Source organism: Streptomyces sp. NBC_00207 (genome assembly GCF_045160965.1).
Taxonomy (GTDB): domain Bacteria; phylum Actinomycetota; class Actinomycetes; order Streptomycetales; family Streptomycetaceae; genus Streptomyces.
In genome coordinates, this window is sequence record NZ_CP130715.1 from 6,323,480 (window position 1) to 6,381,150 (window position 57,671).

The 57,671-nt window shown below is 71.3% G+C and carries 51 protein-coding genes and 1 riboswitch (2 of these 52 running past the window's edge); of the genes, 33 read left to right on the plus strand and 18 right to left on the minus strand.

What is annotated here, in order from left to right; translation table 11 throughout:
* A protein-coding gene (gene glgP, locus OG472_RS30045) for an alpha-glucan family phosphorylase (RefSeq protein ID WP_401611985.1) crosses the window boundary here: on the plus strand, positions 1–98 show its 3' portion. Its footprint begins 2,539 nt before the window's first position; the window shows 98 of its 2,637 coding nt (coding positions 2,540–2,637); the start codon falls outside the window, past its left edge; its stop codon occupies positions 96–98.
* 19 nt (positions 99–117) lie between these two features.
* Here glgP and OG472_RS30050 read toward each other — a convergent pair whose 3' ends face one another.
* The gene (locus OG472_RS30050; protein ID WP_401611987.1) at positions 118–1,119 is read right to left on the minus strand and encodes an Lrp/AsnC family transcriptional regulator; all 1,002 of its coding nucleotides are present in this window, start codon (positions 1,117–1,119) and stop codon (positions 118–120) included.
* Between the two features lie 145 nt (positions 1,120–1,264).
* Here OG472_RS30050 and OG472_RS30055 point away from each other — a divergent pair, with 145 nt between their 5' ends.
* Complete coding sequence (locus OG472_RS30055) at positions 1,265–2,827, plus strand: MFS transporter (protein WP_405832041.1); 1,563 nt, start codon at positions 1,265–1,267, stop codon at positions 2,825–2,827.
* Between the two features lie 142 nt (positions 2,828–2,969).
* Positions 2,970–3,701 carry a hypothetical protein gene (locus OG472_RS30060; RefSeq protein ID WP_405942252.1) on the plus strand — a complete coding sequence of 244 codons (732 nt, stop codon included), beginning with the start codon at positions 2,970–2,972 and terminating at the stop codon, positions 3,699–3,701.
* A gap of 251 nt (positions 3,702–3,952) precedes the next feature.
* Here the strand turns inward: OG472_RS30060 and OG472_RS30065 are convergent, their stop codons facing one another.
* Positions 3,953–6,223: a M4 family metallopeptidase gene (locus tag OG472_RS30065; RefSeq protein WP_401611995.1), complete on the minus strand. Its 2,271-nt coding sequence runs from the start codon at positions 6,221–6,223 to the stop codon at positions 3,953–3,955.
* 382 nt (positions 6,224–6,605) lie between these two features.
* On the opposite strand from OG472_RS30065, the gene OG472_RS30070 reads away from it, so the two are divergent.
* Positions 6,606–8,081 carry a sugar transferase gene (locus OG472_RS30070; RefSeq protein WP_401611997.1) on the plus strand — a complete coding sequence of 492 codons (1,476 nt, stop codon included), beginning with the start codon at positions 6,606–6,608 and terminating at the stop codon, positions 8,079–8,081.
* Positions 8,082–8,111: 30 nt separating this feature from the next.
* On the opposite strand, the gene OG472_RS30075 is transcribed toward OG472_RS30070, so the two are convergent.
* Positions 8,112–9,056 carry a GDP-L-fucose synthase family protein gene (locus tag OG472_RS30075; protein WP_401611999.1) on the minus strand — a complete coding sequence of 315 codons (945 nt, stop codon included), beginning with the start codon at positions 9,054–9,056 and terminating at the stop codon, positions 8,112–8,114.
* A gap of 284 nt (positions 9,057–9,340) precedes the next feature.
* Between OG472_RS30075 and gmd the strand changes: the two genes are divergently transcribed.
* The 4 genes from gmd (at position 9,341) to OG472_RS30095 (ending at position 14,498) form a co-directional block, all read left to right on the plus strand.
* The gene (gene gmd, locus OG472_RS30080) at positions 9,341–10,354 is read left to right on the plus strand and encodes a GDP-mannose 4,6-dehydratase (RefSeq protein WP_361755047.1); all 1,014 of its coding nucleotides are present in this window, start codon (positions 9,341–9,343) and stop codon (positions 10,352–10,354) included.
* 244 nt (positions 10,355–10,598) lie between these two features.
* The gene (locus OG472_RS30085; RefSeq protein WP_405832045.1) at positions 10,599–13,376 is read left to right on the plus strand and encodes a DNRLRE domain-containing protein; all 2,778 of its coding nucleotides are present in this window, start codon (positions 10,599–10,601) and stop codon (positions 13,374–13,376) included.
* A 101-nt stretch (positions 13,377–13,477) separates the two neighbouring features.
* Positions 13,478–14,155: a hypothetical protein gene (locus tag OG472_RS30090; RefSeq protein WP_401612003.1), complete on the plus strand. Its 678-nt coding sequence runs from the start codon at positions 13,478–13,480 to the stop codon at positions 14,153–14,155.
* Positions 14,156–14,282: 127 nt separating this feature from the next.
* Positions 14,283–14,498: a DUF6458 family protein gene (locus OG472_RS30095; protein ID WP_401612005.1), complete on the plus strand. Its 216-nt coding sequence runs from the start codon at positions 14,283–14,285 to the stop codon at positions 14,496–14,498.
* 15 nt (positions 14,499–14,513) lie between these two features.
* Here OG472_RS30095 and OG472_RS30100 read toward each other — a convergent pair whose 3' ends face one another.
* A complete protein-coding gene (locus tag OG472_RS30100; protein ID WP_401612190.1) occupies positions 14,514–15,629 on the minus strand; it encodes a glycosyltransferase in 1,116 nt (371 codons plus the stop codon).
* Between the two features lie 8 nt (positions 15,630–15,637).
* Positions 15,638–16,177, minus strand: coding sequence for a WcaF family extracellular polysaccharide biosynthesis acetyltransferase (locus OG472_RS30105; protein ID WP_405832048.1), 540 nt, complete (start codon positions 16,175–16,177; stop codon positions 15,638–15,640).
* Positions 16,178–16,295: 118 nt separating this feature from the next.
* Here OG472_RS30105 and OG472_RS30110 point away from each other — a divergent pair, with 118 nt between their 5' ends.
* Positions 16,296–17,819 (plus strand): hypothetical protein, encoded by a 1,524-nt coding sequence (locus OG472_RS30110; RefSeq protein WP_401612009.1) that lies wholly within the window; start codon positions 16,296–16,298, stop codon positions 17,817–17,819.
* A 162-nt stretch (positions 17,820–17,981) separates the two neighbouring features.
* On the opposite strand, the gene OG472_RS30115 is transcribed toward OG472_RS30110, so the two are convergent.
* The 3 genes from OG472_RS30115 to OG472_RS30125 are packed head-to-tail and all read right to left on the minus strand — an operon-like array spanning position 17,982 to position 22,164.
* Positions 17,982–19,214: a hypothetical protein gene (locus OG472_RS30115; RefSeq protein ID WP_405832050.1), complete on the minus strand. Its 1,233-nt coding sequence runs from the start codon at positions 19,212–19,214 to the stop codon at positions 17,982–17,984.
* Positions 19,211–20,956, minus strand: a complete 1,746-nt coding sequence (locus OG472_RS30120; RefSeq protein ID WP_405942253.1) for a lipopolysaccharide biosynthesis protein — start codon at positions 20,954–20,956, stop codon at positions 19,211–19,213. The genes OG472_RS30115 and OG472_RS30120 overlap by 4 nt, the downstream gene beginning before the upstream one ends.
* Positions 20,953–22,164 carry a glycosyltransferase gene (locus OG472_RS30125; protein WP_365470181.1) on the minus strand — a complete coding sequence of 404 codons (1,212 nt, stop codon included), beginning with the start codon at positions 22,162–22,164 and terminating at the stop codon, positions 20,953–20,955. Before OG472_RS30125 ends, OG472_RS30120 begins: the two co-directional genes overlap by 4 nt.
* Positions 22,165–22,329: 165 nt before the next feature.
* Here OG472_RS30125 and OG472_RS30130 point away from each other — a divergent pair, with 165 nt between their 5' ends.
* A complete protein-coding gene (locus OG472_RS30130) occupies positions 22,330–22,818 on the plus strand; it encodes an adenylyltransferase/cytidyltransferase family protein (protein ID WP_401612015.1) in 489 nt (162 codons plus the stop codon).
* Here the strand turns inward: OG472_RS30130 and OG472_RS30135 are convergent.
* Together OG472_RS30135 and glgX are read right to left on the minus strand one after the other, a co-directional pair.
* Entirely contained in the window at positions 22,799–23,521 is a 723-nt protein-coding gene (locus tag OG472_RS30135; RefSeq protein WP_401612018.1) for a CDP-alcohol phosphatidyltransferase family protein, read from the minus strand. The genes OG472_RS30130 and OG472_RS30135 overlap by 20 nt on opposite strands.
* 133 nt (positions 23,522–23,654) lie before the next feature.
* Positions 23,655–26,027, minus strand: coding sequence for a glycogen debranching protein GlgX (gene glgX, locus OG472_RS30140; protein ID WP_405832052.1), 2,373 nt, complete (start codon positions 26,025–26,027; stop codon positions 23,655–23,657).
* Positions 26,028–26,209: 182 nt separating this feature from the next.
* On the opposite strand from glgX, the gene OG472_RS30145 reads away from it, so the two are divergent.
* The 8 genes from OG472_RS30145 (at position 26,210) to OG472_RS30180 (ending at position 34,644) form a co-directional block, all read left to right on the plus strand.
* A complete protein-coding gene (locus tag OG472_RS30145; RefSeq protein ID WP_405834958.1) occupies positions 26,210–27,430 on the plus strand; it encodes an Ig-like domain-containing protein in 1,221 nt (406 codons plus the stop codon).
* Positions 27,431–27,657: 227 nt separating this feature from the next.
* A complete protein-coding gene (locus OG472_RS30150) occupies positions 27,658–28,461 on the plus strand; it encodes a collagen binding domain-containing protein (RefSeq protein WP_401612020.1) in 804 nt (267 codons plus the stop codon).
* Positions 28,462–28,607: 146 nt separating this feature from the next.
* On the plus strand, positions 28,608–29,315 hold the full coding sequence (locus tag OG472_RS30155; protein WP_405832054.1) for a L,D-transpeptidase family protein: 708 nt from the start codon (positions 28,608–28,610) through the stop codon (positions 29,313–29,315).
* 123 nt (positions 29,316–29,438) lie between these two features.
* Complete coding sequence (locus OG472_RS30160) at positions 29,439–30,680, plus strand: Ig-like domain-containing protein (protein WP_401612026.1); 1,242 nt, start codon at positions 29,439–29,441, stop codon at positions 30,678–30,680.
* Between the two features lie 86 nt (positions 30,681–30,766).
* A complete protein-coding gene (locus tag OG472_RS30165; RefSeq protein ID WP_383563296.1) occupies positions 30,767–31,534 on the plus strand; it encodes an enoyl-CoA hydratase/isomerase family protein in 768 nt (255 codons plus the stop codon).
* Between the two features lie 241 nt (positions 31,535–31,775).
* Positions 31,776–32,288, plus strand: a complete 513-nt coding sequence (locus tag OG472_RS30170) for an ATP-binding protein (RefSeq protein ID WP_401612029.1) — start codon at positions 31,776–31,778, stop codon at positions 32,286–32,288.
* Positions 32,289–32,653: 365 nt separating this feature from the next.
* Complete coding sequence (locus OG472_RS30175; RefSeq protein WP_405832057.1) at positions 32,654–33,460, plus strand: polysaccharide deacetylase family protein; 807 nt, start codon at positions 32,654–32,656, stop codon at positions 33,458–33,460.
* Positions 33,457–34,644: a YncE family protein gene (locus OG472_RS30180; RefSeq protein ID WP_401612035.1), complete on the plus strand. Its 1,188-nt coding sequence runs from the start codon at positions 33,457–33,459 to the stop codon at positions 34,642–34,644. Before OG472_RS30175 ends, OG472_RS30180 begins: the two co-directional genes overlap by 4 nt.
* Before the next feature lie 92 nt (positions 34,645–34,736).
* Here OG472_RS30180 and OG472_RS30185 read toward each other — a convergent pair whose 3' ends face one another.
* Complete coding sequence (locus tag OG472_RS30185) at positions 34,737–35,987, minus strand: cytochrome P450 (RefSeq protein WP_405942254.1); 1,251 nt, start codon at positions 35,985–35,987, stop codon at positions 34,737–34,739.
* A complete protein-coding gene (locus tag OG472_RS30190; RefSeq protein ID WP_401612039.1) occupies positions 35,968–36,735 on the minus strand; it encodes a tRNA-dependent cyclodipeptide synthase in 768 nt (255 codons plus the stop codon). Before OG472_RS30190 ends, OG472_RS30185 begins: the two co-directional genes overlap by 20 nt.
* Before the next feature lie 254 nt (positions 36,736–36,989).
* On the opposite strand from OG472_RS30190, the gene OG472_RS30195 reads away from it, so the two are divergent.
* A complete protein-coding gene (locus tag OG472_RS30195) occupies positions 36,990–37,202 on the plus strand; it encodes an EF-hand domain-containing protein (RefSeq protein WP_383563314.1) in 213 nt (70 codons plus the stop codon).
* Positions 37,203–37,257: 55 nt separating this feature from the next.
* Here OG472_RS30195 and OG472_RS30200 read toward each other — a convergent pair whose 3' ends face one another.
* Positions 37,258–37,806, minus strand: a complete 549-nt coding sequence (locus OG472_RS30200) for a PadR family transcriptional regulator (protein ID WP_405942255.1) — start codon at positions 37,804–37,806, stop codon at positions 37,258–37,260.
* A gap of 123 nt (positions 37,807–37,929) precedes the next feature.
* Here OG472_RS30200 and OG472_RS30205 point away from each other — a divergent pair, with 123 nt between their 5' ends.
* Both OG472_RS30205 and OG472_RS30210 read left to right on the plus strand, forming a co-directional pair.
* Positions 37,930–38,643 (plus strand): flavodoxin family protein, encoded by a 714-nt coding sequence (locus tag OG472_RS30205; RefSeq protein ID WP_383563317.1) that lies wholly within the window; start codon positions 37,930–37,932, stop codon positions 38,641–38,643.
* A 98-nt stretch (positions 38,644–38,741) separates the two neighbouring features.
* Positions 38,742–39,386 (plus strand): dihydrofolate reductase family protein, encoded by a 645-nt coding sequence (locus tag OG472_RS30210; RefSeq protein WP_405942256.1) that lies wholly within the window; start codon positions 38,742–38,744, stop codon positions 39,384–39,386.
* A gap of 278 nt (positions 39,387–39,664) precedes the next feature.
* Here OG472_RS30210 and OG472_RS30215 read toward each other — a convergent pair whose 3' ends face one another.
* The gene (locus tag OG472_RS30215) at positions 39,665–40,198 is read right to left on the minus strand and encodes a hypothetical protein (RefSeq protein ID WP_401612046.1); all 534 of its coding nucleotides are present in this window, start codon (positions 40,196–40,198) and stop codon (positions 39,665–39,667) included.
* Between the two features lie 203 nt (positions 40,199–40,401).
* Between OG472_RS30215 and OG472_RS30220 the strand changes: the two genes are divergently transcribed.
* Entirely contained in the window at positions 40,402–40,983 is a 582-nt protein-coding gene (locus tag OG472_RS30220; protein WP_405942257.1) for a hypothetical protein, read from the plus strand.
* 65 nt (positions 40,984–41,048) lie between these two features.
* On the opposite strand, the gene OG472_RS30225 is transcribed toward OG472_RS30220, so the two are convergent.
* The 4 genes from OG472_RS30225 to gcvT all read right to left on the minus strand — a co-directional run bounded on the left by OG472_RS30225 (position 41,049) and on the right by gcvT (position 45,687).
* A complete protein-coding gene (locus tag OG472_RS30225) occupies positions 41,049–42,431 on the minus strand; it encodes an L-serine ammonia-lyase (RefSeq protein ID WP_405942258.1) in 1,383 nt (460 codons plus the stop codon).
* A gap of 375 nt (positions 42,432–42,806) precedes the next feature.
* Entirely contained in the window at positions 42,807–44,063 is a 1,257-nt protein-coding gene (gene glyA, locus OG472_RS30230) for a serine hydroxymethyltransferase (protein ID WP_401612054.1), read from the minus strand.
* A 15-nt stretch (positions 44,064–44,078) separates the two neighbouring features.
* Complete coding sequence (gcvH, locus tag OG472_RS30235) at positions 44,079–44,459, minus strand: glycine cleavage system protein GcvH (protein ID WP_401612057.1); 381 nt, start codon at positions 44,457–44,459, stop codon at positions 44,079–44,081.
* Between the two features lie 112 nt (positions 44,460–44,571).
* On the minus strand, positions 44,572–45,687 hold the full coding sequence (gene gcvT / locus OG472_RS30240; protein ID WP_351584754.1) for a glycine cleavage system aminomethyltransferase GcvT: 1,116 nt from the start codon (positions 45,685–45,687) through the stop codon (positions 44,572–44,574).
* Between the two features lie 140 nt (positions 45,688–45,827).
* Positions 45,828–45,931: riboswitch (glycine riboswitch) on the minus strand.
* Between the two features lie 233 nt (positions 45,932–46,164).
* Here gcvT and OG472_RS30245 point away from each other — a divergent pair.
* The 11 genes from OG472_RS30245 to OG472_RS30295 form a co-directional block, all read left to right on the plus strand.
* The gene (locus tag OG472_RS30245; RefSeq protein WP_405943219.1) at positions 46,165–46,818 is read left to right on the plus strand and encodes an AAA family ATPase; all 654 of its coding nucleotides are present in this window, start codon (positions 46,165–46,167) and stop codon (positions 46,816–46,818) included.
* Between the two features lie 176 nt (positions 46,819–46,994).
* Positions 46,995–47,729, plus strand: a complete 735-nt coding sequence (locus tag OG472_RS30250; RefSeq protein ID WP_383563336.1) for an enhanced serine sensitivity protein SseB — start codon at positions 46,995–46,997, stop codon at positions 47,727–47,729.
* A 56-nt stretch (positions 47,730–47,785) separates the two neighbouring features.
* Entirely contained in the window at positions 47,786–48,526 is a 741-nt protein-coding gene (locus OG472_RS30255; RefSeq protein ID WP_361765133.1) for an enhanced serine sensitivity protein SseB C-terminal domain-containing protein, read from the plus strand.
* Positions 48,527–48,968: 442 nt separating this feature from the next.
* Entirely contained in the window at positions 48,969–49,967 is a 999-nt protein-coding gene (locus OG472_RS30260) for an ABC transporter permease (RefSeq protein ID WP_383563340.1), read from the plus strand.
* A 131-nt stretch (positions 49,968–50,098) separates the two neighbouring features.
* Positions 50,099–51,799 (plus strand): ABC transporter substrate-binding protein, encoded by a 1,701-nt coding sequence (locus tag OG472_RS30265; RefSeq protein ID WP_401612200.1) that lies wholly within the window; start codon positions 50,099–50,101, stop codon positions 51,797–51,799.
* A gap of 141 nt (positions 51,800–51,940) precedes the next feature.
* Positions 51,941–52,948, plus strand: a complete 1,008-nt coding sequence (locus tag OG472_RS30270; protein WP_327416553.1) for an ABC transporter permease — start codon at positions 51,941–51,943, stop codon at positions 52,946–52,948.
* A complete protein-coding gene (locus tag OG472_RS30275; protein ID WP_401612070.1) occupies positions 52,945–54,099 on the plus strand; it encodes an ABC transporter ATP-binding protein in 1,155 nt (384 codons plus the stop codon). Before OG472_RS30270 ends, OG472_RS30275 begins: the two co-directional genes overlap by 4 nt.
* Before the next feature lie 8 nt (positions 54,100–54,107).
* On the plus strand, positions 54,108–55,202 hold the full coding sequence (locus tag OG472_RS30280; protein ID WP_401612202.1) for an ABC transporter ATP-binding protein: 1,095 nt from the start codon (positions 54,108–54,110) through the stop codon (positions 55,200–55,202).
* Between the two features lie 179 nt (positions 55,203–55,381).
* The gene (locus OG472_RS30285) at positions 55,382–56,038 is read left to right on the plus strand and encodes a trimeric intracellular cation channel family protein (RefSeq protein WP_327416555.1); all 657 of its coding nucleotides are present in this window, start codon (positions 55,382–55,384) and stop codon (positions 56,036–56,038) included.
* Between the two features lie 47 nt (positions 56,039–56,085).
* Positions 56,086–56,940, plus strand: a complete 855-nt coding sequence (locus OG472_RS30290) for a thioesterase family protein (protein WP_383563345.1) — start codon at positions 56,086–56,088, stop codon at positions 56,938–56,940.
* Between the two features lie 142 nt (positions 56,941–57,082).
* Positions 57,083–57,671, plus strand: partial view of a cysteine desulfurase family protein gene (locus OG472_RS30295; protein WP_401612074.1) — the 5' portion only. 575 nt of this gene lie beyond the right edge of the window; only the first 589 of its 1,164 coding nucleotides appear in the window; it begins with the start codon at positions 57,083–57,085; its stop codon lies off the right edge, out of view.

Genomic DNA, 57,671 nt, shown 5'->3' on the forward strand with positions numbered 1-57,671 from the left:
TCCTGCCGGCGCACCCGCTGCTGGCGACCCCGGCCGAACTGGGCCTGGTCGCGTCCCCGGTGGACACGGACGCGGGAGGCGGCGTACTGCTGCGGTAGGACCCGCCGCGGTACCGGTTCAGGGGGCGGGCGGCGGATCCACCAGCCGCTCGCCCTCCACGAGCATCCCGGCCCGCTTGACGCTGCGCAGGGCCGGGATCACCTCCACCTGCCCCACCCCGTCCACCGCGCCGATCCGCTCGGTCAGGTACGTGTAGAGCGCGTCGGTGTCCCGGCACACGACCACCGCCATCAGGGAGGCCGCCCCGGTCACGGCCGCCGCGAACGGCACCTCGCGGTGGCTCGCCAGCGCGGCTCCCACCTCCGCGAGGCGGGCGGGCGGGACGGTCAGCACCACCGTCGCCTCCGCCTCGTACCCGAAGAGCGTGGGGACGAACTCCACGTCGAAGAAGAGGGCCCCGAGCTCGCGCAGCCGCTCCAGCCTGCGGCGGGCGGTCGACTCCGACAGGCCGGTGGCCCGGGCCAGTTCCGGATACCCGGCGCGGCCGTCCCGGCCCAGCACCGCGAGCAGCGCGAACTCCGTGTCGTCCAGGGCGTACCGCTCCGGCGCGGGCGGGGCCGGCGGCCGTTCCAGGGCGGCGATCTGGTCGGGGCGCAGCTCGTCCACGCCCGCCCACGCGTCGGGCCCGCCGAAGAACTTCCGCAGGATGGTGTGGGCGCTGATGCCGGTCACCCGCCGGGTGCGCGGCAGTTTCTCCAGCAGCAGCGTGTCCCGGTCCTTGCGGGTACGGGCCCGCGTCATGCAGTGGACCTCCGTGCCGCCCGAGTTCAGGGTCACCCACGCGATGTCCGGGCGGCGGGCGAGCGCCTCGGCAACCGGGAGCGCGGCGTCCGGGGCGCACTGCACCCGCAGCCAGGACTCGAACAGCCCGACGCGGCTGCCCACCGGCAGCCCGACCACCCGGATCAGGCCGGTGGTCCGCAGCCGCCGGTAGCGGCGTACGACGGTCTGGTCGGAGACCTCCAGCACCTCGGCGAGCCGGCTGAAGGGGGCCCGGCCGTCGATCACGAGGGCCTGGACCAGGGACCGGTCGAGCGCGTCCAGCTCCGTGTCGTTCATGGTTTCCATCATGACAGGGGTTCCCGTGACGGAAATCCGGCAGAAGGAGGCTGCTGGATGGGGGACGGGGGCCATGCGATGGGACCTTGGGGCCACCGGGGATCCGCCCGCGCCTTCACCGCTCCGTCATCCGAGGAGAACTCCCATGCGCAAATGGCTGCCACTGACGGCCGTCTGCCTCGGGGCTTTCATGCTCCTGGTCGACGTCACGATCGTGACCGTCGCCCTGCCCGACATGGCCGCCGACATGGCTGCCGACCCTTCCTTCGGCGGCTTCTCCGCCCTCCAGTGGGTGATGGACGTCTACGCGCTCGCGCTGGCCGCCCTGCTGCTGGGAGCGGGCTCGCTCGCCGACCGGATCGGCCGCCGCCGCGTCTACCTCGCCGGACTCGGGCTCTTCGCCGCCGCCTCGCTCGCCTGCGGGCTGGCCACCGGCCCGGCCGAACTGATCGCCTTCCGCGCCGTCCAGGGCATCGGCGGAGCCGCCATGTTCGCCACCACCATGGCCCTGCTCAGTTCCGCCTACCAGGGCCGTGACCGCGGAGTGGCCTTCGGCGTCTGGGGCGCGGTCAACGGCGCCGCCGCCGCGGCCGGACCGATCATCGGCGGACTGCTCACCGAGCAGTTCGGCTGGCGCTGGATCTTCTTCATCAACCTGCCCGTGTGCGCGCTGGCCGTGTACGTCACCCTCAAGGCGGTGGCCGAATCCCGCGCCCCGCGCGCCGGGCGGCTCGACCTGCCCGGCATGGCCACCTTCACCACGGGCGCCGCGGCCCTCACCTACGCCGTGATCCGGGTGGGCGAGAACGGCTGGAGCTCGCCCACCACCCTCGCCCTGCTCGGCCTCGGCGTGGCCGCCTTCGGCGCCTTCGTCCTCGTGGAACTGCGCAGCGCCCACCCGATGCTGGACCTCTCGCTGTTCCGCAGCCCCACCTTCGTCGCCGTCATGGCCGCCGGACTGCTGCTCTCGGGCGCCGCGTTCTCCTACCTCATGTACGTCTCCCTCTGGCTGCAGTCCGCCGAGGGGATGGGCCCGGTCGGCGGGGGGCTGGTGCTGCTGCCGCTGAGCGCGGCCGGCTTCGTCGTCGCCGCGGTGGCCGGGCGGCTGCTGCACGGGGTCCCGCCCCGGCTGACCATCGGCGGCGGGCTGCTGCTGATCGGCGTCGGCGCGCTGCTCCAGGCCTGGATGCTGGACGCCGGGGACGGCTGGAGCGCGCTGGTCCCCGGCCTGCTCGTGACCGGCGTGGGGGTGGGCGCGGCCACTCCGGCGCTCGCCGCCACGGCGATGGGGGCCGTGGCCCCGGCCCGGGCGGGCATGGCGGGCGGCGCCCTGAACACCGCGCGCCAGCTGGGCACCGCCCTCGGCATCGCCGTGCTCGGCGCCGTCTTCCACGCGGGGCTGCGCTCCGGGCTCGGCGAGGGCGGCCGGGACCTGGCGGAGCCGCTGGCGTCCGGCGGCGCCGGGCAGCTGCTCGCCGAGGCCCCGGCGGGTGCGGCCCGCGAGGCGCTGACCGGCCTGGTGGAGGCGGCCTTCGCGAACGGTCTGCGCGAGACGTTCCTGGCCTCGGCCGCGATGGGTCTGGCCGGCGCCCTGACGGTCTTCCTGCTGCTCCGCGGCGGGACCCCGGACACGGCCGCCGGCATCCCGCGGGCCCGCACGAAGTCCCCGGAACCTGCGGGCGCGGTGGCACCCCCCGCTCGGAACTGAAGTCCCCCGGCTGGGACCTCACGGGTGAACCTTCGAACGTACTGGGCATGCTGAATCGTTTCAGCGGCGTGTTCCGCTCCTACGCTGCCCGCGGATGCCACCGGACCCGGCATCCGCGGACCCGAGGAACGGACTTCCCCCCATGCGTCTTCGCACCACCGCCGCCATGCTCGTCAGCGCTCTCGCGCTCGTCCTGCCCACCGCCGGCCCGTCGCTGGCCGACGACCACGGCGACCGTGTGCTCGGCACCCTGAACTACCGGTTCGTCAACGACAACGACATCGAGGAGAACGGCCAGATCCGGCCGGCGGACACCAACACCTGCTACGTGCTGGCGCGCACCTCGCAGGACAAGCCCGCGGTCGCGGTCCAGAACAACACGAAGTCGCGGGCGCATCTCTTCAGCAACCCCAACTGCTCCGGCGAGGAGGTGGCGACGCTGAGGCCGGACGGGCAGGTGAACCAGGTGAGGGCCGTCTCGGCCTACTTCACGCCGGTGAACGCGGAGGACGACGGCCGCGGTGACCAGGGCCGTGACGACGAGGCGCGTGACGACGAGGCGCGTGACGACCAGAGCCGCGACGACCAGGCCCGCGACGACGAGGCTCGTGACGACGAGGCTCGTGACGACCAGGGCCGCGGTGACCAGGGTCGCGACGACCAGGCGCGTGACGACGAGGCTCGTGACGACCAGAGCCGTGACGACCAGGCGCGTGACGATCAGGGTCGTGGTGACCAGGCCCGCGACGACGAGGCTCGTGACGACCAGGCGCGTGACGACCAGGGCCGCGGAGACCAGGCCCGTGACGACCAGGCCCGCGACGAGGACGAAGAGGAGGACCTCCTCGACGTCGTCTTCCGCGCCATCGGCTGATCCGGTGGCTCCCTGACCCGGAAGCGGTCCGGCGCCCCACACGGCGGCCGGGCCGCTTCCGCGTCAGGCCCCGTCCGCAGGACCGGCATCCGTCGCCGGCCACTCCACCACGTCCACCACGTCCACCACGTCCGCCGCGTGCGCGGCAGGGCCGATGGGACGGCTCATGGGACAGGGCCGCCCGGGGAGGTCTTCTCCCGGGCGGCCCCGTGTCTAACGGTTCAGCTGTGGCTCACGCTGCCCCGATGGGGTCAGAAGGTGAGCTTCCAGCTGTTGATGTAGCCGGTGTCCAGGCTGGCAGCGTCCCTGACGCGGAGCTTCCAGGTGCCGTTGGCGACCTCGGAGGAGGCGTTCACGGTGAAGGACTGGACGATGTTGTCCGCGCTGCCGCCGGTGCGGTTGCGCAGGTTGTACACGCTGCCGTCGGGGGCGACCAGGTCGACCACCAGGTCACCGACGTAGGTGTGGACGATGTTCACGTCCACCTTCAGCGTGCTCGGGGCGTTGCCCGTGCGGGTCACCGAGAGCGGGGACTCGACCGTGGCGTTGTCCGCGATCTGGTAGTCGTTCGTGTTCTCGAAGACGTTCTGCTGGCCGGTGCCGACCGTCCAGGTGAAGGACGCCGTCCCGGTCTTGCTCTGCGAGTCGGTCACCGTGACGGTCACGTTGGACGTGCCCGCGGTGGTGGCCGTGCCCGAGATCAGGCCGGTGGAGGAGTTGATGGACAGGCCGGCCGGCAGGCCGGTCGCCGCGTAGCTCAGCGCACCCGGGTTGGTGCTGGTGGCCTGGACCTGCAGGCTGACAGCGGTGTTGATCTGGGTGTTCTGGTTGGCGATCGGGGTGACCGAGACGCCGCTCACGATGCGCGGGCCGACGTTGATGGCCGCCCAGGCGTTCGCCGCGTTGTTGTAGGTGGTCGAACCGGCGCCGTAGAGGTCGGCCGCCGCCTGCAGGGTGGCCGTACGGGCCGCCGCGTAGTTGGTGTTCGACTTGAACAGACCGGTGGTCAGCGCGCGGAACCAGATCTTCGAGGCGGCGTCGCGGCCGATCGCGGTGACCGGGAGGCCGTCGGAGGTCGGCGAGTCGTAGCTCACGCCGTTGACGACCTTGGCGCCGGAGCCCTCGGAGGCCAGGTAGTACCAGTGGTTGGCCGGGCCCGAGGAGTAGTGGACGTCGATGCCGCCGAGGCCCGAGTACCAGGCGTCCTTGGACGCGCCGTCCTTGCTCGGCTTGTCCATGTAGCGCAGCGGGGTGCCGTCGCCGTTGATGTCGATCTTCTCGCCGACGAGGTAGTCGCCGACGTCCTGCGGGTTGTTGGCGTAGAACTCGACGGCCGCCGCCATGATGTCGGAGGTCGCCTCGTTCAGACCGCCGGGCTCACCGCTGTAGGTCATGTTGCCGGTGACCGAGGTCAGACCGTGGGTCATCTCGTGCGCCGCCACGTCGGTGGAGGTGAGGGGCTTGTTGTTGCCCTCGCCGTCGCCGTACGTCATGCAGAAGCAGGAGTCGCTCCAGAACGCGTTGACGTAGGCGTTGCCGTAGTGGACCCGGCTGTACGGGGCCACGCCGTCGTTGCGCAGGCCGTTGCGGCCGTGCACGTTCTTGTAGTAGTCCCACGTGACCGCGGCGCCGTAGTGGGCGTCACCGCCGGCCGTCTCCAGGTTGGACGGCAGGCCGTTGCCCCAGATGTCGTCCGGGCCGGAGAAGAGCGTGCCGGTGCCGGAGCCGGTGCCACGGTTGAGGTTGTACGTCTTGTGGCTGCCGCGCGCGGCGTCGGTCAGGTTCCAGGTGCTGCCCGACTGGGTGGTCCCGAGGGTCACCTGACCGCTGTACATGGTGTTGCCGGTGCCGGTCTCGATGGCCTGCCACTCGGTGATCTTGGCGCCGGTCTTGGCGTTGGTCACCACGTGCAGCTCGTTCGGGGTGCCGTCGTGCTGGAGGCCGCCGACGACGGTCTCGAACGCGAGCACCGGAGCGCCCTCGGCCGCCCAGATCACCTTGCGGGCGCCCTTGGAGGCCTTGGCCTCCTTCGAGCCCTCGGCGCTCGCGGCGGAGACGGCCTGGCTCTCCGCGGCCGACGGGGTGACCGTGGCGTCGGTGTCGGCGACCTTGATCTCGTGGTTGGTCGCCTTGGTCACGCTCTTGGTGACACCGCCCTTGGCGTGAACGGTGAGGTCACCGCCGAGCACAGGGAGGCCGTTGTAGGTGCGCTCGTACGTCGTGTGCGTGGTGCCGTCCGCATCCTGGACGACATCGCGGACGACGAGCTTCTCGCCACTGCCGAGGCCGAGCGCCTTGGCGGCCTGCGCGGTGGTCGAGTTGGCCTCGGCGAGGAGCGTCGCACGCTCCGAAGCGCTGAGTACGCGGTTGGCCGCGCCCGGATTGGGCTGGGCGGCCTTGGGTGCCTGGGACGCGGTGGCGTCGGCGGTTGCGGTGCCGGTCTGTATACCTACGGCGAGCAGGGCTGCCGCGGCAACGAGCGCGCCGGCCGCGGTGGCACGCCTCTGGGGGGTGGACCTCAACGCAGACTCCTTCTGCAAGGGGGGTTCCGGATGGCTGGGTGGGCCTCCGGGCAGAACAGGGCTGGTGCGATGAACGGTCGAAGATTGCCACTTGTCGGTCTAGATGTCAGGGCCGCGTCAAAAGGTTGGCCGGAAACGGTTCGTTGTCCGAAGATACGTATCCGGTATCCGGACCATTCACCTTCGTGTGCGTCATGCGGTGTTGGGCATCCGGAACGGCCGATACCGGTTGCTAACACTTGCGCAACAAGAGGCTGCGTTGACCCAAACGGCATTTACCGTACGGGTGTTTGTCGTACTGTTTCCCGGTGCGGCAGATGTCCGTTGCCAGGGGAAGCCATGGACACCCGCCGCTGTCATAGACCACGTGCCAGGGGGGCCCATGAGGCATGTCCATTTTCCTGCGCAAAGAGTGGCCGGGGCGGGCCATGACTCCGTCGGGTCCGCCCGGCGCCTCGGGGACAAGGCCCGCTGGTACCTCCCGGCCGCCGTCGCCGCCGACTTCTTCGGCGCCGCCCTCCCCGTAGGGCTCGTCTTCGATGCCGCACAGCAGGTCCGGCCCCTCTACTGCGCCCTCGCCGCCGCCGTGGCGTGGACCGGCGTCCAGGCGCTGCGCCGGCGGTACGCGGCCCGCGCGCTCGGGGAGTCGCGCGGAGTGCTGCCCGTCGTGCACGACTGGCTGATTCTCATCGGCGTGCTGGCCGTCGCCCGCGTGGTGACCGAGGAGGACACGCCCCGGCTGTCCGCCCTCGGGGCCCTGCTGCCGGCCCTCCTCATCACCGTCGCCTGCCACAAACTGACCTATCGTCACCTCTCGGCCGCCCGCCGCGAGGCCCAGGCCGTGAGCCGGGTCCTCGTCATCGGCGAGCCCGACGCGGCCGAGGACGTCATCGCGCACCTCGCCGCCCGCACCGACCACCCGTACGTGGTCGTGGGCGTGGTCCCGGTCGGCTCCGGGGCCCTTTCCAGCGGGGTGCCCGTGGCGGCCCGGCTCGACGCGGCGATGCCCGAGGCCCCGGCCGCCGACTCCGCGGCCGTGCTCGGCGCCGTCTGCAGCCACCACGCCGACCTGGTGCTGGTGGCCCCCGGCGTGCGCATCACGGGGGAGCGGCTGCGCCGCGTCGCCTGGGCCCTGCACGACGCGGGGCTCGAACTGGCGGTCTTCGCCGGGCTGGTGGAGGTCTCCGTCAAGCGGCTGGAGACCCTGTCCGCGGGCGGGCTGGCCGTGCTGCGGGTCGCGCCCCCGGTCGGCCGTGGCGTGCAGACCCTGCTCAAGTCGGCCCTGGACCGGGTGGGAGCCGCGGCCGGGCTGCTGCTCCTCGCACCGGTCTTCCTCGGGATCGTGCTGGCCATCCGCTTCGGCTCGCGCGGTCCGGCCTTCTACCGGCAGCAGCGCATCGGCCGCGACGGGGTGCCGTTCGTCATGTGGAAGTTCCGCACGATGGTGATGGACGCCGACGCCCGCAAGGCCGAGCTGTCCGGGGCGAACGAGAACGACGGCCTGATGTTCAAGATGCGCCGCGACCCCCGGGTGACCCGTGTGGGCCGGCTGCTGCGCCGCACCTCGCTGGACGAACTGCCGCAGCTGGTCAACGTAATGATCGGCGACATGTCGCTGGTCGGCCCGCGCCCGCCGCTGCCGGAGGAGGTGGCCCAGTACGACGAGGTCGAACTGCGGCGGCTCACCGTGCGGCCCGGGATGACGGGGCTGTGGCAGATCAGCGGCAGGTCCGATCTGTCCTGGGACGAAACCATCCAGCTTGACCTGCAGTACGTCGACAACTGGTCCTTCACCAGCGATGTCGACGTGATGGGCCGTACGCTCCGCGCCGTCGTCGACGGACGCGGAGCGTACTGAGGCACCGGATTGCCGAGGCCGCCTGTGCGATCAGGCCTGCTCGCGCCACCACTTGTACGTGGAGGCGATCCCGTCCCGCAGCGGGACGGCGGGCTTCCAGCCGAGCGAGGTCAGGCGGCCGACGTCCAGCAGCTTGCGCGGGGTTCCGTCCGGCTTGGACGTGTCCCAGGCGAGCCGGCCCCGGAAGCCGGTCACCTCGGCGACCGTCTCCGCCAGTTCCCTGATGGTCAGGTCCTCGCCGCAGCCGATGTTGACCGGCTCGTCGCCGTCGTAGCTGCCGAGCAGCACGGCGCACGCGGCGGCCAGGTCGTCCACGTGCAGGAACTCCCGCCGCGGGGTCCCCGAGCCCCACAGGGTGACCTCCTCGCGGCCCTCGGCGGCGGCCTCGTGGAACCGCCGGATGAGGGCGGGCAGCACGTGCGAGGTCTCCAGGTCGAAGTTGTCGCCCGGGCCGTAGAGGTTCGTGGGCATGGCCGAGATGTACGAGGCCCCGTACTGCTTGCGGTACGACTGGACCTGGACGATGCCGGCGATCTTCGCGAGGGCGTAGGCCTCGTTGGTCGGCTCCAGCGGGCCGGTCAGCAGCGCGTCCTCGCGGATGGGCTGCGGGGCCAGCTTCGGGTAGATGCAGGACGAACCGAGGAACAGCAGCCGGCCCACGCCGGCGGCGTGCGCGCCGCCGATCACGCTGAGCTGGATCTGGAGGTTCTCCTCCAGGAACTGCACCGGATAGGTGCTGTTGGCCATGATCCCGCCGACCTTGGCGGCGGCCAGCACGACGGCGTCCGGCCGGACGTCCTTCAGGTACGCACCCGTGGCGGCGGCGTCGCGCAGGTCGAGGTCGGCGCGGCCCCGGGTGAGCACCTCGTGGCCGTCGGCGGTCAGCCGCCGGGCGACCGCGGACCCCACGAGGCCGCGGTGGCCCGCGACGAAGACGCGGGCGTTCGGGGGCAGGAGCGGCAGCGAACTTGTCATACCGCCGATGATGCCAGTCCGCTCGCGCGGGAGCCGCAACGGTCCCGACCCCGGACCCGGACCCGCCGCCGCGCTCCCGAACGGGCCCCGGTGGCGGGGGTGTGCGGGCCGTGTGCGAAGGGTGTGGAGGAATCCGCCGCAAAGGCGGCTGGACCGGGCGTGTACGGTACGCATCCAGTCCCCGGTTCCGGCCGGTGCGCCGGGCCGTCTGCCTGCCGGGACCCCGAACGGGTGGGGGCGCCCCGCTCATCACAACTGACCGAAACCATCCCCAGGGGGACCGTATGGGCAAGACCGCACTGATCACCGGCGTCACCGGGCAGGACGGCTCGTACCTCGCAGAGCTCCTGCTCTCCAAGGGCTACACGGTGCACGGGCTCGTGCGGCGGTCCTCCAGCTTCAACACGGAGCGGGTCGACCACATCTACCAGGACCCGCAGACGGCCAACCGGTCCTTCGTCCTGCACCACGCCGACCTCTCCGACGGTGTCGCGCTGGTGAACCTGCTCCGTGACATACGCCCCGACGAGGTCTACAACCTCGGCGCCCAGTCCCACGTCCGCGTCTCCTTCGACGCCCCGCTCTACACGGGCGACGTGACCGGCCTCGGCGCGCTGCGGCTGCTGGAGGCCATCCGGGCCAGCGGCGTCGACACCCGCATCTACCAGGCCTCGTCCTCGGAGATGTTCGGGGCCACCCCGCCCCCGCAGAACGAGGGGACCCCGTTCCACCCGCGCAGCCCGTACGGCGCCGCGAAGGTCTTCGCGTACTGGACGACCGTGAACTACCGCGAGGCGTACGACATGTTCGCCGTCAACGGGATCCTCTTCAACCACGAGTCCCCGCGCCGCGGCGAGACCTTCGTGACCCGCAAGATCACCCGCGCGGTCGCCCGCATCAAGGCCGGTCTCCAGGACCACCTCTACCTCGGCAACCTCGACGCGGTGCGCGACTGGGGCTACGCCCCCGAGTACGTGGACGCCATGTGGCGGATGCTGCAGCAGGACGAGCCCACCGACTACGTCGTCGCCACCGGAGTGGCCGCGACCGTCCGCGAGTTCGTCGAGTCGTCCTTCTCGCACGCCGGTCTCGACTGGAACGAGCACGTGCGCTACGACGCCAAGTACGAGCGCCCCAGCGAGGTCGACGCCCTGATCGGCGACGCTTCGAAGGCCCATGACCTGCTTGGCTGGAAGCCGTCGGTCCTGGTGGAGGAGCTGGCGCAGATCATGGTCGACGCCGACATTCGGCAGGTCGAGGACCAACTGGCGGGTGTGACGGTCCGAATCGACCGCTGAGGCCTTATATTTCCCCTACGATTTGCCGTGTCCCGGTCATTCGCGCACTTCTCTGCGGGTGTGGCCGGGTCAAACCTGTCATATGTCCGGTGTGCACCCTCCATGCTGAACCGTTGATTCCAAGTTGGTATGCAATGGGTCAAGAGAGGTGACCAGGCCCTCGCGTGAGCCCTAGTCTGCGCCCGTACATATGGCTGTTCGGATAGTTCCAGCCATCAAACCGGGCAATTGCCCTGGGGGGCTCATGCGTAGATCCAGAGGGCTGACTGCTGCCCTCGTCCTGTCACTGGCCGGTGCCGGCACCGGCATAGGCCTGGTGTTGATGCCTCAGGCGTCCGCCATCACGCCGCCGGTGGCATTCACCGCCGACGAGCTGCCCACCTGGCAGCCCGACGGCATCGTCTTTGCGATGGCCCAGGCGAACGGCACCGTCTTCGCCGGCGGTACCTTCTCGGCGGTCCGTCCGCCCGAGGGCGCCGCGGGTGCCGAGCAGGAGGCCGTGAACTTCGTCGCGCTCGACGCCGCGACGGGCAAGCCCACCGCCTGCAAGCTCGCCTTCACCATCGGCGACGGCACGGCGACCGTGCGCACCCTGGTCGTCTCCAAGGACAAGAAGACCCTGTACGCGGGCGGTTACTTCGGCGCCGTCAACGGCACCCCGGTCTCCAGCCTCGCGGCGATCGACATCGCGAGCTGCACCCCCAAGGCATCGTTCCACCCGGGCTTCCCCGCCACCGTGCGCGGACTCGCCGTCACCGACGACACCGTGTACGCGGCGGGCGACTTCAACGCCGTCGACGGCCAGACCCGCGAGCGGTTCGCCGCCGTGGACGCCGGCAGCGGTGCGCTCAAGCCCTTCGTCGCCAACGTCGACGAGCCGGGCCGCGCCGTCGAGGTCACCCCCGACGGCAAGAACGTGCTGCTGGGCGGTGACTTCTTCACGGTCAACGGCACCAACAGCCACGCCCTGGCCGTGGTCAACGCCACCACCGGCGCGGTCACCAAGACGTACGGCAACATCCCGTCGAACTCGGTCGTCAAGGACATCTCCACCGACGAGACCGGCTTCTACACGGGCCACGAGGGCTCCGGCGGCGGCGTCTTCGACGGCCGCATCGGCCTGCGCCTCAGCGACTTCACCGAGAAGTGGCGCGACCGCTGCCTCGGTGCCACCCAGTTCGTCCTGCCGTACGAGGGAGTGCTCTACAGCTCCTCGCACGCGCACGACTGCTCCACCGAGCTGGAGTTCCCCGACGGCAAGCGGAACTTCCTGCTGGCCCAGCCGACCAACCACGAAGGCGCCGCCCCCGCGCCCGTGGACGGGTTCGTGCGCGGCCCCGGCAAGCTCGGCTGGCACCCCACGGCCAACGACGGCCTCGGCGAGGGCATCGGCCCGCGCGTCATGGCCGTGGCCGACAAGAACGACGTCAAGTACCTGTGGGTCGGCGGTGAGTTCACCCTCATCAACGGCAAGGCCCAGCAGGGCCTGACCCGCTTCGCCTCCACCGGCGACGTCGGCGCCCCGACCACCCCGGTGGCCAGCGCCGCGAGCGTCAAGCCCGGCGAGGCGCAGGTCCGCTGGCGCACCAGCTACGACGCGGACGACAGCAAGCTGACGTACCGCATCTACCGCAACGGCTCGGCCACCCCGGCCGCGACGGTCACCGCCAGCTCGCTGGAGTGGGAGCGCCCGCAGGCCTCCTGGACCGACGCCACGGTCAAGGCCGGCCAGACGTACACCTACCGGGTGACCGCGACCGACGACGCGGGCAACACCAGCGCCCTGTCGGCCGTCGCCTCGGTGACGATCCCGACCTCGGTCCAGTCGTACCCGAACCAGGTCCGCGCGGACGGCGCCAACCTGTACTGGCGCTACGACGACACCGTCAGCCCGTACGTGGCCGACTCCTCCAGCGGTGGCAACACCAGCGGCGTCCAGTTCAACGCCCCGGCCCTGCGCCAGACGCCCGGCGCGGTCTCCGGCGCCAGCACGGCGATGGGCTTCAACGGAACCAGCCAGCTGGTGCACGGCGACCGCCGTCAGACGGTCGGCAACACGTTCACCGTCGAGACCTGGTTCAAGACGAACACCACGCGCGGCGGCAAGCTGATCGGCTTCGGCAACAACACCACGCGCAACAGCGGCTCGTTCGACCGCCACATCTACATGACCAACACCGGTCGCCTCGTCTTCGGCGTCTACAACGGCTCGGCCCGGACCGTCTCCACGGGTCTGTTCGAGACGTACAACGACAACAAGTGGCACCACGTGGTCGGCACCCAGGGCCCCGGCGGCATCACGCTGTACGTCGACGGCCAGAACAAGGGCTCGCTGAACGCCACCAGCAACGCCGCCTACGCGGGCTACTGGCACGCCGGCGGTGACAACCTCTCCGGTTGGCCGACCCGCCCGACGAGCAACTTCTTCGCCGGTCAGCTCGACGAGACGGCCGTCTACCCGACGGCGCTCACCCAGGCCCAGGTCAAGAACCACTTCGACCTGGCCAAGGCTCCCACCGACTCGGTCTCCGCGGTCAAGGCGACCGAGGACACCTACATCAACCAGGGCGCCCCGAGCACGGCCTACGGCACGTCCACCTCGCTCGCGGTGCGCGGCACCTCGGCGTACGAGACGTACCTGCGCTTCGCCCTGCCGGCCGCCCCGGCCGGCCAGGTCCTGAAGTCCGCCTCGCTGCAGATCAAGACCTCCACGCAGGCGGGCGCCGGCACCGCCGACACCGTCTCCGTGGTCCCGGTCACCGGCACCTGGAGCGGCGCGGGCACCACCTTCAACACCAAGCCCACCCTCGGCACCACCCCGCTCGGCAGCATCGCGGGCGTGCCGGACGGCTCGGCCGTGCACAGCGTCGAGCTGGACACCGCCGCGGTCTCCGCGGTGCTGGGCGGCAGCTACAGCCTGGGCCTGACGAGCACGGGCACCGACCCGCTGTGGATCTGGTCCGCGGAGTCCACGGCGGCGGAGGGTACTCCGCAGCTGGTTCTGACCTTCGGCGCGAAGTAGCGACCACCGAAGCAACCGCCTGACGGCGTGCGGGGCCCGGCTCTACGTGGCCGGGCCCCGCACGCCTGTCCCACCCCTGTAAGTAGTACGGGAGCCATCCGATGTACCGACGCTCCGCGGCGGCCGCTGTCCTGCTGACCGCCGCCCTGACCCTGACCGCCTGCAGTTCGGGCGGGGACGACTCCGGGGCGAAGGCGAAGCCTCCGGCCTCGTCGGCGGCCCCCGATCCCGCGGACGCCCCGGCCACCCCGGCCGCGGCGGATCCCGCGGCCGACGCGAAGCCGACGGGCCCGGTCCTCCCCGATGCGAAGCTCACCCCGAAGACGGGCAGCTTCACGGAGCAGGAGAAGAAGTACCTGAGCGGGCGGGTCCCCGAGAAGATGGACCCGGCGGCCGTCCTGCAGACCGGCCAGGAGGCCTGCCAGCGGGTGGCGCGCACCGCGAAGCACGACAAGGACGCCGCGACCGGGGCCGTCATCACCGGGGAGATCCCGGGGGCCAAGGACGCGATCACGCACCTGTGCCCGGACCAGAAGCCGATCCTCGCCGCGGCGGAGAAGGGCTTCGCCGAAGGCCCCCGGAAGTCGCCCGCCGCGGGCAGCTACCGGGCGCTGACGCAGGCCACGAACTGCACCTGGGAGGCCAAGGGCAAGGACGGCAACGTCCTCGCCTCGGGCCCCGAGGCCCCGCTCAAGGCCGGCGACAAGATCACGGCGACGATCCCGGCGGGCACGGCGGAGTTCAACTCCTCCGGCTGCTACGCCTGGATCCCCGCGTAGCACCGCGGGCGCCCGCAGCGGCGGGAAGAACGCCCCCGAGGACCGGACTCCCGGCCCCCGGGGGCGTTTTCGTGCTCCGGACCCGGGTATCCGCGCGGTCACAGCCACGACGGCGGAAGGCGGACTCATGGGCATCGGTGGATGCATCGGTTTGATCGTGGTGGGCGCCATCCTCACCTTCGCCAGCGACTGGGAGATGGAGAGCGTCGACCTCGACCTGGTCGGTCTGATCATGATGGCGGTGGGCGGCATCGGCCTCGCCGTGTACACCAGCATCTACAAGCGGCGCCGGACCGCGGGCGCGATACCCGTGGTGGAGGAACACCGCCGCGACGTCATCTGACGCCGCGGCAGGGCCTCACCCGCGCAGCGCGCCCTCGTACACCGGGAGCAGGGTGTCCAGGACCGCGTCCATGGAGAAGGAGTCCGCGGCCAGTGCGCGGGCCGCCAGCGAGGCCTCGCGGTTGGCCGCCGGGTCCAGCAGGGCCAGGACGGCCGCGGCGACGCCCTCCGGGCCGGGATCCACCGCGTGCCCCGCGCCGGCCCCCGCGACGTCGCGGGCCAGGCCGTTGGAGTGCGTGACCACCGAGGGGACGCCCACCGAGAGCGCCTCCAGCACCGACATCGGGAACGGCTCGTCCACCGAGGGCAGGACGTACACGTGGGCCCGGCGCAGCTCCGCCAGGACCTCCGCGCTGGACAGCGCCCCCGGGACCGTGAACCGGTCCGTCAGGCCCAGCGCCCCGATCCGGGCGCGTACGGCCCCCAGCTCGCCCTCGTCCGGGCCCGCGACCACGAAGTGCGCGTCCGGGTGCGCCGCGAGGACCGCCGGGGCCGCGTCCACGAAGTCCACCGGCCGCTTGCGGGCCTGCAGGCGCGCCGAGTACAGGATCCGCGGCGGGCCGGCCGGCCGAGGCCGCTCCTCCTGCGCCGGGGTCCCGTTGACCAGGCGGACCGCCCGCGCCAGCGGCGCGCCCACCACCGCGTCCAGGCCCTCCCGCTCGTGCGGGGTCAGGTACAGCAGCGCGTCCGCGCCGCGCAGCAGCCGGCGTACCGCCACCGCGTCCAGGACCTTGGCGAGCAGCTTCTCGCTCGGGTCCACCATCCCGTGGGTCTGCAGCACCAGGGGCTTGCCGGCCCGCAGCGCCGCCAGGGCCACCGGCAGGGTCACCAGGTCCCGGGCCAGGTGGACGTGGACGACGTCCGCGTCGCGCACGAGGCGCCCGGCCGAGGCCAGCAGCGCCGGCGAGGTCATCCCGCTGAAGCCGAGGGGGAGCAGGCGGCGGGCCGGGAACAGCTTCGCCGGCACGCCCTCCACCGAGGTGGGCCACTCGTCGAAGCCCTCGCCCAGCGCGAGCAGCCGCGCCTCGTGGCCCCGGGCGCGCAGCCCCTTCGCCAGGTTCAGCGCGACCCGGACCGGCCCGCCGAAGGCGTGCGAGGGGGAGTGCAGGGTGACGGCGTGCAGCACGCGCAGCGGGGTGCTCACTTGGGCTCCTCCACCGGGCGGCGCTGCCCGTCCTGGGTCTGCAGGGTCAGCTCCGGCAGGTCCTTGTGCACGACCGAGCCCGCGCCGGCGACCGCGCAGCGGCCCACCGTGACCCCGGCCAGCACGGTCGCCCGTACCGCCACCCACGCGCCGTCCTCGACGGTGATCGGGGCGTTGCGGTACCGGAAGTCGGCGGCCCGGTGGTCGTGCGAGCCGGTGCACAGCAGGGCCTCCTGCGAGACGCACACGTGCGAACCGATCGTCACCGGCTCGAGGTTCAGCAGCCAGGCGCCCTCGCCTATCCAGGTGTGGTCCCCGACGGTGAGCTTCCACGGCCACAGCACCCGCACCCGGTGCCGGATCAGCACGCCCTCGCCGATCTGCGCCCCGAAGGCCCGCAGCAGCGCCACCCGCACCCGCGCCGGACAGAACCAGCTCATGAACAGCGTGTTCATCACGGCGAACCAGAGCGCCTGCGTCAGCAGCCCGCGGCCCTTGTCGTACCCGGCCAGCGTGAAGGAAGGAAGATCCCGCAACTGTCGCCCCCATCTGCTCCCCCGGACTCCGTCCGGGGGCCCCACGCCGCCGCCTCCCCGGGCGTGGCCCGCTCAGACTAGACTGCCCGCGGACCAGGCACACCGGGTGGGGGCTGCAGTGACGACGGACATACGCAAGCCCTCCGCAACGCCCGCGAAGCGGCCCGTCCCGTCCCCCTTCGAGGACGAGAGCCTGTGGGGCCGGGCCACCCTCCCGCGCACGCTCCTCTCGCGCGCGCTGTCCGTACCGCTCGCCCTCGGATTCACCGTCTTCCTGCCGCTGTTCGTCGCCGTCCAGGACGGCGCGGGCGCCCGTGACGCGGCCTTCTGGCTCCAGCTCCTGCTCACCATGTACGCGGGCGCCCGGCTCTCCGCGATGGTGCTCACCAGCCGCCGCAAGCTGCTCCAGGGCTCCTTCTGGCTCTTCGTCTACATGGCCATGGGCGTGGCCCCGCTCGCGCAGGCCGTCCTCGGCCAGGTCCCGACCCCCGTCGTCGGCCCGCGCTCCGACCTGACCGCCGCCATCGGGCTCGTGCTGCTCGGCTGCACGGCCTTCGACGTCGGCGTGCTGCTGGCCCGTCACCGGCCGGCCGGGCGCGCGGGCGGCTCGCAGAAGGTGTCGCGCCCGGTCATGGCGCACCGGCGGCGCCTGCAGCTGCTGACCGTGCTGTCCTTCGGGTGCAGCGCGGTCTTCATCATGAAGCTCGGCGGTCCGGCGGTCTTCTTCTCCAGCCGCCAGGAGATCATCGCCGGCATCCAGGAGGCGGGCGTCTCCAACGGCGACGGCCAGGCCGGGCAGGCCCTGCTGCGCGGCTTCGGCACCGTACCGGCCCTGCTCGCGCTGCTCCTCTACACACGCTGGCTGATCACCTCGAAGTTCGCCCGCCGCAAGGTGTCGATCATCGTCACGTGGGCGGCGCTCGCCGGCCTCAACCTGATCGTCAACAACCCGATCTCGAACCCGCGGTACTGGTTCCTGACGGTCATGTTCGCGCTGCTCTTCACCGTCTTCCCGGTGAGCGCGGCGATGTACCGCGTGGCGCTGTCGATGGCGGTGGTCGTCGCGCTCCTGATCTTCCCCTTCGCCGACCGCTTCCGGTACGACGAGAAGAACTACCGTCCGGTCGAGACCACGTCCTTCCTGGAGCCGATGGCGCTCAAGGACTACGACCAGATCGGCATGTTCGCGAACACCATCACCTTCTCGGAGTCGGGCCCCGGGCACTTCTACGGCCGCCAGCTGGCCGGGTCGGTCTTCTTCGCGGTGCCCCGTTCGGTCTGGGAGGGCAAGCCGCGGGACACCGGCGTGATGGTCGGCCAGTGGATGGGCACGGTCAACACCAACCTCTCCTCCCCGATCTGGGCGGAGCTGTGGCTCGACTTCGGTCCGCTGGGGATGGGCGCCGGGCTGCTGGGCATGGGGTACGCCTCCGCCCGCGTCGACCGGCGCTACGCGAAACGGGCCACGCGGCGGTCGCCGCCGGGCAGCCTGATCTCGGTGGTCGTCCCGCTGGTCGCGGGCTACTCCTTCATCCTGCTGCGCGGACCGTTGCTCCAGGCGTCCGGGCGCGTGGCGATCGCCGCGCTCTGCCTTGCGCTGGTCGCGACGTACCGCACGGACCGCGGCACGACGTTGCGCTAGCCACCCGTGCCCAGGTGCGGCGCCGCTGCGGGGGCGCTGCCCCCGAACCCCCGCGCCTCAAACGCCGGCGAGGCTGAAAGACCCGGGGCTCCGCCCCGGACCCCGCTCCTCAAACGCCGGAGGGGCTGGATGGTGCGGCGGGGAGAGGCTCCGCGCAGCGGGTCAGTTCGCGGCCGGGGCGGGCTCGGGCTCGCGGTGCTGCGGAGCAGCCGGGCCCAGCCGGGCCACCCGGAGCCAGGCGGCCAGGGCCTTGAGGGCGGAGCCGGCCGCCAGGCCCCACGCGGCGCCCGCCACACCCCCCACCGCGTAGCCGCACAGCAGCAGCCCCACGGACAGCAGGGAGAAGACGACCTGCAAGGACAGCGTGGCCTTCGGCGCCAGCACCCGCAGGGTCAGCAGCGCGCACGTCCCGAGCCCCATCACGGCGTACTGGGCCCCCGTCGCCGGCAGCAGCCCGGCCGTCGCCGCCCAGGTGTCGCCGAGCAGCTGACGGCCCATCCGGTCGGGCAGTGCGTACAGCACGGCCCCCCAGCCCGCGCCGACCGCGGCCAGCACCAGCCCCAGCAGCGCGGTCGCCCGCACCGTGGCCCGCTTGCCGCCGAGCCGCCCGAGCACCGGCGGCCCGAAGGCGTTCGCGGAGTTGAACAGCACGTTCAGCGGCCCGAAGAGGGTGGTCGCGCCCCGCAGCGCGCCGACGGCCAGCGGGGTCGCGAAGACGCCGAGGCCCAGTACGGCGAGCTGGCTGGAGCCGTTGCCCACCGCGAACTCGACCACGAACCGCTGACCGAGGTGGCCCCGCCGCAGGTACGGCCGCAGATCGCCGCGCGTGCCGCGCACGTACGGCCGCAGCAGCCACAGCCCCAGGGCCAGAGCCGGCACCGCGGAGAGGCCCCACGCCAGTACCAGGCGTCCCGCCGAAGCCCCTTCGGGCTGCACGGCCAGCGCCGCGACCACGCACACCAGCCGCAGCGCGTCCGCGGCCAGCGCCCGTTCGGGGGCGCGCAGTGCGGAGAAGCAGTACCGCAGCCCGTCCTGGAGGAGCACCAGCGGCAGTACGAGGCCCAGCGCGAGGAAGGCCCGCCCGGGGGTGCCGGGGAGCGCGAGGCCCACCACCACGAGCAGCGCACCCGCGGCGGCCGACGCGGCCCCGGTGAAGCCGGCGGCGGAGCGGCACATCGCGCCGAGCCGTTCGCCCTTCTCCAGGACGAGGCTCTGGCCGACGTAGGCCATGTTGAGCCCGAGGAGCACGCTGAAGGTCACGTACACCATCGAGAAGTCGGCGAACCCGGCTGCCGAGGACAGCCGGGCGGCCAGCACCAGCACCAGGATGTTCGTGGCGCTGGAGGCGGCCTGGTCGAGGACCGACGCGACGGCGGCGAGGCCGCGTCGGCTCATCTGCGGCCCATGCGCACGGTGCGCAGCGCGACGGTGTCGGTGCCGTCACCGGGGATGTGCTGCTCGGGCTCGGCCACCTCGTAGGGGATCGGCTGCGGGGGCTTCGGCCCGCTCGCCGGGGAGCCGGAGGCAGGGGCGGAGGCGGGGGCCTTGTCCTTGCCGCGGCCGCGCTTCTCGCCGGGCAGCGGGGCGTGCAGCACCGCGCCGAGCACCGTGCCGCCGGCGCCGCTGATCAGCTCGCGGATCCGGGAGAGGTCGCTGCGGTGGACGCCGCGCGGGTTGCAGACGACCAGGACGCCGTCGACGCGGTCGACGAGGGCGAGGGCGTCGGCGTACGAGAGCACGGGCGGCGCGAGCACGACGACGGTCGCGTTGGGGGAGTCGGCCTCGGAGATCAGCCGGGTGGCGCGCGGGGAGGTCAGCGCGCGCGGCACGTTGCGCGCCCGCTCGCCGGGGATCAGGTCGAAGGAGCCGGACTCGCCGGCGTCCACGACGAGCTGGCGGCCGTCGGGCCACTCGGAGTCGGAGTGCCGTCCGCCGCCCTTCTGGCTTCCCGGGGTCTGGCTCCAGCGCGGCCGGCCGCCGGCGTCCGTCGGCAACTGGCTGGCCAGTACCGGGGTGCGCAGGTCGGCCTCGATGAGCAGGACGTCCTTGCCGGTCTCGGCGAAGGACGCGGCGAGGTTCACGGCCACTGCGGCGGCGGTCTCGCTGCTGCCGCGCGGGGCGACGACGAGCAGTCGGCGCCGGTCGGCGAAGCGGGAGTCGTAGGCGAGCCGGAAGGCCACCGAGCGGTACTCCTCGGCGAGGCGGGGATCGGCCTCGCCGGCGGCGAGCAGCGGCCCGCCGCCCGTCCGGTCCCGGGGCAGGTAGCCGAGTACGGGTGCGCGCAGGGCACGCGCCACGTCGCCCTCGGAGCGGGGCGCCGGGTCGAAGACGAGACGGACCCAGGCGGCGAGCAGGCCGAGGGCGAGGCCCACGGCGGCGCCGAGCGCGAGGGACATCAGGATGCCGGGGCCGTCGGCTCCGGGGGGTGCGGTCGCGGCGCTGGTGACGCGGCCCGGGGTCATGTCGAGGGCTTCGAGCTTGGTGATCTTGGTGTTGTACCCGCCGACCTCGCTCTGCAGGTCGGTCTTGGCGGAGCTGGCCGCGTCGCGCCCGGCGCCGGCCGGCATCCGGGCGATCTCCTTGGAGAGCTCGTCGAGTTGCTTGGCGATCGGGTCGCGCTGCTCCTTGTAGCCCTTGACCATCTTGTCGCGGGTGGCGTCGAGGGACTCCTGCCGCTTGAGCAGGTACGCCTCGGTCATCGCGTTGGCGCGCTTGGCGGCCTCCTTGGGGGAGGACGCCGTGTAGGTGAAGCGCAGCACCATGGTCTGCGGCGGGTTGGTGACCTGCAGACCGCTGCGCAGGGCGGCGAAGCCGGACGCGGACACGCCGAGCTTCTTCGCGGCCTCGTTGGCTATGGAGGAGCTGAGCGCGACCTGGCGCTCCGAGCCGATGTTGATCGCCTTGTCGGGGGCGAGGCTCGGGTTGAACGGGTCGTCGGTGGGCGCGCGCAGCACGACGTCGGCGGTCGCGACGTAGGTGTCGGCCGTGGAGATGCCGAGGTAGACGCCGCCCAGCAGGCCGATCCCGATGCCCGCGCCGATGAGCCTGCGGTAGCGCAGGAGCTGCCGGAACTGGTCTCTGAGGAGATCCGGTTCGTCGTCGGCCGGTGCCGCTGCAGGGCGGTTCGTCTCGATCACGGCCGGGGTCCCCCAAGTGCTTCGTCTATCAGTGCGTCGATGCGGGCCAGGCCCGCTTCACGGCTCAGATGGGCCGCCACGTGGCGGGGTCCGGCCGCTCCCAGTGCGTCCGCGCCTTCGGGGTCCTCGGCCAGGGCCCGTACGGCCTTCAGCAGGGCCTCGGGGTCCTCCGGCGGTACGAGCACCCCTGCGCCCGAGCGTTCCACCTCCTGGGCGGTGCCGCCCTCCGCCGCCACGGAGGCGACGACGGGACGGCCGGTCTGGAAGTAGGAGGTGAGTTTCGACGGCACGCTCATGTCCAGCACGGCAGCGTGCTGCGTGACCGCGAGTACGTCCGCCGCGGCGAGGATATCCGGGAACTCGCCGTCGGCGGCAGGGGGGATGATGTCCAGATTCGGCACATCGGCCGAGAGGTCGGCGAGCGCCGCACGCTGACTGCCGTCTCCCATGAGGACGAAGCGGACATTCGGATCCAGGCGGGCGGCGCCCACGAGGACCTCCAGCCCCTGCTTGAGACCCATGTTCCCGGAGTGCAGGACGACGGTCTCGCCGGGGCCCCAGCCGAGGTGGCGACGGGTCTCGCCGCGCGGCTTGGTGGGTACCGCCACGTGCGACCAGTTGGGGACGAGGCGGATCCTGCCCGGGTCCACGCCCATGCCGACGACCCGGTCCACGAAGGTCTCGTGGATGACGCCGACCAGGGTGGCCCGCTTGAGGGCGTAGGCCTCGGCGCGGCCGGCGATCGCGGCCGCCTTGTCGCCGCCGCTGATCCCGCTCTGCGCGGCGGCGGCCCCCATCAGGTCCTGGACGACCGGGATGTAGGGGACCTTCCAGCGCGCCGCGAGCCGGGCGGCGAGCACGCCTCCGGCCAGGCTGGGCATCTGGGCGAGGACCGCGTCCGGCTTGGGCATCCGGGGCGGGGCCACGGCGCCGTGCAGCAGAATCGATCCTTCAAAAAGGGCCCGCTTGACGGCGGTCTGACGCGGCGGCACGGTGTGCGCACGCCGGTGCACGGTGACGCCCGCGCGCTGTTCCGTGCGCTGGAGCGCCCCCTTGTACTCCGGCTCGACCGACCACGCCGGGTAGTGCGGCATGCCGGCGAGGACGTGGGTCTCGTGGCCGAGATCCGCCCAGTGCTCCGCGATCTGGGTGGCATACGGGCCGATCCCCGCGTGCTCCGGAGCGTAATTGGTGGAAACCAGCAGCATGCGCCGCTGACCGGATCTGGACACCGAGCGTCCCCTCTTCCCCTGGATGATGCGCACGTCACCCTATTCGTTCACCCGCGTGCTGCGGAACGTGCACGCTATTGTCTGCTAATCCGCTACACCGGGGGGTGTGGCTGCTGGGGGTAAAAGATGACGGAGCGCGACATGTCCGACCTTGCTGTGCCTGCGCGCAGGCCGTACCGAGTCGGCTATGCGCCGGGCGCCTACGATCTGTTCCACATCGGACATCTCAACATCCTTCGGCACGCCCGCAGTCGGTGCGACTACCTCGTCGCCGGAGTGGTCTCCGACGAGATGGCCGAACTCGCCAAGGGGCGCCGCCCGATGATCCCGCTCGTCGAGCGGCTGGAGATCGTCCGCAGCGTGAAGTACGTCGACGCCGCCTTCGTCGAGACCGTCCCGGACAAGGTGGAGACCTGGAAGCAGGTCCGCTTCGACGTCATCTTCAAGGGCGACGACTGGCGCGGCACGCCCAAGGGCGACCGGCTGGAGAAGGACTTCGCCGCCCACGGCGTCGACGTCGTCTACTTCCCCTACACCGTGCACACCTCCAGCACCCAGCTGCGCCGGGCGCTGGACGCGCTCGCGGAACCCCCCGCCCTCCCCGGTCAGGTCACCGGGGAACGGCGCTGAGCTCCCGGAACCACTTCGCGAGGAACGCGAGGAGGAACAGCCCGGCGACCGCGCCCAGTCCCGCGTACGTCCAGGCGAACAGCTTCCCGCCGCCGAGCAGCAGGAACACCAGGCAGAACACCCCGTAGTCCACGGGCAGCAGGGCCACCGCCCGCAGGGTCGACGGGGCGGCGGCGGGGCTGCCCGGAGCCGGCTTCGGCTTGAGCTTCTCGGTCAGCAGCCCGCCGAAGAACGTGACGACCGCGGCGAACTGGAAGCCCAGCGGCACCAGCAGCCAGCCGTCGGCCGTCGTTCCGTACTCCTCGGGGAACCGGTGGAAGGCGATCAGCACGCACGAGTGCAGCGCCGTGAGCTTGGCCGCGTCCACGACGTGGTCCAGCCACTCGCCGGCCGCGCTGCCGCCCCCGCGCAGCCGGGCCAGCTGCCCGTCCGCGGAGTCGAAGGCGAACCCGACGGCGAGCGCCGCCCACACCGCGATCCCCAGCCCCCACGAGGGTGCGCACAGGGCCACCGCGGCCACGGCGGCGAAGCTGAAAGCGGCGCTGACCAGGGTCACCTGGTTCGGGGTGAGCCCGAAGGCGTACGAACCGGCGGCCAGGTACCGCCCGGCGGGCCGGTTGACGAACCGCGAGTACAGCGACACCCCCTTCGCCGACTTCTGCGCCCCACGCAGTTCCTGCAGCGCGGTGTTGACTCTGCCCATGCAGGGACCCCCCTCATAACGATGTCGAACACATCATCGCAGGGCGAACGAAGGTGCTGTTCCGGATGGCCGGGTACGCCCGCAGGCGCCGCCGCCGGGTCCGCGGCGGCGCGCGGGGCGGGCCGCCGCCTCCTCACGCGGTCGGTCCGCGCGACGCCGATCCGCACACCCGGAACAGCAGGACCGAGCGGGCCGGGACCGTCAGCGTCTCCCCGCCGCGGTGACGGGTGCCCGGCGCTGCGGACTGGTTCTCCAGGGAGGTGTCCAGGACGAGCTCGTACGCCTGCGCCCACGGCGCCCCCGGCAGGACCCACGCCAGCGGCCGGTCCCCGGTGTGCAGCAGCGCGAGGAAGCTGTCGTCCGTCACCTGCCGGCCCCGCTCGTCACGGCCGGGGATGTCCCGCCCCGACAGGAACATCCCCAGCGCGGCGGCCGGCGCGTACCAGTCCCGCTCCGTCATCTCCGTGCCCGCCGGCGTGAACCAGGCCAGGTCCCGCAGCCCGTCCGCCCCCTGCGGCCGCCCTGAGAAGAACGCCCGCCGCCGCAGCACCGGATGGGCCTGCCGCAGCGAGATCAGCCGCTCCGTCAGCGCGAACAGCTCCCGCCACGCCGGGTCCTCCAGCAGCGACCAGTCCACCCACCCCGTCTCGTTGTCCTGGCAGTAGGCGTTGTTGTTGCCGCCCTGCGTGCGCCCGAACTCGTCGCCCGCCACCAGCATCGGAACCCCCGTCGACAGCAGCAGGGTGGTCAGCAGGTTGCGCAGCTGGCGGCGGCGCAGCACCCCGATCCGGACGTCGTCGCTCTCGCCCTCGGCCCCGCAGTTCCACGAGCGGTTGTCGTTGGTCCCGTCCCGGTTCGCCTCCCCGTTCTCCTCGTTGTGCTTGCGCTCGTAGGACACCAGGTCGCGCAGGGTGAAACCGTCGTGCGCGGTCACGAAGTTCACCGAGGCGTACGGGCGCCGCCCGCCCCACGCGTACAGGTCGCTCGACCCCGACAGCCGGTACCCGAGATCCCGTACGTCGGGCAGCGCGCCCCGCCAGAAGTCCCGTACGGCATCCCGGTAGCGGTCGTTCCACTCCGTCCACAGCGGGGGGAACGCACCCACCTGGTAGCCGCCCGAGCCCACGTCCCACGGCTCGGCGATCAGCTTCACCCGCCGCAGCACCGGGTCCTGGGCGATCACCGCCAGGAACGGGGACAGCATGTCCACGTCGTGCATCGAGCGGGCCAGCGCCGCCGCCAGGTCGAAGCGGAAGCCGTCCACCCCCATCTCCGTGACCCAGTACCGCAGCGAGTCCGTGATCAGGCGGAGCACGTGCGGGCGCCCGGCGTGCAGGGTGTTCCCGCAGCCCGTGTAGTCGGCGTAGCGGCGCTGGTCGGACTGGAGCCGGTAGTAGCCCCGGTTGTCGATCCCGCGCAGCGACAGGGTCGGACCCAGCTCGCCCGCCTCCGCCGTGTGGTTGTAGACCACGTCGAGGATCACCTCGATGCCCGCCGCGTGCAGGGCCCGGACCATCCGCTTGAACTCCCCGACCTGCTGGCCGGTCGTCCCGCTCGACGAGTACCCCGCGTGCGGGGCGAAGTAGCCGATCGAGTTGTAGCCCCAGTGGTTGCGCAGCCCCCGGCGCAGCAGGTGGTCCTCGTGCGCGAACTGGTGCACCGGCAGCAGCTCGACCGCCGTGACGCCCAGCTTCGTCAGGTGCTCGACCGCCGCCGGATGGGCGAGCCCCGCGTACGTGCCGCGCAGTTCCTCCGGAACACCCGGATGGCGCATCGTGAAGCCCCGCACGTGCAGCTCGTAGATCACCGAATCGGCCCACGGGGTCTTCGGCCGGACGTCGTCCGCCCAGTCGTCGTCATCGTGGACGACCACGCCCTTCGGGACGTACGGCGCCGAGTCCCGGTCGTCGCGCACGGTGTCCGCGATGTACTGCTGCGGCCAGTCCCGGACGTGCCCGTACACCTCCGGCGGCAGGGTGAAGTCCCCGTCGACGGCCCGGGCGTACGGGTCCAGGAGCAGCTTCGCCGGATTGAACCGGGCGCCCGTCCACGGGTCCCAGCGCCCGTGCACCCGGAATCCGTACCGCTGCCCGGGGCGTACGCCCGGCACGAAGCCGTGCCAGATCTCGTGCGTGAGCTCGGTGAGCGAGCACCGGGTCTCCGCGCCCTCGGCGTCGAACAGGCACAGCTCCACCGCCTCCGCGCCCTGCGCCCACAGGGCGAAGTTGGTGCCCGCGGTCCCGTCCGGACCGTGGTGGAACCGGGCGCCCAGGGGATGCGAGGACCCCGGCCACACCGCTGGTCCCGGGCGGGTGTGGGCCCGTAACACCTGCCCCCTGACCTGGCCGTTCGGATGACTGCTCGGACGACCGTTCGACTGACCGCCGTTCGGCCGTCCGTCCGGATGGCCGTCGGCCTGCGGTACGGGCACGGCCTGGCCGCCCCGCACCGCATCGACTCCGTTGCCGACGGCTTCCACCGCCTCTTGCTCGGCTGCGCTCGACACTGCCCGCCTCCACGGCTCCTGGGTACCTGCGGGGGGAGGGGGAGTGCGGCCCCGGCGTCCCGGCCTGGGCCCGCCCCCGTCTGGTCCTTCACACTGTTCTGCCCGGACTGTTCTGCCCGGAACGTGCTGCGCGCTCACGTTTCCCCCGGAGGGGCCCCGTCGTTGGAGGGATCGTGACACTTCTGACGAGGCGGGCAGGGGCGGGCTTGGCCGCCGTGGCGGCATGGGCGGGCCTGCTGGGCGGGCTGGCCGGATGCACACAGGGCGGGAAGTCGCCGGTCGAGATCCAGCTGCCCGGCAAACCCCGCTCGCCGGACGAGGCCATCCGCATCACCCCCGACGACAACGCCAAGGGGGTCCAGGCCGAAGCGCGGCTGACGGTCACCGTGCCGGAGGGCCGGCTGGAGCGGGTCGTCGTCACCAAGGTGGAGGACGCGCAGCAGGAGGAGGTCCCCGGCGCCATCGCCGCCGACGGGCTCAGCTGGAGCCCCGACCCGGACTCCGGGCGGCTCGCCCTCGCGGCCAAGTACACCGTGGACGCCGTCGCCCTCGACGGGCACAACCGCCGCCAGGCCCGGCACACCACCTTCACCACCTACGTTCCCGAGGAGCGGTTCATCGGCTACTTCAAGCCCGAGAACCGCTCCACCGTAGGCACCGGCATGATCGTCTCCTTCAAGTTCAACCGCCCGATCGAACGCCGCGCGGAAGTGGAACGGGCCATCACGGTCACCTCCGACCCGGCCGTGCAGGCCGTCGGCCACTGGTTCGGCAGGGACCGGCTCGACTTCCGGCCCAAGGAGTACTGGAAGGCCGGCACCAAGGTCACCGTGAAGATGGACCTGCGCGACGTCGAGGGCGCGCCCGGCTCGTACGGCATCCAGTCCAAGACCGTCACCTTCACCGTCGGCCGCTCCCAGATCTCCCGGGTCGACGCGGAGGCGCACACCATGGAGGTCCGCCGGGACGGGGAGCTGCTGTCGACCGTGCCCATCAGCGCCGGGGCGCCCAAGACCACGACGTACAACGGGAAGATGGTGGTGATGGAGCTCTTCGACGTCACCCGCATGAACGGCCAGACCGTCGGCTTCGGCGGGGAGTACGACATCCCCGACGTCCCGCACGCCATGCGGCTCACCTCCTCCGGGACCTTCCTGCACGGGAACTACTGGTCCAGCCCCGACACCTTCGGCAGCACCAACGTGAGCCACGGCTGCGTGGGCCTGCGCGACGACAAGGGCGGCGGCTCCGACACCCCGGCCGGCTGGTTCTTCGACCGGACCCTGATCGGGGACGTGGTGGAGGTCGTCAACTCGCAGGACAAGACGGTCGCCGCCGACAACGGGCTGGGCGGCTGGAACATGTCCTGGGCGGACTGGGTCGCCGGTTCCGCCATCGTCTGAGCGCCGCACGGCCCCCCGCACGGGTGACTTGTGTGATCGGAATGCCGTAGCGGAGAGTGTCCGCGCCCGATCCGCCGGCCCCGGCCCCCAGCCTGTCAGGGCGCACCCGGGAGCGGGGAAGGGGCGGAGCGCCGTGTCGGCAAAGCCCCGGCCCCCGACCGCTGGACCGGCTGCCCCGGCTCCGGTGCGAGCACCCGCGGGCGGCCCCGTACGACGGACGGAGTGGCATGACAGCCTGGACGACGAGCGTGTGGCCGATCGGTCTCGCCGCCGCCGCGGTGGTGATCGTGGCGGCGGCGCCGGCCCGTGCCGCGCCGCCCGCGGCGGCGGGCGGCGCCGCCCGGGTGGTGCTGCGCAGCACGGACCTGGACACCGGAGCGCCCCTGTCCGGGGCCCGGTTCGAGCTGTGGCGCGAGGCCAACGACCTGGAGGGGCCCCAGCGCACCGGCCAGAGCGCGGACGAACAGCACGGCGGCGTCTGCGTGACCGACGCGAAGGGCACCTGCACCGTGCAGCTCGCGACCGGAGAGACGTACTACTGGGTGCAGACCGGGGTCCCCGCCGGCTACGAGCGGCCGGACGAACCGTTCACCGGCTTCGACCTGGGCGAGGCCGACGCCCCTGACGGGCTCGTCCTCAACGTCGCGAACCGGCGGGGGGACGCGGCGTACAGCGGCGCGATCCAGGTCCGGAAGAAGGACGGGAAGACCGGTGCGCCGCTGCACGGCGCGGTGTTCGAGCTGTGGAAGGACACCAACGGCACCACCCGCCTCCAGACCGAGGGCATCGACGCCGACCAGCGGACGAGGCCGGGCTGCGCCACCGACGCCGACGGCATCTGCGACTTCGACAGGCTCGCCGACGGCCGGTACTTCCTGGTGGAGACGGACGTCTCCGAGGGCTACGTCCTGCCGGAGGACCCGGTGACCGGCCCCCTGCTGCTGGACGGGACGGTCGGCCGGCGGCTCGTGGTCACCTACTACAACAAGCGCCACGAGCGGATCCCCATCGTGGACAAGGACGAGGGCTAGGACGAGCGCCGCCCGGCCCGGGGCGCGGCACCGGTGCGCCGGCGGGGTGACCTCCTCACCCGGCCGGCGCATCAGCGCGGGCCGGACCCCCGGCCGGAGGGTTGGCTGGGCTGCGACCGCAGACCCGCAGACCTGAGGAGCTCCGCATGGCCGGACGTCAGGGGACAGGCCCGACAGCACGCGTGGCCGTACTCGGCTCCCTGCTCGCACTGGCGGGCCTGCACGTGCCCCAGGCGGCGGCCGCCCCGGCGGAACCGGCGAGCGCGTGCGTGGCGGGCACCGGCCCCTACCAGCGGGAGCTGGAGCACTACCTGGGCCGGCCGGTCGACGGGGTGCAGTCCACGGCGGACTGCCACGCCATCCGCGCGTTCCAGCGCGCGAACGGGATCCCTGCCGCCTACGGCTACCCGGGCCTGGCGACCTACCGCACGATGCTCGTCGTGACCGCCCGCCCCGACCCCAACGCCGCGGGCGACTGCCCCGTCCGCGAACACCGCGTCACCTGTGTGGACATGGACCGCCAGCTGCTGTGGGTGCAGAAGGGCGACAGCGTCGTCCTCCCGCCCGTGCCCATCCGCACCGGCCGCGACTCCCAGGAGACCCGGCCCGGCTGGCACGAGGTGTACCAGCGCAACAAGGACCACGTCTCCACCCTGTACGGCACACCCATGCCGTACGCCCAGTTCTTCGACGGGGGCCAGGCGCTGCACGGCGCGCCCGGATCCCTCTACGGAGGTGGCGGTTCCGCCGGCTGCGTCAACCTCACCGAGCCGGACGCGAAGCGTCTGTGGGACCTGCTCGCCGAGGGCGACGCGGTCTACGTCTGGGGCACCAAACCCGGCACCGAGGACTGACCCGCAAGCCGTCCCCGCCGATTCGCGGCACTTGGGACGGAACGGTGACAAGACCGTGGCTCATCGTGATCTGCCCATGTGATTTCCTGTCGACAAGCGCGCGACTGTCCGCGCGCGGGGGACATGGGGAGAACAAGAGTGAACCTGCAGCCGATACGCGGCCGCGCCCGCACCGGCCTGCCGGCCCTTCTGCTGGGGGCGGCCCTGCTGTTCACCACCGCGTGCAGCGGTGGTGGCGGGAGTGACAGCAGCGGCAGCGGCGGCGACAACGCCGGGGGCGGCGCCAAGAACGGGACCGAGGCCTCGAAGGCCGTCGTCAGCATCAAGCCCGACGACGGGGCCAAGGAGGTCGCGACCAGCGGCGTCCTGAAGATTTCCAGCACCGGCGGCAAGCTCACCACGGTGACCGTCGCCGACACCAAGGGCAACGCGGTCGAGGGCAAGCTCACCGACGACGGTGCGAACTGGGAGCCGGCCCGTCACCTGGCCTCCGCCACCGAGTACAAGGTGCACGCGGTCGCCAAGGACGAGGCCGGCCGGGAGTCCGCCAAGGACACCACCTTCACCACCCTGACGCCGACCAACACCTTCGTGGGCCACTACACGCCCGAGGACGGCGCGACCGTCGGCGTGGGCATGCCGGTCTCGATCAACTTCACCCGTGGGATCACCAACCCCGAGGCCGTCGAGAAGGCCATCACCGTGACCGCCGAGCCGGCCGTTCCGGTCGAGGGCCACTGGTTCGGCAACGACCGCCTGGACTTCCGCCCCGAGAAGTACTGGGCCGCGGGCACCAAGGTCACCGTGAAGCTCGCCCTCGACGGAGTCGAAGGCCGCCCGGGCGTCTACGGCAAGCAGACCCGTACGGTCACCTTCACCATCGGCCGCTCCCAGGTCTCCACGGTGGACGCCAGCGAGAAGGAGATGCAGGTCGTCCGTGACGGACAGGTCATCAAGACCCTCCCGATCACCGCGGGCGCCCCGTCGACCACCACCTACAACGGGCAGATGGTCATCAGCGAGAAGTACAAGGTCACGCGGATGAACGGCGCGACCGTGGGCTTCGGCGGCGAGTACGACATCTCCGACGTCCCGCACGCGATGCGCCTGTCGCAGTCGGGCACCTTCGTCCACGGCAACTACTGGGCCTCCGCGGGCACCTTCGGCTCGGCGAACGTCAGCCACGGCTGTGTCGGCCTCAAGGACGTCCGCGGCGCCGGCGACGACAACCAGCCCGCCGCCTGGTTCTTCAACGAGTCCCTGATCGGCGACGTGGTCGTCGTGAAGAACTCCAAGGACAAGCAGATCGCCCCGGACAACGGCCTCAACGGCTGGAACATGGACTGGGCGGAGTGGATCAAGTAAGCGGGTCCCGTACCCCGTGAAGTGGCCCGGTGCTGTGACCCACAGCACCGGGCCACTTCACGTTAACCGGCGCTAACCTGGCCCGTATGACCCTCTCTCTCGAAGTCTCCGAAGGCGTCGGCACCATCCGCCTGGACCGGCCGCCCATGAATGCCCTGGACATCGCCACCCAGGACCGGCTGCGCGAGCTCGCGGTGGAGGCGACCGACCGGGCCGACGTCCGCGCGGTCATCATCTACGGCGGCGAGAAGGTGTTCGCGGCGGGCGCGGACATCAAGGAGATGCAGACGATGGACCATGCGGCGATGGTCGCCCGGTCCCGCGCGCTCCAGGACGCCTTCACCGCGGTCGCCCGCATCCCCAAGCCGGTCGTCGCGGCCATCACCGGCTATGCGCTGGGCGGCGGTTGCGAGCTCGCCCTGTGCGCCGACTACCGGATCGCCGCCGACAACGCGAAGCTCGGCCAGCCCGAGATCCTGCTCGGCCTGATCCCGGGCGCGGGCGGCACCCAGCGGCTGTCCCGGCTGGTCGGCCCGTCCAAGGCCAAGGACCTGATCTTCACCGGGCGCATGGTGAAGGCCGACGAGGCGCTCGCCCTGGGCCTGGTCGACCGGGTCGTGCCCGCCGCCGAGGTGTACGAGCAGGCGCACGCCTGGGCTGCCAAGCTGGCGCAGGGGCCGGCGATGGCGCTGCGCGCCGCCAAGGAGTGCGTGGACGCCGGCCTGGAGGCCGACATCGACACCGGTCTCACCATCGAACGCAACTGGTTCGCGGGCCTGTTCGCCACCGAGGACCGCGAGCGCGGCATGCGCAGCTTCGTCGAAGAGGGCCCGGGCAAGGCGAAGTTCGTCTGAGCGCGACGCCGGTCCTCCCTGTGGGTGGATTAGCCAGGCCTTAAGGCAGCCTTAAGCGGAAATGGTGATCCACTCACGGTGATCAATTCCCTGCAGTGTGTCACCGCAGGTCAAACTGGGTATTGAGGCTTCCTTGTTGCCTCCCGCATATGACGGGGCACCCCCTTGGATTTGTTGAATCCGGGGGGTGTTTTCCTCTGGAACGGCCCGGAGCGGCAGGTCGGCCGTCCATGATGGGTGCATGGCGGGCCTGGAGGGTGTGGAACAGCCGCGGCAGCGCGGCAGCGCTTCGGCGGTACGGCTCACAGCGGCTCTTGAGGATGAACAGGGCCTCAAAGCGCTGGAGTTGTACGGTAATCCGGCCGAAGCGGAAGTGACCTTGCCGTCCATGCCGGAGTCGGCCAGCACTGCGCGCCGGCTCACCCAGTGCGTGGTGGTCCGCCTCTGGGGCCTCTCGCCGCAGATCGCCGAACACGCCGTCCTGCTGGTCTCGGAGCTCGTCGGCAACGCGGTGCGGCACACCGGCGCCCGCTCCTTCGGTTTACGCATGCTGCGCCGCCGCGGCTGGATCCGGGTGGAGGTGCGCGATCCCTCGCGCGGACTGCCCTGTCTGATGCCGGTCCACGAACTCGACACCACCGGCCGCGGCCTCTTCCTCGTCGACAAACTGTCCGACCGCTGGGGCGCCGACCTGCTGCCGCGCGGCAAGATCACCTGGTTCGAGATGCGGGTCGCCGACCGCCAGAACGCCTGAAGCCCCCGGTCGCCGTGGTGGGGCGGTGTGGGGGCTTCATGGGTGCGCCGAGGATCGAAGGGGGTGTGATCCTCGGCGTGGTGACTTCGCTCGGGTCAATGGGGAAGTCGCGCTTTCGACTATGGCAGACGAGGGTCCAAACGCCAAAAGTCCCTAGTTGGACATAAGTGTGCAAATCGTAAGACTTTCTAGCTAAATCCTAGGTGAGGTGGGCCACTCACCTCGCAATCAATGAATAACTATCGGAACCTCTGAGTAAATCGTTGATCACATAGAGGATCGGCCACCCGTTCGGCCCCTTCTGATGAACGTCCCGAATTGGGTCAATCATTACCTTCCGGGTCATCCACCCCTTAAATGGGCAGGTGCTCTCACATCCAGGCCGCCGCGCGGCCCTGCGCGGGGCCCTGCGTGCGGCCGGTCTCGGAGCGGCCGGCGCCGCGGTGGCCGGCCTGGCCGCCGGCTGCGGACCGGGCCGCCCCGCCCCCGCGCCCTCCGCTCCGCCCCCCGGACCGGCCCGACCCGACCGGCCCGCCAAGGCGGCCGCCGCCCCGCGCCGGTTCGCCGGGCAGCCCGTGGAGATCGGCCACGGTCCGCGCGACCGCCCCGGGGTCGCCCTCACCTTCCACGGCAACGGCGACCCCGCCATCGCCAAGGCGGTCCTGGCCGAGGCCGAACGAGGGGGCGCGCGGGTCACCGTACTGGCGATCGGCAGCTGGCTCGACGCCCACCCGGACATGGCCCGCCGCGTCCTCGACGGCGGCCACGAGCTCGGCAACCACACCCAGCGCCACCTCGCGGTCAACGAGCTCCCCGAGGCGGAGGCCTACGCCGAGATCACCGGCTGCGCCCAGCGGCTCAAGCGGCTCACCGGCTCCATCGGAACCTGGTTCCGGCCCTCCCAGACGCAGTACGCGACCCCGCTCGTCCAGAAGCTGGCCCAGCGGGCCGGCTACCCGCACGTCCTCTCGTACGACGTGGACTCCCTCGACTTCACCTCGCCCGGCGCCGCGGCCGTCATCCGCACCGTCACCGGGACGATCCAAGGCGGATCGGTGGTGAGCCTGCACTTCGGCTACGCGGACACGGTCGACGCGATGCCTCCCCTCCTCGAAGAACTCGCGCGCCGCAAGCTGCGCGCGGTGACCACCACGGAGCTGCTGACCCAATGACGACCACCCGCCTTCCCCGGAAGGTCACCGTGCTGCTGGCCGGTCTGGTCCTCGCCGCCCTCGCCGGCTGCGGAGCAGCCGAAAAGGGGCCCGCCGAGGCGCTCGGCACCAAGGGCCCGGCCAAGCCCGTCAAGGCCGTCCCGGCCCTCCCGCCCGGCCTGCCCGGCATGCCTCCGGTCCTCGATCCGAACGACGTCTACGCGGCGGACCGGCCGAACAAGCTCTCCCCGGTGGTCAAGGACTTCCCGTCGCGCGTCTACGTGCCGAACACCAGCTCCAACACGGTGTCCGTCATCGACCCGGTGACCTACCAGGTCATCGACACCATCCCGGTCGGCGTCCAGCCCCAGCACGTGGTGCCCTCCTGGGACATGAAGACCCTGTGGGTCAACAACAACCGCGGCCACACGCTCACCCCGATCAACCCGGCCACCGGCGAGGCCGGAAAGCCCGTCGAGGTGCACGACCCGTACAACCTGTACTTCACGCCGAACGGCAAGTACGCGATCGTCATGGCCTCGATGGACAAGGAACTCGTCTTCCGCGATCCGCACACGATGGACCGTGTGAAGACCGTCCCGGTGACCTGCTACGGCGTCAACCACGCGGACTTCTCCGCCGACGGCCGCTACTTCATCGTGAGCTGCGAGTTCTCCGGAGAGCTCCTCAAGGTCGACACCGAGCGGATGGAGGTCATCGGCCAGCAGAAACTGCCGTTCGAGGGCGCGATGCCGCAGGACGTCAAGATCTCGCCGGACGGGAAGACCTTCTACGTCGCGGACATGATGGCGCACGGCATGTGGGTGCTCAGCGGCGACAAGTTCGACACGCCCAAGCTGCTGGAGACCGGCAAGGGCTGCCACGGGCTGTACGTGAGCCGCGACTCCAAGGAGATGTACGTCTCCAACCGCGGCGAGGGCACGATCTCGGTCTTCAACTTCCCCGAGAACAAGCTCACCAAGAAGTGGACGCTGCCGGACGGCGGCAGCCCCGACATGGGCGGGGTCTCGGCCGACGGCAAGGTGCTGTGGCTGTCGGGCCGCTACAACTCCGAGGTGTACGCGATCGACACCGTGACCGGCAAGCAGCTCGCCCGGATCCCGGTCGGCGGCGGCCCCCACGGGCTCGCGGTGTACCCGCAGCCCGGCCGCTACTCGCTCGGGCACACCGGGATCTTCCGGTAGCCGAAGGATCCGGTACCCGAAGGGCGTGACGGCGGTGTCCCGGGAGCTCGCACAACTCCCGGGGCACCGCAGCCGACCCGTCGGGCCGCGGACTACCAGGCGACCGGAAGACGCTCCGGAAGTCGCTTGATGAAGCCCGTGCGCCAGACGAGGTTCTCGGCGGGCACCGCGAGGCGCAGCCCGGGCAGCCGCTCGACCAAAACCTCCAGCGCGATCTCGGCGTGTGCCCGGCCCAGCGCGGAGGCCGGGCAGAAGTGGCGCCCGGCGCCGAAGGCGAGGTGGGCGTTCGGGCTCTCGCGCTCCAGGTCCAGCTCGTCCGGGTTCTCGAAGGCCTCCGGGTCGAAGTTGGCCCCCTCCAGGAGGACGAGGACGAGCTCGCCCTCCTTCACCAGGACCTCGCCGACCCGGACGTCCGCCAGGGCGATGCGCGGCAGGCCGTCACCGACGGACAGGTTCCAGCGCAGCAGCTCGTCGACCGCCCTGCCCATCCGCTCCGGGTGCGCACGCAGGTACCCGATCAACTCGGGCCTCTGGAGCAGCGCGAGGACCGCGAGGGTGAGGAACGCCGAGGTCGAGACCGCGCCCGCGCCGAAGAGGGAGACGGCGACCGTCGCGAACATGTCGTCGGTCAGATGGGCCGACTCGGGGTCCGCCTCCTTCAGCCCGGCGAACCTCCCGAGGAGCCCCGTACGCTCCTCGGGGGCCAGGGCGAGCTGGACGCCCAGCTGCTCGGCGAAGTAGCCCACATCCTTGTACCAGTTGAGGGCCGAGTCGGCGAACGGCTCGCGCGCCGTCATGAACGCGACGTCCAGCCCCGACATCAGCCGGCGCCGGTCCTCGAAGGGCACCCCGAGCACCTGGCAGTGCAGGGCCGCCGAGAAGGGGTCGGCGAACCCGGCCCGGAGGTCGGCCGGGCCGCCCTCGGCCACGAGCCCGTCGATGAGCTCGCCGGCCTTGGCCCGCAGCAGGTCCTGCAGCCCCTTCTGGCGCGGATTGAGCGCCTTCATCACGGCGTTGCGCAGGCCGGCGCTGTTGATGTTGCCCATGTTGTTGACGACCTCGGGCGGGATCGTCAGCGCGTACTGGCGCGGGACCCCGGCGTTCGCCGTGTCCTTGAGGCTGAAGCGCTCGTCCTCCAGCACCTGCTTGGCCAGCGCGTAGCTGCTCACCAGCCAGGCCGGGTCCCCGGTGAGGGTCCGGACCCGGGCGACCGGGGCCTTCTCGCGCAGCCAGCCGCACTCCTCCGGGAGCACGTCACCGCGCCGCGAGAGAGGGAAGTCGAGGAGCGGCTGAGGTTCCCGGCCCGCCGGGCCCTCCCCGCCCTCAAGCTGCTCGACGCTCATCGACGGTCCTTTCGGTCGGTGCGTGGTTCACGGCGCTCTGGGGTGCGGCGGCCGCGGCGGGCTCGGGCCGTACGACCGCGTAGGCCTGGTTGCGGGTCGCGCGCAGGCCCCCGCCGCGCGCGAAGAGGACATCGGTCAGCGGCATCCTGACGTGGTAGGCCGCCACCGAGGACGGCACGTCGAGAATGCTCGGGGTGTCCACGAAGAACGGCAGCTCGGCCGCCATGTAATCGAAACAGACCTGCAACTGGTCGTCCGTGATCGATTCACCTTCCGGCAACTTGGAGCCGATAAAATGCAGGGCCATCTTCTCGCAGCCCTTGCGGAATTCATCGTCGGTTTCCAGGAAGTGCAGGACGCGGCGGTGTAGCAGTTGGTACACCGGGTTCGACTGGAAATCCGACAGAGCTCGCACGCGGATTTCGGCCTGCCCGGGACCTGATTCCTCCACGCCCTTGAGGATCCGCCGCCGGACCGCCTTGATTTCCTTCGCTGCGCGCCTTTCCGCGTGCTCGCGGCTGTAGCCGAAAGCGGCGAACATCCGGTCTACGTGGAGGTCGGCGTAGACGAAGTCGACCAGCGCGAATCGGGTCTTGGCCCACCGTGCGAGGCCGGCGATGCGCTCGGAACTGAAGTAGCTGTTTCCGGGACTCACTCCGATGAGCACATGGTCGCCGTCTTCCCAGATATGGCGGCAGGAGCGGGTGAAGGGCAGAACTTCGAATGATGCGTCAGCTGTGATCGTCACCTGTGTGATCGCCCTTGTTGCCGCTTGTCCCTGGGAGCCCTGCGCTCCTGGTGTGGCGGCAATGCCGTTACGTTATGCGGTGGCCCCGGAGCGTGACAAGTGGAATCCGGATTTGTTGGCTGGAATTATAGGTTCCGCATTACGGAGGGGTAATTGAATTGTTTTCTGCCGCTCGAACGGGACCCGCGGCCGGGGCCGCCGGGGGAGACCGCTACCCTGAGCCGGTCAACAGGCATCAAGAAGGAGTGGACCCAGTGGCGGACATCGACAGCGCACGGACGACGTTCGGCAAGTTCGACGCGAACGGTGACGGCTTCGTCACGGCCGACGAGTTCAAGGCGGCCATGGCGGCCATGGGCGACCCGTTCGTCACCGGCCCGGTCGCGGACGCCGTGATCGCCGCCAAGGACGCGAACGGCGACGGCCTGCTGAGCTTCGACGAGTTCTGGGCCTCCCTGAACAAGTAGTCGGTCCCTCCGCTCCCGCCCCGCCCGCCGGGGCGGGAGCGCGCGTGCGTTCGCGTCAGGCCTGCGGCCCGGACATGTCCTCGACCTCGGCGAGGGCCTCCTCCAGCCAGGTCAGCCAGAACGTCTCCAGGGCGATCCCGCCGTGCAGGACGAGCCGGCGCAGCCGGTCCTCCACGGCGTCGCGCCCCGGCGGGAAGTCCTTCTCCTCGATGGCCTCGTACTGCGCCAGCTGACGCCGGTGCAGGTCCAGATGGCGTCGCAGCTCAGGGCCGAGCCCCTGCGGCCCCACCACGCCGGCCGCCCGGATCCGCAGCAGCAGCGGGTCGCGCATCGGCTTCGGGTCCTGGCTCTCGCCGACCCACCGGGCCAGCTCCGCGCTGCCGTCGGGCAGCACCTCGTACTCCTTCTTCTGCCCCCGCACGGGCACCTCGCTGGGCAGCGCCCGGATCAGCCCGGCCTCCTCCAGCCGCCCGAGCTCGCGGTAGATCTGCTGGTGCGTGGCCGACCAGAAGTACCCGATCGACTTGTCGAACCGCCGGGTCAGCTCCAGCCCGGACGAGGGCTTCTCGAGCAGGGCGGTGAGGATGGCATGCGGGAGGGACATGGCGCCATCCTAGATTTGCGGGCGCCCCCGTCACGGCCGCGCCCGTAACGCCGCCCCCGTAACGCCGCCCCGTACGGCCGTCCCCGGCTGGCGGCCGGGCCGGGCGGTCCACAGGCTGGGGGAGTGTCCGACGACTTCCAGTACCCAGACCTCACCGCCGTGTACGTGAACTGCACCCTCAAGCGCTCGCCCGAGACCAGCAACACCGAGGGCCTGATCGCGAAGAGCCGTGCGGTCATGGAAGCGGCCGGCGCCCGCACCTCGCTCATCCGGGCCGTCGACCACGACATCGCGACCGGCGTCTGGCCGGACATGACCGAGCACGGCTGGGAGAGCGACCAGTGGCCGGTCCTCTACAGCCAGATCATGGACGCCGACATCCTCGTGCTGTGCGGCCCCATCTGGCTCGGCGACAACAGCTCCGTGATGAAGCAGGTCATCGAGAGGCTCTACGCCTGCTCCTCCCTGCTGAACGAGCAGGGCCAGTACGCCTACTACGGGCGGGTCGGCGGCGCGCTGATCACCGGCAACGAGGACGGCGTCAAGCACTGCGCCATGAACGTCCTCTACAGCCTCCAGCACCTCGGCTACGCGATCCCGCCGCAGGCCGACGCGGGCTGGATCGGCGAGGCCGGACCCGGGCCGTCCTACCTCGACCCGGGCTCCGGCGGTCCCGAGAACGACTTCACCAACCGGAACACCACCTTCATGTCGTGGAACCTGATGCACCTGGCCGCCCTGCTCAAGCGCTCGGGCGGCATCCCGGCCCACGGCAACCAGCGCTCGCTCTGGGACGCCGGCTGCCGCTTCGACTTCCCCAATCCCGAGCACCGCTGAGCCCGTTTCGCCGGGGCGCGCCGAACGGTTGACCGTACAGCGATGAGTTTTCCCCGCCCGGGCGGTCTCATCGTCGTCGACCAGACTGGAGGAAGCCCGTGGAGCAATTGCTGAGAGTCCAGAACTTCTGCGTCTCGCGCGACGGATTCGGTGCCGGTGAGCACCAGAGCCTCGCGCGGCCGTTCGGCGACGCCGATCCCGGCGAGCTGTTCGCCTGGGCCGGAGCCACCGCGAGCTGGCCCAACCGCACCGACCCCGGCGGGAGCCGGGGCCTCGACGACTACTTCACCCGGGACTTCGCGCACCACATCGGCGCCGAGATCATGGGCCGCAACAAGTTCGGGCCCCAGCGCGGGCCCTGGGCCGACCACGACTGGCGCGGCTGGTGGGGGGAGGAGCCCCCCTTCCACACCCCGGTGTTCGTCCTGACCCATCACACACGTCCTTCGTTCACGCTCTCCGACACCACGTTCCACTTCGTCGACGCCGACCCGGCGACGGTCCTCGACCGGGCGCGGGAGGCAGCGCAGGGCAAGGACGTCCGGCTCGGCGGCGGGGCGACCACCGTCCGCGAGTTCCTCGACGCCGACCTCGTCGACACCCTGCACGTGGCGGTCGCGCCGGTGGAGTTCGGAGCCGGGACCAGGCTCTGGGAGTCCCCCGATGAGCTGCTCGACCGGTTCCACCTCGACGTCGTGCCCAGTCCCAGCGGTGTGACGCACCACCTGTTCTGGCGGAGGTGACGGGAGGCATCCCCGGGGCGCCGGCGCGCGGCGGCGCCCTCTCCGCCGGGACCTACGCCGGCACCTCCGCCAGCGCCGACTCCAGCCGCGCCGGCAGCGGCCGGGCGTTCATCCGACGGCAGCCGGCGAGGGCTCCCGGAACCCGGCCGCCGCCTCGGCCGGCCTGCCCAGCATCCGCTGCGGATGAGGATCCGTCCGGCGGGGTGACGGGCGGGCCGGCGCAGGGCCCGGGGCACGTGTGACGCCCCGGGCCCTGCGCCCGCAAGGCCGTCCGCTCGTCACCGGGTGACGTGCGAGATGTCCACGACGAACCGCTCCGGGGAGTGCAGGGCGTAGGCGCGGTAGTACGGCACGGTGTCGAAGGCGGCGCCGAAGGTCACGTACCCCTCGTAGTCGCCGGTCAGGGCGATGCCCTTGAGCTTGCTGAGGTAGATCTTCTGGAGCTTGGGTCCGTGGTAGACGCTCTGGCCCGCGTCGTCGTGTGCGGCGGCGGGGTTGAAGCGGATCTCCAGGAAGTACTTCCCGGCCAGCGGCACGGGCTTTCCGGACCCGTCGTAGACCAGCTGCGGGACGGGAGTGACGGTCACCTCGGGGACGTACCCCTGCAGGTCGATGACGATCCGGTCGTACGTGGCGTGCCCGCCCCAGCGGGCGTTGACGACGAGCGGGGTCTGGCTCTGGGTGACGGTGGCGACGGTAGGGGCGGCGGCGGTGGAGGTGGCGGCCGAGGCAGGTGCGGCGAAGGAGAGGCATGCGGCGAGCAGCGCGCCGGAGGCCAGGGCCACGATCTGCCGGAGACGTGCGTGGATCATGACGTCCCCTCGATTCCTGAGAGACGGGGACTGGTGGCACAGCCTAGGACGCCACGGCGGATCCGGCGGTTCCCGTTCTCCTTCGGCCAATCCACCGCTGCACAACTTCCCTGGATGGCAAGGTGGTTGACCGGAACCTGGCCCGCTCGACAGGAGAGAACCGGATGCGTCCACACCGCTTTTCCCGTCATGGAACCGTCGTCGTGGCCCTCGTCCTGGCGGCCACCGCCTGCGGCGGCGACGCGGACCGGGAGGTCTCGCAGGAGGGGAAGGGCGGCTACCGCTGGGTGGCCACGGACGAGATCTGCAACGTGCTCCCGTACCGCGAGCTCGCCGACCCGCTCGGGGCGCGCGAGGAGGCCGCGGACCGGGACAAGCGGTCCGGCCAGGGCGCCCCGGGCGTCAAGTGCGTCCAGCCGCTCGTCGAGACCGGCCCGGCGAAGTACGGCAGCGTCAAGGTCGAGCTGGACCTCGCCTACACGGAGAGCGTCGACTTCTCCAAGGACGTGTTCGCCCGGGGCCGCGAGAACACGGCCAAGGACATGCCGGACAGCGGCCTCACCGAGGTGAAGGGCGTCGGCAAGGAGGCCTACCGGTTCGCCTTCAACAAGCCGACCGAGCTGCGCCAGGTGCGCGAGCTGCGGCTGCGCGACAGCAACATGATGATCGACGTGACGGTCACGGCCGAGGCCCGCACACCGCCCACTGCCGAGAGCCTGAAGGCGTACGACGCGGCGGTGGACGATTTCGCCAAGGGGGTCCTCAAGTCGCTGCGCCGCGGATAGCCCCGACGGCATACGGAAGGGGCCCGGCGCGTGCGCGCCGGGCCCCTTCCGTCACCTGCCGTGGATCAGCACTCGATGACGTTGACCGCGAGACCGCCGCGGGCGGTCTCCTTGTACTTGACCTTCATGTCGGCGCCCGTCTCCTTCATGGTCTTGATGACCTTGTCGAGGGAGACCTTGTGGGTGCCGTCGCCGCGCATCGCCATCTTGGCGGCGGTGACGGCCTTGACCGCGGCCATGCCGTTGCGCTCGATGCAGGGGATCTGGACCAGGCCGCCGACCGGGTCGCAGGTCAGGCCCAGGTTGTGCTCCATGCCGATCTCGGCCGCGTTCTCGACCTGCTCCGGGGTGCCGCCGAGGACCTCGGCGAGGGCGCCGGCCGCCATCGAGCAGGCGGAGCCCACTTCGCCCTGGCAGCCGACCTCGGCGCCGGAGATCGAGGCGTTCTCCTTGAAGAGCAGGCCGATCGCACCCGCTGCCAGCAGGAAGCGGACCACGCCTTCCTCGTCGGCGCCGGGCACGAAGTTCACGTAGTAGTGCAGGACCGCCGGGATGATGCCCGCGGCGCCGTTCGTCGGAGCGGTGACCACCCGGCCGCCGGCCGCGTTCTCCTCGTTCACGGCCATCGCGTAGAGGGTGATCCACTCCATCGAGAGCGCCAGCGGGTCGCCCTCGGAGCGGAGCTTGCGGGCGGTGTTCGCGGCCCGGCGCCGGACCTTCAGGCCGCCCGGCAGGATGCCTTCACGTGACATGCCGCGCGCCACGCACGCCTGCATGACCCGCCAGATCTCCAGCAGGCCCTCGCGGATCTCCTCCTCGGTGCGCCAGGCCTTCTCGTTCTCCAGCATCATCGCGGAGATCGACAGGCCGCTCTCCCGGGCCATGCGCAGCAGCTCGTCGCCGCTGCGGAAGGGGTACTTCAGCACCGTGTCGTCGAGCTTGATCCGGTCCTCGCCGACCGCGTCCTCGTCCACGACGAAACCGCCGCCGACCGAGTAGTAGGTCTTCTCCAGCAGCGGGGCGCCGGCCTCGTCGTACGCGAACAGCGTCATGCCGTTCGCGTGGTACGGCAGGGAGCGCCGGCGGTGGAGGATCAGCTGGTTCGGCTCGTCGAAGGCGATCTCGTGTCCATCGCCTATCTCCGCTCCCAGCAGCCGCAGCCGGCCGCTCTTGCGGATGCGCTCCACCTCGGCGTCCGCCGTCTCGACGTTCACCGTGCGGGGGGAGTGGCCCTCCAGGCCCAGCAGCACCGCCTTGGGGGTGCCGTGTCCGTGGCCGGTCGCGCCGAGGGAGCCGAAGAGCTCGGCCCGGACGGATGCGGTCTGGGCCAGCACGCCGTCCTTCTTCAGCCGCATGACGAACATCCGCGCGGCGCGCATCGGACCGACCGTGTGGGAGGAGGAGGGACCGATGCCGATGGAGAAGAGATCGAAGACGGAGATGGCCACGGTGGCGGACTCCCTTGTCTGCTCGTGGGGTGGGAGGGGGCAGGAGAGGTGGATTGATCAGATTTTGTCCGACAGACGAGCTTAACGCGGTGAGGTGAACGTCTCGGCTGCCGGACGAGGTGGGATGCATTACGTGGACGGGTCGGGCGGGTGCCGTCTCACGCTCCGGAGCCGCCTCGTGGTCCCGCACGGCCGTCGCCGCGGAGGGTGCCCGCCGCCGGGAGGCGGAAGGGGTGGGGGAGCCCTGCGCCGTGCGGGGGCGGGGGCTGGGGAAGGTGTGGAAGGTGGGGCGGGGGTGCGTCCGCCCGGTGCTCCTCGGCCATGAGAAGGGCCCGGCCCTGTCCGCGAACAAGACCGGGCCCTTCATGCCGTCGCTTAGAGCGACGGGTACAGCGGGAACTTCGCGGCGAGCGCAGAGACGCGCGCCTTGAGGGACTCGGCGTCGTACGCCGGCTTCAGCGCCTGCGCGATGATCTCGGCGACCTCGGTGAAGGCCTCGGCGTCGAAACCGCGGGTGGCCAGGGCCGGCGTGCCGATCCGCAGACCCGAGGTGACCATCGGGGGCCGCGGGTCGTTCGGGATGGCGTTGCGGTTGACCGTGATACCGACCTCGTGGAGGCGGTCCTCGGCCTGCTGGCCGTCCAGCTCGGAGTTGCGCAGGTCGACCAGGACCAGGTGCACGTCGGTGCCGCCGGTGAGGACGTCCACGCCCACGGCCTTGACGTCGTCCTGGACCAGGCGGGCGGCGAGGATCTTCGCGCCTTCCAGGGTGCGCTCCTGGCGCTCCTTGAACTCGGGCGAGGCCGCGACCAGGAAGGAGACCGCCTTGGCCGCGATCACGTGCTCCAGCGGGCCGCCCTGCTGACCCGGGAAGACCGCGGAGTTGATCTTCTTGGCCAGCTCCTGCGTCGACAGGATGACACCGCCGCGCGGACCGCCGAGGGTCTTGTGCGTGGTGGTCGTGACGACGTGGGCGTGCGGCACCGGGTTCGGGTGCAGGCCCGCGGCGACCAGGCCGGCGAAGTGCGCCATGTCGACCATCAGGTACGCGCCGACCTCGTCCGCGATCCGGCGGAAGGCGGCGAAGTCCAGCTGGCGCGGGTAGGCGGACCAGCCGGCGACGATCAGCTGCGGCTTGGACTCCTTGGCGAGGCGCTCGACCTCGGCCATGTCCACCTCGCCGGTCTCGTCGACGTGGTACGGGACCACGTTGTAGAGCTTGCCGGAGAAGTTGATCTTCATGCCGTGGGTCAGGTGACCGCCGTGGGCCAGGTTGAGGCCCATGATCGTGTCGCCCGGCTTCAGCAGCGCGAACATCGCGGCGGCGTTCGCCTGCGCACCCGAGTGCGGCTGGACGTTCGCGGCCTCGGCGCCGAACAGCGCCTTGATGCGGTCGATCGCGATCTGCTCGACGACGTCGACGTGCTCGCAGCCGCCGTAGTAACGGCGGCCCGGGTAGCCCTCGGCGTACTTGTTGGTCAGGACCGAACCCTGGGCCTCCATGACGGCGACCGGAGCGAAGTTCTCCGACGCGATCATTTCCAGGGTGGACTGCTGGCGCACGAGCTCGGCGTCGACGGCGGCGGCGACGTCCGGGTCGAGCTCGTGGAGAGGGGTGTTCAGTACAGACATCAGGGTCCCCTGGGGTCAGTTACCGGCGGTGAGCTGGGTGTACTCCTCGAAGGACAGGGTGTCCTTCGGCTCCTCCGAGAGGCGCACCTTGAACAGCCAGCCGCCCTCGAACGGGGCCGTGTTCACGAGCGCCGGGTCGTCCACGACGTCCTGGTTGAACTCGACGATCTCGCCGGAGACGGGGGAGTACAGGTCGCTGACCGACTTCGTCGACTCCAGCTCGCCACAGGTCTCGCCCTCGGTCACGGTCTCGCCGGCCTCGGGGAGCTGGGCGTAGACGACGTCACCGAGCGCGTTGGCCGCGAACTCCGTGATGCCGACCGTCGCGACGCCGTCCACGGCGTCCGACAGCCACTCGTGCTCCTTGGTGTAACGCAGCTTCTCGGGGTTGCTCATGACCTGATTCTCCTGGATGCGGGGGAGTGGATACGAACGGTGGTCTCGGGTACTGAGACGCTGCCGGACGGGGTTCCCGTACGGCTCGTGCACGGCTGGACCGTGTGCGGAACTACTTCTGCCGCTTGTAGAACGGCAGCGCCACGACCTCGTACGGCTCATGCGTACCGCGAATGTCGACGCCGACGCCGGAGGTGCCGGGCGCGGCGTGCGCCGCGTCCACGTACGCCATCGCGAGCGGCTTGCCCAGCGTCGGGGACGGGGCGCCCGAGGTGACCTCGCCGATGACCTGACCGTCGGCGACGACCGGGAATCCGGCGCGCGGGACGCGGCGGCCCTCGGCGATCAGGCCGACCAGCTTGCGCGGCGGGTTGGTGGCGGCGCGCTCGGCGGCGGCCTCCAGCGCGGCGCGGCCGACGAAGTCGCCCTCCTTCTCGAACTTCACGACCCGGCCCAGCCCCGCGTCGAAGGGGGTCAGGGAGGTGGTCAGCTCGTGCCCGTACAGCGGCATGCCCGCTTCCAGGCGCAGGGTGTCGCGGCAGGACAGGCCGGCCGGCACCAGGCCGACGCCCTCGCCCGCCTTGGTCAGCGCCTGCCACAGCTCCACGGCGTGCTCGGGCGCGACGAACAGCTCGAAGCCGTCCTCGCCGGTGTAGCCCGTACGCGCGATCAGCGCGGGCACGCCCGCGACGGTGCCCGGCAGGCCGGCGTAGTACTTGAGGCCGTCCAGGTCGGCGTCCGTCAGGGACTTCAGGATGCCGGGGGACTCCGGGCCCTGCACCGCGAGCAGCGCGTACGCGTCGCGGTCGTCGCGGACCTCGGTGTCGAAGCCGGCGGCGCGCTCGGTCAGGGCGTCGAGGACGACCTGGGCGTTGGAGGCGTTGGCGACGACCATGAACTCGGTCTCGCCGAGACGGTAGACGATCAGGTCGTCGACGATCCCGCCGTCTTCCTGGCAGATGTGCGTGTAGCGGGCGCGGCCGACGCCGACGGTGGAGATGTTGCCGACCAGCGCGTAGTCGAGGGCCTTGACGGCCTCCGGGCCGGTCAGCGTGATCTCGCCCATGTGCGACAGGTCGAAGAGACCGGCCTTGGTGCGTACGGCGTTGTGCTCGTCGCGCTCGCTGGCGTACCGCAGCGGCATGTCCCAGCCCGCGAAGTCGGTCATGGTCGCACCGAGCGAGCGGTGCAGCGCATCGAGGGCGGTCAGACGGGGGGCAGTGCTCATGGGTGTGGCTCCCGAGTCCCAGGGCATGACATGACGAGGAGGGTCCTCCCCATCTGTCATCGGAACCTGAGAGGTTCGCCGAGAGTTCCTCGGCTTGCACCTTGGGTGGAGCTGTCGAGCAGCTCGCTTTTCAGATCTGCCTCATCCACGCGGTACGGGGCCTGAGAGATTCAAGGGAGGATCTTGCTCCTTCGGCGCCCGCGCACGGCCTTGCGGCGTGCCGGGACTCTCCCGCGCGGATTCAAGCGGCCGGTATGCAGTTGGTCCAGATGGCGCACATCATTGCACGCCATGCCCGTGATCGGGCGGAGGGGTCCGAAAGTTCGTACGGTACCCCGAGCGGGCGGACCGGAACCGGGGCTGCCGGATTACCGTCTCTTTACACTCAGTGGGCAAGGGTCCTGGTGACCCGATTCGGGGGAGGCGAACACTGTGCGGAGATTCGGAGCGGTGACGACGACGGGAACCGTGGACTCGGTGCCGGTGCCGGTGCCGGTGCAGCGCGGCGCGCACGGACGGGACCACGGGCGCAGGCGGGCGGCGGACCCCGCCATCCGCCCCGTACGCGACCTGCGCGGCCCCGCGGTGCACGGCCCGCAGCGGCTCGCCTTCGCGGACGGGGACATCGTCGTGGTGTCCGGCCTGCCCGGCGGCGGCAAGAGCACGCTGATCAAGCGGGCCGCGGCCGAGGGCGGCGCCGTCGACTCCCAGGACACCCGTGAGCGCTGGGAGCGGCTGATGCCGCCGGCGCTGCCCTACGCGGTGTACCGGCCGCTGGTGCGCGCCGCGCACTACTGGGGGCTGTGGCGGCTCCTGCGCTCCGGAGCCTCCGTCGTCGTCCACGACTGCGGTACGCAGAGCTGGGTGCGCGGCCTGCTCGCGGCGGCCGCGCGGCGCCGGGGGCGGGCGCTGCACCTGCTCCTCCTCGACAGCAGCCCCGCGGAGGCCCTCTCCGGCCAGGCCGCGCGGGGGCGCCGGGTGTCCGCCTACGCCTTCGCCCGCCACCGCGGCGCGGTGGGCCGCCTCCTGCGCGAAGCCGAGGCGGGCCGCCCCCCGCGGGGCTGCGCCTCGGTCACCCTGCTCGACCGTGCCTCCGCCGCGACCGTGACCCGCATCGCGTTCCACGCCTGACCCGCAGGGTGCGGCGCCGCTGCCGGCCCTGGCCGGACCTGATGTGCGGCGGGGCCGCATCGTTCAGCCCCTCCGGCGTTCGAGGCGCAGTGGGGGCCGGGCCCCCGCAGCGGCGGCGCGTACGGGCCGGTACCCTGCGGGGCGACACGCGCGGGATCAGGCGAAGGCAGGGGCACATGCAGGGCAGCGGCTGGCCGGGGAATGAGCTGGAGCAGGTGCTCGGGGCGGCGCTCGGGCACCCGGACGCCGGGGGGCGGATCCTGGAGGTGCTCGGGCGCAGCCAGGTGTGGGTCCCCCTGCCCGACGGCGGCGGCCCGGACTCGGCCGACCTCACCCTGCCCACGATGGACATCGGCGGGGCGGCGTACGTCCCCGTCTACACCTCCGAGGCCCAGTTCCTCGCCTGCGTCGGCCCCGGCATGGGCTTCGCCGTGGCCCCGGCCGTGGAGTTCGCCCGCGGCCTGCCCCCGCAGCTCGGCATCGCGCTCAATCCCGACGGCGCCGTCGGCGTCCCGCTGCCCCCGCCCGCCGTCGCGGAGCTCTGCCGCACCGGCCGGACCCCGCTCGACGGCCCCTCCACCGGCGGCCGAGTCCGGCTCTACGAGCCCGACTGGCAGGAGGACCCGGTGGACTTCCTGGCCGCCGCCACCGAGGAGTTCCGGGCCACCGGCGTGGTCGCGGCCGCGCACCGCTGCCTCGCCAGCGTCGAGGGCGGGGCGCCGGAGCTGTTCATCGGTGTCCGCCTGGTGGGATGGGAACCCGAGATGCGCGAGGCCCCGATGGAGGCCCTCGGGCGGGCCCTGACCCGTGTCCCGCCGCCGTGGCCGGTGCAGTTGATCCTGCTGGACGCCGCCCAGGACCCGGTCACGGACTGGATTCGTGAGCGCGTACGCCCCTTCTACCTCCCGTAGGGCCGCTTAAGCTGAGGGGCACGCGTGGACGACGGGCGGACGAAGAGGGGTACCGGGTGAGTGCGTCAGGCACGGCCGCGGCCGGGCAGGTCGAGCACATGATGCGCCAGGTGACCCCCGGGCGCTATGAGAGCTACGAGTCACTCCTGCATGCCCTGTCCGAGGGCCGGCTCTGGATGCTGCTGTGGCAGGGCCAGCCGGGCTCCCCGGACGCCCAGTACGGCGGCATGGAGGTGGAGGGCCTCGGGTACGCGCCCTGTGTCACCTCCCCGCAGGAGCTGGCCGCCAGCGGCTGGAACCGGGGCTACGAGGTGGTCACCGGGCGGGACATCGCCCGCGCGCTCTACCCGGACCGCTGGGGCCTGTGGCTCAACCCGCACGCCCAGGGCGGCGGCCTCGGCGTGCCGTGGGCCGACCTGCGCCGGATCGCCACCGGCCTGGACCGGATGCCGGCCGGCCCGCTGCGGCTCTCCGAGCCCGCCATCGAGCTCCCGCAGTTCTACGGGCTGCTGACCCAGCACGCGCACCGCACGCCCGCCGTCCGGTCGCTGCGCCGCGCCTGGGTGCAGCCCGCGCTTGGATCCCCGTACCTCGCCGTCGGGCTCGACCTGTACGACGCCTCCGCGCCCGCGCTGGAATCCGTACGGGAGATGATGCGGCAGTCCGTCGGGGTGGTCCCCGAGGGCGTCCCGGTGTGCACGGTCGCGCTGGCGGACGAGCACGACCCGGTGGCGATGTGGCTGCGCGCGCAGACCCGCCCCTTCTACGACCGCGAGGGCCAGGCGCCGGCGTACTGATCCCCCCACCGCATCCACATATCGAGACATCCAGCTCGAAGGCCGCACCGGACCCATCGGTGCGGCCTTCGGCATATCCCCTGAATACACCCAAGATCCATGCACGAAAAGGCAGTTGAGAGGGATGTCCGTTCCGCGCCGAACGTGAGCTCTTGAACCGCTGAGGCGGGTGCGCCGTTCGGATAACGGAAGTCGACTCGTCACATCACGGTTGCGCATCACATCCCCGTCGGGTCTGGCGGGTGATCGAGAGACCGTTGAAGACTCCCCCCACTGAGAGGGCCCAACCAGCAGGTGCCCACTCTTCATCCGCATTTCGCGAGCAGTATCCGTAGCGACGAACCGCCGGCAACCAGCGACAACCGCGCCACGATGTGAACCAAGCCGTCACAGCGGCTGGCAGGGGCCGGCCACCAGCCGGCCGAGAGGGGTCCCCACCACGATGACGGCACCTACCGAGACCAGCGGGCCCGCGCGGCCCCAGCCCGGCGCCAGCCCGGACGGGGCGAAGCAAGGGGCGATTGAGGGCCGCTCGCTCGGCCGGATCGCATGGACCCGCCTCAAGCGGGACCGGGTCGCGATGGCCGGCGGGATCGTCGTCCTCTTCCTGGTCGTGCTGGCCGTGCTCTCGCAGCCGATCCAGGCGATCTTCGACCTCGATCCCGACGCCCTGCACCAGGACCTGATCGACCCGTCGCTCGCGACCCCCATCGGCTCCTTCGGCGGCATCAGCTGGTCCCACCCGCTGGGCGTGGAGCCGAAGTTCGGCCGTGACATCGCCACCCGCATCCTGGAGGGCTCCTGGGTGTCGCTGCTCGTGGCCTTCGGCTCGACCCTGCTGTCCGTGGTCATCGGCTCGGTGCTGGGCGTCGTCGCCGGCTACTACGGCGGCTGGGCCGACACCGTCATCAGCCGGATGATGGACACCTTCCTCGCCTTCCCGCTGCTGCTGTTCGCGATCTCCATCTCGGCCGCACTGCAGGGCGGGGCGTTCGGACTGGAGGGGCTGCCGCTCCACATCAGCGTGCTGGTGTTCGTGATCGGCTTCTTCGGCTGGCCCTACATCGGGCGCATCGTGCGCGGACAGACGCTGTCGCTGCGCGAACGGGAGTTCGTCGACGCGGCGCGCTCCCTGGGCGCGCGGGGCCCGTTCATCGTCTTCAAGGAACTGCTCCCGAACCTGGTGGCGCCGATCCTCGTCTACGCGACCCTGCTCATCCCCACCAACATCCTTTTCGAGGCGTCCCTGAGCTTCCTGGGCGTCGGTATCCAGCCCCCGCAGGCTTCCTGGGGCGGAATGCTGAGCGAGGCCGTCAGGTACTACAAGGTCGACCCGATGTACATGGTCGTGCCGGGCCTGGCGATCTTCATCACCGTGCTCGCCTTCAACCTGCTCGGCGACGGTCTGCGGGACGCCCTGGACCCCAAGAGCCGCCGCTGAACCGTTTCCTCGGGCGCGGCCGGGCCACCGCCCACCCCATCACCACTCCACTCTGAATCAGGGGGCTTAACTCCACCATGAAAAGCAGGTCGAGATCAGCTGCGGTGCTCGTGGCCGCCATCAGCATCGCCATGGGCGCCTCTGCGTGCAGCGGCGGGGACAAGACGGGCGAGGGTGACGGCAAGGGTTCCGCCGCCGCCAACGCGGCCGTCACGGGTGTCGTCAACGCCTCGGACAAGAAGGGCGGGACGCTCGTCTACGAGGCGTCCGACACCCCCGACTCGTTCGACCCGGGCAACACGTACTACGGCTTCGTCTTCAACTTCAGCCGCCTGTACGCGCGTCCGCTGACCACCTTCGCCCCCGCCCCGGGCGCCGAGGGCAACAAGGTCGTGCCGGACCTCGCCGAATCCCTGGGTGTCTCCAGCGACGGCGGTGCCACCTGGACGTACAAGCTCCGCAAGGGCGTGAAGTACAGCGACGGCACCGAGGTCACCTCGAAGGACGTCAAGTACGGCGTCGAGCGGAGCAACTTCGCCCGTGACGTCCACTCCAACGGCCCGAGCTACCTGGCCCAGTACCTCAAGGACAACGAGCCGAAGTACGAAGGCCCGTACAAGGACAAGAGCGACGAGGGTCTGAAGTCCATCGAGACCCCGGACGACCACACCATCGTCTTCAAGCTCAAGCAGCCCTTCGCGGAGTTCGACTACCTCCTCGCCAACCCGCAGTCGGCCCCGGTGCCGAAGGCCAAGGACGACGGCGCGGACTACGTCAAGCACATCATGTCCTCCGGCTCCTACATGTTCGAGAGCTACGAGCAGGACAAGCAGGCCGTCCTGGTCCGCAACCCCAACTGGGACGCCGGCAACGACCCGCTCCGCAAGCAGCTGCCGGACAAGATCGTCGTCAAGCTGAAGGTCAACCAGGAGACGATCGACTCCAACCTGAAGGCCGGCAACTCCCACATCGACATCGTGGGCAACGGCGTCGCCCAGCAGACCCAGTCGGAGCTGCTGAGCTCGAAGGACCCGAACACCGACAACGCGCAGGGCGGTCGCCTGGTCTACATGGCGATCAACACCAAGGTGGCGCCCTTCGACAAGCCGGAGTGCCGCAAGGCCGTCCAGTACGCGGTGGACAAGGTCTCGGTGCAGACCGCCTTCGGCGGACCGGTCCGCGGCGCCATCGCCAGCACGGTGCTCCCGACGGACATCCCGGGCCACGTCGACTTCGACACCTACAAGACCCCGGACAACAAGGGTGACGAGGCCAAGTCCAAGGAACTGCTGACCGCCTGCGGCCAGCCGAACGGCTTCGAGACCACCATCACGGCCCGCAACGACCGTGCCGGTGAGGTCGACATGGCCACCGCGATCCAGGCCTCGCTGAAGAAGGTCGGGATCACCGTCAAGATCCAGCAGTACCCGGCCGGCAAGTACTTCAGTGACTACGCGGGTGTCCCGAAGTTCACCGAGGACAACAAGATCGGCCTCATGATGATGCAGTGGGGTGCCGACTGGCCGACCGGCTTCGGTTTCCTCCAGCAGGTGGTGCACGGTGGTGCGATCGGCAAGACCGGTAACACCAACCTGTCGCAGCTGAACAGCCCCGAGATCAACGGGATGCTCGACGCCAACATCGCCAACACCGACCCCGCCGCCCGCGAGAAGGTCTACGGCGACATCGACAAGAAGGTCATGGATGAGGCGGTCATCGTGCCGCTGACCTACTTCAAGGTGCTGCACTACCGCTCGCCGAAGATCACCAACGCGGTGTCGAACCCGGCCTGGAGCGGCCAGTACGACTACCTCAACGTCGGCCTGAAGTAAGTCCGAACCCAGTAAGGCCCGACCTTTCAGCCCGATCTGCCAGAACCGTGGAAGGCAGGTGAAGGCAGCAGTGCACGCCGGCTCGTGCGGCTCCCCCGACCGGGGAGCCGTACGGGCCGGCGGACGCCGAAGCCGACCCTCGTGTTTGTGTACATCGTCCGGCGGATGATCGCCGCGGTGGCCCTGCTGCTCGTCGTCAGCGCGATCACCTTTGCGATTTTCTTCCTGCTGCCCAGGCTGGCCGGCGGAACCGTCGACTCGCTTGCCACCCAGTACGTGGGCAAGAACCCCTCACCGGAGTCGATCGCCGCGGTCAAGCAGAACCTCGGCCTCGACCAGCCCCTGCACCAGCAGTTCTGGGAGTTCCTGAAGGGGATATTCGTCGGCCGCGAGTTCAACTTCGGCCCGCAGCCCTCACAGTGCCACGCCCCCTGCCTCGGCTACTCCTTCAAGGACCACGTCGAGGTCTGGCCCCAGATGCTGGAACGCCTGCCGATCACGGCCTCCCTCGCCTTCGGCGCGGCCGTCGTCTGGCTGGTCACCGGCGTGACCACCGGCGTCATCTCCGCCCTGCGACCGGGCTCGCTCTTCGACCGCGTCGCCATGGGTGTGGCGCTGGCCGGCGTCTCGCTGCCCATGTTCTTCACCGGCGTCCTGTCGCTGGCCCTGTTCGTCTTCAACTGGCCGATCTTCACCAACGTGTACGTCGACTTCTCCGACGACCCGGCCGGCTGGTTCCAGGCGCTCGTCCTGCCCTGGTGCACCCTCGCCTTCCTCTACTCGGCGCTCTACGCCCGCCTCACCCGGGCCGGAATGCTGGAGACCATGAACGAGGACTACATCCGGACGGCCCGCGCCAAGGGCCTGCGCGAGCGCGTGGTGGTGACCCGGCACGGACTGCGGTCCGCGCTGACCCCGATCATCACCATCTTCGGCATGGACTTCGGGCTCCTCCTCGGCGGCGCCATCGTCACCGAGACCGTCTTCTCGTACCACGGGGTCGGCGAGTACGCCTATCAGGCGATCGCGGTCAACGACCTCCCGAAGATCCTCGGCGTGACCCTGTTCGCCGCGTTCTTCATCGTGTTCTGCAACCTGGTGGTCGACCTCGTCTACGCCATCATCGACCCGAGGGTGAGGCTGTCGTGACCGACCCGACGAAGCCCGTCAGCGGTGCCGGTCAGGGCACCGAAACCGGCACAGAAACCGCCACCGGGGCCGACACCGGAACGAGCACCGGCACCGCGAAGGCCCCCGGCGCGCCCGGGACCTTCCTCGACGTCCGCGACCTGCGGGTCCACTTCCCCACGGACGACGGCCTGGTGAAATCGGTCGACGGACTCTCCTTCCAGCTGGAGAAGGGCAAGACCCTCGGCATCGTGGGCGAGTCGGGCTCAGGCAAGTCCGTCACCTCCCTGGCCCTCATGGGCCTGCACCGCGTCGGCAACGGCGGCCGCTCCAGCGCCTCCCTCTCGGGGGAGATCTGGCTCAACGGCAAGGAGCTGCTCTCCGCCGACCCGGAGGAGGTGCGCCGGCTGCGCGGCCGCGAGATGGCGATGATCTTCCAGGATCCGCTGAGCGCGCTGCACCCCTACTACACGATCGGCTCCCAGATCGTGGAGGCCTACCGGGTCCACCACCCGGTGAGCAAGAAGATCGCCCGCGCCCGGGCGGTCGAGATGCTGGACCGCGTCGGCATCCCCGAGCCCGGCAAGCGGGTGAACAACTACCCGCACGAGTTCTCGGGCGGCATGCGCCAGCGCGCCATGATCGCGATGTCCCTGGTGAACAACCCCGAGCTGCTCATCGCGGACGAGCCGACGACCGCCCTCGACGTCACCGTCCAGGCGCAGATCCTCGACCTCATCCGGGACCTGCAGAAGGAGTTCGGCTCCGCGGTCATCATGATCACCCACGACCTCGGCGTGGTGGCCGAGATGGCCGACGACATCCTCGTGATGTACGGCGGCCGGTGCGTGGAGCGCGGTTCCGCCGAGAAGGTCTTCTACGAGCCCCGGCACCCGTACACCTGGGGCCTGCTCGGATCGATGCCCCGCATCGACCGCGACCAGACCGAGCGGCTCATCCCGGTCAAGGGCTCGCCGCCCAGCCTGATCAACATCCCCAGCGGCTGTGCCTTCAATCCGCGCTGCCCGTACGCCGACGTGCCCGAGGACGGGATCACCCGCACCCGGCGGCCCGAGCTGACGGAGGACGGGAACAAGCACTGGTCCGCCTGCCACATGTCGACGGAGCAGCGGACCCGGATCTGGACCGAAGAGATTGCGCCGAAGCTGTGACCGAGGACATGAAGAAGAAGGACGCCCCCGGTGTCCCCGCGCAGCGGGCGGAGCAGGACGGGCCGTTGCTCAAGGTGTCCGGGCTTACCAAGCACTTCCCGATCCACAAGGGACTGCTGCGCCGCCAGGCCGGCGCGGTCCAGGCCGTCGACGGCCTCGACTTCGAGGTGCGGCGCGGTGAGACCCTCGGCGTCGTGGGCGAGTCCGGTTGCGGCAAGTCCACGATGGGGCGGCTGATCACCCGGCTGCTGGAACCCACGGGCGGCAGCATCGAGTTCGAGGGCCGGGACATCACCCACCTCGGGGCCTCGGCCATGCGGCCGCTGCGCCGGGACATCCAGATGATCTTCCAGGACCCGTACGGCTCGCTGAACCCGCGGCACACGGTCGGCACGATCGTCAGCACCCCCTTCAAGCTCCAGGGAGTGCAGCCGGAGGGCGGGCTCAAGGCGGAGGTCCAGCGGCTGCTGGCGCTGGTGGGCCTCAACCCGGAGCACTACAACCGCTACCCGCACGAGTTCTCCGGCGGCCAGCGCCAGCGCATCGGCATCGCCCGCGCCCTGGCCCTGAACCCGAAGCTGGTCGTCGCGGACGAGCCGGTCTCGGCGCTGGACGTGTCGATCCAGGCCCAGGTGGTCAACCTGCTGGACGACCTCCAGGAGGAGCTCGGCCTCACGTACGTGATCATCGCGCACGACCTGTCGGTCATCCGGCACGTGTCCGACCGCATCGCCGTGATGTACCTCGGCAAGCTCGTCGAACTGGCCGACCGGACCGCGCTCTACGAGAGCCCGATGCACCCCTACACCAAGGCGCTGCTGTCGGCCGTACCCGTGCCGGACCCGCGCAGGCGGGGCGCGAAGAGCGGGCGCATCCTGCTCAAGGGCGACGTGCCCTCGCCGATCTCGCCGCCGAGCGGGTGCCGCTTCCACACGCGGTGCTGGAAGGCCACGCAGATCTGCACGACGCAGGAACCGCCGCTGCTGACGCTGAAGACGGGCCACCAGGTGGCCTGCCACCACCCGGAGAACGCCCCCGACCAGGCCCCGGGCGACCAGCCCCTGCCCGGCGCGGCGGACGCGGTGGTGCAGGCGACGGAGTAGCAGGGCAGGCGGGGCCGGATCCGCAGACCCGGCCCCGCCGCACCAACCCAGCCCCGCCGGCGTTTGAGGCGCGGGGTCCGGGGCGGAGCCCCGGGTCTTGAAGCGGCACGGCCCGGCCGGCCGGCGGCCCGCGCCCGGCCCCGTCAACCCGGCGGGAGCCAAGGGGCGACAATGAGCCAGTGCTCCACGATCTCTTCCCGCCCGGGGTCCAGCATGCGCTGGACCTCGCCGGCATCTTCGTCTTCGCCACCGCAGGCGCCCTGCTCGCCGTCCGCAAGAACTTCGACGTCTTCGGCATCGCCGTCCTCGCCCTGGTCACGGCCCTCGGCGGCGGCCTCTTCCGCGACCTCGTCATCGGCGCCGTCCCGCCTGCCGCCTTCGGCGAGCTCAGCTTCTTCGTCACGCCGCTGATCGCCGCCGCGCTCGTCTTCTTCCTGCACCCCGAGGTCCAGCGGATCAACCGGGCCATCAACGTCTTCGACGCCGCCGGCCTCGCGCTGTTCTGCGTGACGGGCACGACCAAGGCCTACGAGTACGGCCTCGGCCTCACCGCGTCCGCCGCGCTCGGTCTCGCGACGGCCGTCGGCGGGGGCGTACTGCGCGACGTACTCGTCAACGAGGTGCCCTCGCTGCTGCGCGACCGCGAGATGTACGCCGTGCCCGCGACCGTCGGCGCCGCGATGGTCGCCGTCTTCATCGCCCTGGACTCCCTCAACGCCGTCACCACCGGCCTGGCGATCGTCACCACGTTCGTCCTGCGGATCCTCGCCATGCGCTACCACTGGCGGGCCCCGCTGGCCTGGAACCGGCGCTCTTCGGTGGCCGAAGAGCCGTAACAAGAGAAAGCTACCGCTTAGTAGCAACCCGGTGTACCGTCGTTTTCATGTCACACGCAGCTGCCAAGGCATCCATCGGCGACAGTGAGTTCGACCGCGACACCAGCATCACCGCACGCGCGGGCGAGCCCGGGGTGTACGACGCGGAACTCTCCGCCGGGTGGACGATCATCGCCGCCGTCAACGGCGGCTACCTGCTGGCCCTGGTCGGCCGGGCCCTCTCCGCGGCCCTCCCGCACCCGGACCCCTTCACCGTCTCCGCGCACTACCTGACCTCCTCCGTGCCCGGCCCCGCCGTGATCCGCACGCAGGTGGTACGGGTCGGCCGCACCCTCTCCACCGGCCAGGCCTCGCTGTTCCAGTACGACGAGAGCGGCGCCGAGGTCGAGCGCATCCGCGTCCTCGCCTCCTACGGCGACCTCGCGGCCCTGCCGGACGACGTGCGCACGGTCGCCAAGCCGCCCGTCATGCCCGCCTACGAGGACTGCATCGGCCCCGAGGCCGGCCCGGCCCCGATCCCCGGCAGCTCCGCCATCGTGGACCGGCTGCGGCTCCGCCTGGACCCGGCGACCGCGGGATGGGCCCTCGGCGCCCCGTCGGGCAAGGGCGAGATGCGGTCCTGGTTCGAGCTGGCCGACGGCCGCGACGCCGACCCGCTGTCCATGCTCCTCGCGGTGGACGCGCTGCCGCCCACCGCCTTCGACCTCGGCCTGGTGGCCTGGACCCCGACGGTGGAACTCACCACCCACATCCGCCGCCGCCCGGCCCCCGGACCGCTCCGGGTCTCCATCACCACCCGCAACCTGGCCGGCGGCTTCCTGGAAGAGGACGCCGAGGTCTGGGACTCGACCGACCACCTGGTCGCCCAGTCCCGCCAACTGGCCCGCGCGCTCCGCTCCTGACGCGCCCGGCCAATCGGGGGCCCCGCCGCACCACTCCAGCCCCGCCGGCGTTCGAGGCGCGGGGGCTGGGGCGGAGCCCCAGGAGACGGTGAGGGTCCCGCCGGGCGGACCGGCACCGGCGGGCTCGTAGAATCGGGGGATCATGGCCTACCTCGACCACGCCGCCACCACCCCGATGCTGCCGGAGGCCGCCGCGGCGATGACCGCGCAGTTCGCCGCCACGGGTAACGCGTCCTCCCTGCACGCCGCCGGCCGCCGGGCCCGCCGTACCGTCGAGGAGGCCCGCGAGGCCTTCGCCGAAGCGGTCGGCGCCCGCCCCAGCGAGGTGGTCTTCACCGCCGGCGGCACGGAGGCCGACAACCTCGCCGTGAAGGGCCTCTACTGGGCCCGGCGCGACGCCGACCCGGCCCGGACCCGGGTCCTGGCCAGCCCCGTCGAGCACCACGCCGTGCTCGACGCCGTCCACTGGCTCGCCGAACACGAGGGCGCCCGCGTCGAGTACCTGCCCGTGGACCGCTACGGCCGTGTGCACCCCGAGGCCTTCCGGGAGGCCGTCGAGCGCAACCCCGGCGACGTGGCCCTGGCCACGGTGATGTGGGCCAACAACGAGATCGGCACCGTCATGCCGGTCCGTGAACTGGCCGCCGTCGCCCGCGAGCACGGGATCCCGCTGCACTCCGACGCCGTCCAGGCCTTCGGGCAGCTCGACGTGCACTTCGCCGACAGCGGCC

Excerpts from the sequence above, each read along its gene's own strand:
- OG472_RS30250 (WP_383563336.1), top strand. The coding sequence starts at position 46,995 with ATGCAGGGCAGCGGCTGGCCGGGGAATGAGCTGGAGCAGGTGCTCGGG.
- OG472_RS30280 (WP_401612202.1), top strand. The coding sequence starts at position 54,108 with ATGAAGAAGAAGGACGCCCCCGGTGTCCCCGCGCAGCGGGCGGAGCAG.
- glyA (WP_401612054.1), bottom strand. The coding sequence starts at position 44,063 with ATGTCTGTACTGAACACCCCTCTCCACGAGCTCGACCCGGACGTCGCC.
- OG472_RS30095 (WP_401612005.1), top strand. The coding sequence starts at position 14,283 with ATGGGCATCGGTGGATGCATCGGTTTGATCGTGGTGGGCGCCATCCTC.
- OG472_RS30165 (WP_383563296.1), top strand. The coding sequence starts at position 30,767 with ATGACCCTCTCTCTCGAAGTCTCCGAAGGCGTCGGCACCATCCGCCTG.
- OG472_RS30070 (WP_401611997.1), top strand. The coding sequence starts at position 6,606 with ATGAGGCATGTCCATTTTCCTGCGCAAAGAGTGGCCGGGGCGGGCCAT.
- OG472_RS30075 (WP_401611999.1), bottom strand. The coding sequence starts at position 9,056 with ATGACAAGTTCGCTGCCGCTCCTGCCCCCGAACGCCCGCGTCTTCGTC.
- gcvH (WP_401612057.1), bottom strand. The coding sequence starts at position 44,459 with ATGAGCAACCCCGAGAAGCTGCGTTACACCAAGGAGCACGAGTGGCTG.
- OG472_RS30265 (WP_401612200.1), top strand. The coding sequence starts at position 50,099 with ATGGGCGCCTCTGCGTGCAGCGGCGGGGACAAGACGGGCGAGGGTGAC.
- OG472_RS30260 (WP_383563340.1), top strand. The coding sequence starts at position 48,969 with ATGACGGCACCTACCGAGACCAGCGGGCCCGCGCGGCCCCAGCCCGGC.
- OG472_RS30060 (WP_405942252.1), top strand. The coding sequence starts at position 2,970 with ATGCGTCTTCGCACCACCGCCGCCATGCTCGTCAGCGCTCTCGCGCTC.
- OG472_RS30150 (WP_401612020.1), top strand. The coding sequence starts at position 27,658 with ATGACAGCCTGGACGACGAGCGTGTGGCCGATCGGTCTCGCCGCCGCC.
- OG472_RS30055 (WP_405832041.1), top strand. The coding sequence starts at position 1,265 with ATGCGCAAATGGCTGCCACTGACGGCCGTCTGCCTCGGGGCTTTCATG.
- OG472_RS30135 (WP_401612018.1), bottom strand. The coding sequence starts at position 23,521 with ATGGGCAGAGTCAACACCGCGCTGCAGGAACTGCGTGGGGCGCAGAAG.
- OG472_RS30130 (WP_401612015.1), top strand. The coding sequence starts at position 22,330 with ATGTCCGACCTTGCTGTGCCTGCGCGCAGGCCGTACCGAGTCGGCTAT.
- OG472_RS30170 (WP_401612029.1), top strand. The coding sequence starts at position 31,776 with ATGGCGGGCCTGGAGGGTGTGGAACAGCCGCGGCAGCGCGGCAGCGCT.
- gcvT (WP_351584754.1), bottom strand. The coding sequence starts at position 45,687 with ATGAGCACTGCCCCCCGTCTGACCGCCCTCGATGCGCTGCACCGCTCG.
- OG472_RS30290 (WP_383563345.1), top strand. The coding sequence starts at position 56,086 with ATGTCACACGCAGCTGCCAAGGCATCCATCGGCGACAGTGAGTTCGAC.
- OG472_RS30180 (WP_401612035.1), top strand. The coding sequence starts at position 33,457 with ATGACGACCACCCGCCTTCCCCGGAAGGTCACCGTGCTGCTGGCCGGT.
- OG472_RS30085 (WP_405832045.1), top strand. The coding sequence starts at position 10,599 with ATGCGTAGATCCAGAGGGCTGACTGCTGCCCTCGTCCTGTCACTGGCC.
- OG472_RS30115 (WP_405832050.1), bottom strand. The coding sequence starts at position 19,214 with ATGAGCCGACGCGGCCTCGCCGCCGTCGCGTCGGTCCTCGACCAGGCC.
- OG472_RS30090 (WP_401612003.1), top strand. The coding sequence starts at position 13,478 with ATGTACCGACGCTCCGCGGCGGCCGCTGTCCTGCTGACCGCCGCCCTG.
- OG472_RS30155 (WP_405832054.1), top strand. The coding sequence starts at position 28,608 with ATGGCCGGACGTCAGGGGACAGGCCCGACAGCACGCGTGGCCGTACTC.
- OG472_RS30050 (WP_401611987.1), bottom strand. The coding sequence starts at position 1,119 with ATGAACGACACGGAGCTGGACGCGCTCGACCGGTCCCTGGTCCAGGCC.
- OG472_RS30200 (WP_405942255.1), bottom strand. The coding sequence starts at position 37,806 with ATGTCCCTCCCGCATGCCATCCTCACCGCCCTGCTCGAGAAGCCCTCG.
- OG472_RS30185 (WP_405942254.1), bottom strand. The coding sequence starts at position 35,987 with ATGAGCGTCGAGCAGCTTGAGGGCGGGGAGGGCCCGGCGGGCCGGGAA.
- gmd (WP_361755047.1), top strand. The coding sequence starts at position 9,341 with ATGGGCAAGACCGCACTGATCACCGGCGTCACCGGGCAGGACGGCTCG.
- OG472_RS30215 (WP_401612046.1), bottom strand. The coding sequence starts at position 40,198 with ATGATCCACGCACGTCTCCGGCAGATCGTGGCCCTGGCCTCCGGCGCG.
- OG472_RS30160 (WP_401612026.1), top strand. The coding sequence starts at position 29,439 with ATGGGGAGAACAAGAGTGAACCTGCAGCCGATACGCGGCCGCGCCCGC.
- OG472_RS30125 (WP_365470181.1), bottom strand. The coding sequence starts at position 22,164 with ATGCTGCTGGTTTCCACCAATTACGCTCCGGAGCACGCGGGGATCGGC.